The organism is Candidatus Endoriftia persephonae (assembly GCF_023733635.1).
GTDB classification, from domain to species: domain Bacteria; phylum Pseudomonadota; class Gammaproteobacteria; order Chromatiales; family Chromatiaceae; genus Endoriftia; species Endoriftia persephonae.
Genome location: NZ_CP090569.1, coordinates 2,241,626 through 2,296,831, shown reverse-complemented (window position 1 = coordinate 2,296,831; position 55,206 = coordinate 2,241,626). Strand labels below are relative to the sequence as shown.

Genomic DNA, 55,206 nt, shown 5'->3' with positions numbered 1-55,206 from the left:
GTACCCGAAGGTTTGTGGACCAAGTGCCCAGGGTGTAACGCGATCCTCTATCGTGCCGAGATGGAACGCAATCTGGATGTCTGTCCCAAGTGCAACCACCATAATCGGATTGGTGCGCGGCGGCGTCTCGACACCTTCCTTGACGAGGCGCCGAGGGAAGAGATCGCGGCCAACCTGGAGTCGTTAGATCCGCTGAAGTTCAAGGACAGCAAGAAGTACAAAGATCGCATCGTGCAGGCACAGAAGAACTCCGGCGAGAAGGATGCGATGCTGGTGATGCGCGGTCAGCTGAAGGGGGTCGATCTGGTCGTCGCCGCCTTTGAGTTCAGCTTCATGGGCGGCTCGATGGGCTCGGTGGTGGGGGAGAAGTTCGCCCGTGCCGTGAGTGTGGCGCTGGAGCGCAACATCCCCCTGGTCTGCTTCTCCGCTAGCGGCGGTGCGCGCATGCAGGAGTCGCTCTTTTCCCTGATGCAGATGGCCAAGACCAGTGCCGCCCTGGAGCGGTTGCAGAAGCGTGGCCTGCCCTTCATCTCGGTAATGACTGATCCCACCATGGGTGGTGTCTCTGCCAGTCTGGCGATGCTGGGTGATGTCAATGTCGCCGAGCCCAACGCTCTGATCGGCTTTGCCGGTCCCCGGGTGATCGAGCAGACGGTGCGCGAGACCCTCCCTGAAGGGTTCCAGCGCAGTGAGTTCCTGCTGGATAAGGGCGCCATCGACATGATCGTCGACCGGCGTGACATGCGTGACCGCATCGCCGATCTGCTGAGTATCTTTACCCACGCCACCCGCCCCTGAGCCCACGGCTACGCCATGCGTTTCACCTCCCTGGCCGAGTGGCTGGCGTGGCAGGCGTCGCTCCACCCCGAGTCGATCGAACTGGGTCTGGAGCGGGTCGCCTCGGTGTGGCGGCGAATGCGGCCGACGGGGCTGCAGAGCACCGTTATCACGGTTGCCGGCACCAACGGCAAGGGCTCCTGTGTTGCGCTGCTGGAGTCGATCTACCGCAGTGCCGGTTACACCACTGGTAGCTACACTTCTCCCCACCTGATTTGCTACAACGAGCGGGTGCGCCTGAATGGTGCGCCGATGAGCGATCAGCGTCTCTGTCAGGCGTTCGAGCGGGTCGATCAGGCAAGGCAGGGGATCTCCCTGACCTACTTTGAATTCGGCACCCTGGCGGCGCTGGAGATCTTTGCCGAGTTGCAGCCACAGGTGGTGATCCTCGAGGTGGGGCTGGGTGGACGGCTGGACGCGGTCAATATCATCGATCCCGATCTGGCCCTGATCACCACAGTGGATATCGACCATACTGCTTGGTTGGGAGAAGAGCGGGAGCAGATCGGCCGGGAGAAGGCGGGCATCATGCGAGCGGGAATCCCGGTGGTGCTGGCGGATGCCGATATGCCGGCGTCCGTTGTGCAACATGGTGAAGCGTTGGGGGCACGGCTGTTCCAGCTGGGCAGCGCGTTTCGCGCCAGCCCATGTGGGCAGGGCTGGGACTGGTTTGGACTGGATCAGGTTGAGCGGGATCTGCCCTTGCCTGCCCTTACCGGAGCGTTTCAGCGTTCCAATGCGGCGGCTGTGATCAGTGCAGTCAAGCTGCTGGAGGCACGCCTTCCGGTGGGCCGCTCGGCGCTGGAGGCGGGGCTGAGCGGGGTGCGGTTGCAGGGGCGGATGCAGCTAGTGGCTGGCTCGCCGCCAGTGCTGCTCGATGTGGCGCATAATCTCCAGGCTGCGGCCGCGCTGAAGCAGCATATCGAGGCGCTGGGCATCAAGGGTGAGGTGCGGGCGGTGTTTGGCATGCTCGCCGACAAGGATGCGGCAGGCGTGATCGCGCTGCTGCAGCCGCTGGTCGATCGCTGGTGCATTGTGGCGACGGATGAGTCTGGGCGGGCACGTCAGACCGGGGAGCTTGGGGCCCTGTTCCGGCGCTCGGCAGTCGAGTCGTTGGTCGAACCCCACGAAAGCATTGTAGCTGCCCTGCAAGCGGCCAGTGCGGGCCTGGGGGCAGATGATCTGGTGGTGGTGTTCGGCTCGTTTCAGATCGTTGGCGACGCGTTGCACAGATTGGGCCAGGAGTGACAGAAGCGCCTGGCTTTGTTGATATACTTCGACAGGTCTGACGACAAAAGGGCGGATAAAGATTTTGCGCGAGCGGCTGAAACAGAGACTGGTGGGTGGCGCCGTACTGGTCTCACTGGTGGTGATCTTTGTGCCGATGCTGCTGGAGCAGCCGATCGATACCGAGCGAGTGTTTCAGGGGGATCGGATACCGCCGCGTCCTCCGGAGCCGGTGATGCGCCATGAGAACGGTGATATTCTGCCAGGTCTGATGCCGCCGGAGGATCGCTCGCCCGAGGTTGGCGGGGCGCCTGCCGTGGTCGATGATCCTGCATCTGAACCTTTAGTTTACAAACAAGAAGGACGAATCGAAAGAGCGGTCCCGAGCGCCTGGATGATCCAGGTGGCCAGCTTTCGCAAGCGCGCCAATGCGGAGGCGCTGGTGTCACGATTGCGCAAGGCTGATCTGCCGGGCAGCCTGAAAAAAGCTACAGTAGATGGGAAGAGGGTCTATCGGGTGCAGGTCGGTCCGGAGGTCGACAAAAAGCTTGCGGAGCAGATGGCCGCGAAGATCAAAAAAAGATTCAAACTGAGGGTGTCGCTGCGCCGCTACAGCGGAGGGTGATCCGGGCAGAACGGAACAACTATGGATATCTCCATCTCATTGCAACGGGTGTTTGGTTCGCTTCTCGATCAGCGACAGGTGCCCGCCTGGCTCGCCCCGCTGATGAAACAGGTCTTGCCAAAGGCAGCGGTGGTCGTCCTTGTGCTGTTGATCTCCGAATTGGCAGCGCGCATCACCTGGTCGCTGATCCCGGAGCCCGCCACACAGACAATCACGCTGCAGACCCAGCAGAGCGCGGCCCCTGAAAAAGAGGCGCTGGATATCGCCAAGGAGGCACGGCGCCTCGCCTCCCTGCATCTGTTTGGCCGCCCGGGGGTGATCAAGAGCAACTCCGCTAAGGTGATCCAGAAGAGTGCACCGGAGACCCGCCTGAATCTGACCCTGCATGGAGTATTTGTCGATGACAACCCGGAGAAGGGGGCGGCGATCATCGGCAAGGCTGGCTCGAAGCAGGATCACTATAAGGTTGGGGCCAATATCAAAGGCGTGGGGGGTGTGAAACTTCAGGCGGTCTACAACGACCGGGTGGTGCTGTTGCGAAACGGCCAGTCAGAAGTGCTGCGATTCCCCAAGACGAAGGGGGGTGGCATCTCCACCCGGGGTAAGCGTTCCCGCCCCTCCGGGAGCACCGGCAACACCGCTGCCAACACCTCACTGCGCAGCTACAAGGACCTGTTTCAGAAAGAGCCGCTGAAGATTATGCAGCACCTGCGCTTTGTCCCGGTGCGCTCGGGGAAAAAATTGAAGGGTTACCGGCTGCTGCCGCAGAAGGACAGGAAGCTCTACAATCGTCTCGGCGTTCGCCCATCCGATCTGGTGACAGCGGTAAACGGGATCCCGCTGGATGATGAGAGGCAGGCCTTCAAGCTGCTTGATACCCTGAAAAAGGCGGAGCAGCTTGAAGTCACCATCCTACGTCAGGGCAATGTGCAGTCTCTTAGCTTCAGCCTGAAATAGTTTCGTCGCGTTACATGCTCGGTGTGGCCGGTGGGGTTGGGGAGAGCGGGATCAGACCCACCTCATCACCATCCTCTAGCAGTGTGAAGGACTCCGCGAACTGTTTATTGACGGTTGGGCGGATCGATTCCATCTCAAGCATGTCCGCCCGGTCGGGACGGCGCCGGCGCAGCAGCGTCAGCAGTGTTTCGATATTGCTGACCGAGGCGGGAAGAATCATCTCTTCGCTCTGTTTTCCCAGCTTCTGCACCAGCCAGGAGAAATAGTAGATGGTGATGCGCCGGTCGGTTTCCACTTCGGATGCGCCGCGCTGATAGCCGATCGCCTCAAGCCGCTGCAGGTATGCCTGCCACTTCGTCTCCCATTGCTGCCCCAACTCGTAGAGGGTCTCCCAGGAGTAGATGCCTGTGTCGTGGCCGTCATCGAAGATCAGACGGATTGCATATTGCCCCTGGGGCTCGATGCGCTTGATGTTGACTGATTCTTTACCCGTTACCGGTTCACTGCTCGCTTTCACCTCCGCCGCAGGGGAGAAGACCCGCAGATATTCGCTGGGGTAATCAAAACTGGCTCCATCGGAGAAACTGATAGTCAGCTTGCGTGACTTCTGGTGCAGATTGATCTCCAAGGGGATCGGGGTCTCGTTACTCATTTCATCAACCTGATCGATAGCGGCCAAGGCGCGGGATGGTGACACAGAATGTCGGCAGGGTTCAACCGGCGGTGGAAGGAAAGGTTTCCGGCTCAGGTGCCCTGGATGCGGTCGAAATAGCGCGCGCGATAGAGCAGCCGTTGGGATTTGTCCTTGTTGAAGGCGCTGCGAGTGTGCAGGACGTTGTTGCTCAGCAGTCCCTGGCCAGCATCCAGCTTGCCGCGGAAGTGCCAGGGTGAGGGAGCATTTAGCAGCGCTTTGAGATAGTTGACGGCTTCTGCCAGCAGCGGATCTGCCCGCCACTCGATGCTGCGTGAGCGATCGGTATAGCGCATGTGTAGATGGCCGTCTGGGGCGATCGAAAAGACCGGGCCGCTGCGTGCCGGACGCAGAATCTCGCCGTCGACTTGGTTGGCGGGGATGGTCATGGCTTGCGGGTGCATCAGGGCCTGGATGTAGGCGGGTTGGTAATCCCGGATCTGCAGGTAGACGATCTCGTGATCGAGCAGCGCGTTTTCCCCTCCCTTTGCAGCCGGCTCGACACAGTGCAGCAGCAGACCGTGGATCTGCTCCTTTGGTTGGTTGTAGTAGCCGTCGGTGTGCCAGGCGATAGGACGGTTGCTGTAGGGGATGTATCCTCGGTGCAGCGCATCAGGCTGGACGGTGAGTGAGGTGATGGCGTCATTGTCGGCACACATGTTGTGATCGAGACGGTGCAGGCCAAATCGCTCGCCCAGCTGGCGGATGGTGTTCTTGTCTGAATCGTGTCCTGAGAGTCCAGCCCAGATCACCATGTTACTTTTGCGACAGCAGGTCATCAGGGCGTCGTATTCGCTCTGGCGCAGATCGCGGGGATTGCCGATCTCCACGATCAGTTGGTCCAGGCTGGTTGGATAGTCTGTCAGCTTCTGCTCACGCCAGCGTTTGTAGGCCTCGTTGTTGGCGAGGTCGAAGGGATTCCGTTGCTTTGTCATGATCCGCAAATTGTCGCAGATATCGGTTACTGTTGTTATGATCAGCAACCTGTTGTCCAGCCGCTTTTCAGAGGTAGTGGGTCCGATGATAAACCAAATCGCCAAACGTCCGCGTCTCCCCAAGCCGCTTGCCCTGCCCGGTCGGCTGATTCCGGAGCGCCTGCACAGCCTGATCCTGAGCCGGCTGCTGAATCGTCTGCTGGTTATCGAGCGTGAGGAGGGGGAACTTGACTTTCTCGAGGGGCGCAGTGTGAGGATCAAGGTGTGCGATGCAGGCATTAGCTACCTGCTCTCACTGGAAGAGGGGATGATCAGAGAGTTGTCAGTGAAGGATGAGGCGGACCTGACCGTCAGCGGCACCGCCTACGATTTTCTGCTGTTGCTCTCCGGCCGTGAGGATCCGGATACCCTGTTTTTTCAGCGCCATCTGCAGATGGTGGGCGATACTGATCTGGGCGTGCACCTGAAAAACATGCTGGCCGCTCTGGACCCTGACTCTTTGCCGCTGCCGGGTAGCTTTCAGCCCATGCTGCAGCGTTGTCTCAGCGCTTATGAGCGTTTTGCCTGATCTATCTTCCTGTCGGCTGCCGTAGCGGCCTCGTTGCCTGGCGGGGTGGCGTGATCCTCCTCCCAAAATCGCTGAACTCAAGGCGATATGCAGGCTATCTGACAGGAAAATGTGACTTCGTCACTTAAGCCCCCTGCCTTTGCCACCGATACTTCGAGTGTCATTTTTATAGGCCATCCTGTGGGTAGAGTCATGAAGCTGTTACGTACCATCGCCGCGATTACCCTCTCCACCAGCCTGCTTGTCGCCTGCGGCGGTGGTGGAGCGGTCAGCACACCGGTCGGGGAGACTGGCGGAGCCTCCAGTCGTGTCGCCTTTGACGGCAGTGTTGGTGACGGCCCGGTGGTCGGTGCCACTGTCAGCATCCGCGACCGCAACTTTCGGCTGCTCGCCACCACCAGCAGTACCGACCGGGCTAGCTTCAACTTCGACGGTGAGATCGCCGACAGCGCCTTCCCGCTGATCATTGAAGCGACCGAAGGCATCGACCTAGTCACTAACGCCGCCCCCGACTTTGTTCTCAGCGGGGTAGTGATGACACCCTCACAGACGCGAGTCAACCTGACGCCGCACACCACCATGATGGTGAAGAGCGCACTGGCAATGGAGGGTGGGCTGACACAAGCTAACCTGGAGCGCGCCAGAAGCGCTGTCACCACCCGCCTCAACTTTGGCCTGGATACCAGCAAGGTGCCCGATCCGATGAGCACCGAGGTGACTATCGACAATGTCACCGAGGTGACCCTGTCGAGCGAGGTGTTCGGTGAGATGGCACGCCGCACCGCCTACTGGATCGGCGGTAATGTCAGCGAGGATGATATCTTCACCGCGCTAGCAGCCGACCTGGTCGATTCGGTGCTGGATGGCCGCGGCGCCGAAGGCACGGTGGCGCGCTACACCGCGATCGCCCATGTGGTCAGCGCCCAGGTGTTGATCGAGGCGATGCTCGACGGCCTGCAGGTCAACAACCAGCCGGCCAATGCTGCCTTGGATAGCGCCATCAACCGGGTGCTCAGCACCGCTGATCGTTCAGTACGCCGCTCGGTGAGCGAGGTCAACGTGAACAGCCTGATGCTCAGCCAGGCTCAGGCGGCCTTGGCCGCCGCCCAGGCGATCGACCCGAACATCCCGCTGGGCGACCTGCTGAGCCTGCTGAGCGGGCTGCAGGATGGCACTGCGGGCAATACCGGCGAGGCACTCAGCAACGCCGGGGTCGACAGCTCGCTGAGCAACGGCCTAGATCAGACCATTTCCATCGTCGCTAACAGCAACAACAGCGGTGTCGAGCAGGTCAATCAGGTGGCCAGCGGTAGTTTGAGCGGTAGTAACAGTTCCAACACCAGTAGCGAGTCAACTGGCAGCAGCACCGGTTCCAACAGTAGTGAAACCACCGCTGGCAACAGTAACGCTGGAAGTGATATCAACAGTAGTGGTGGTGGCAGTTCGGCTGGCGGAAGCGAGGTTGCTTTCGCCAGCACCTCGACTGGAGGTGGCGTCACATCAAGCGGGGGTGGTGGCAGTACCACGGCTGGTGGCTCTTCAGGTAATGCCCCCACTGGTGGTTCATCCGGTGAGAGCGGCAGCAGCACGAGCAGTGGCTCATCCGGGGGCGGTGCCGGCTCTTCGGCTGGAAACAGCGGTGAGACCTTGTATGTTGATATACAGCTGTCCGGCGACTGCGCTAGCTATTCGATCGCCAAACGCAACTGCTCCGGCAGTGATGGTGATGCTTACCCCAGTATCCGCGATGCCATTGCCGTTGCCCAGGTTGGCCAGACAGTCTTGGTGCGCAGTGGTATCTACCCTGTTGCCTCCTCCGATGAGGTGGTTATCGACGTACAGGGGCTGACCCTGGCGGGGTATGGCGATGAGCGCCCGGTGATAGAGGGTGCAGGGTTTCCCTATGATGCCCAGTCCAATGAGCGCACCACACTACTGCGCATCGCCGCCGATGATGTCACAGTGCGCCAGTTCGAGATCCGTGAGTGTCCCTACGAGTGTGCCGGTTTCAACAAGGATGTGAGCGGCGCCCTGGTGGAAGAGATCTACGCCCATCACGGCTGGTACTCCCTGTTTCGCATCCGCGGCAGCCACAATACCCTGCGCTACTCTGAGTTTGCTCACAGCGCCCATGGTGGCGGTGTAATGATTCGGCCGGATGATCAGTCGGTACCGATTAACGAGAACCTGGTCTATAGGGTCATCTCCCACCACAACGGTAGGTATTCAGATGGTCGTAAGTCCCCTGAGGTGCCGGGTGATCCTGGCGGCGGTGGTAACTCAGACGGCATGGGGGCATCCAAGTTTTGCTCCGACAATCTCTCAAGCAACGTCTGTCGCCGCAACAAGGTGGTGGAGGTGATCGTCTGGCACAATGCGGACGACGGCTTCGACTTCTCTATGTCAGAGTCGCTCTACCAGGGCCTGATCTCCTTCGACAACGGTCCGGCGGGACAGCGCAACTATAAGATCTTGCGTGGTGAAGACCAGGCAGATAACGCCAATACCTATCTCGGTTGTGTCTCGCTGGGTACCGGCAGCCCGGAGCACTGCTCGCCCAATGAGTGTCCTTTGCGGGGCTTTGAACTGCGGGGTGCGGCCAATGCCTATCATATCCTGGCGACGGGAGCGGGCAGCCACAATTTCATGGGGGCCTCGGCAACGGGTGAGGTGGTCAACAGTGTGGCCTGGGGCGATAGTGATTTTACCTACGGCAGCAATATGAGCCACCAGGCCAACTCTGAGGTCTCGGGGGGGCTCTCTCGATTCGTGCCCAACCTGGATCTGCCGGAAGGCATCAGCATCCGCGAACGCTGGGCCTACATGCACAACCAGTTCCGCAGCGCCTTCACACCCCCAGCCGGTTCAGCTCTGATCGATGCCGGTGTCCATCTCTCCGCTATCCACTGTCCCGAACCGGGGCCTGGCGATGGGGAGTGCCGCGAGTGGAGCGGTCAGGCACCCGATATTGGCGCCTTTGAATCCGGTCTGTAGCCTGATTGCCGGTAGAGTGAGGGATCACTCTACCGGCAATGGCAGTACGGGGCAGCCCGGCCGCCAGAGCCGCTCGACCTGATACTTGGTTTGTGCAATCTCGCCGCTGCACCAACAGCGCACCTCGCCCTCAGTGCTGCGTCTCAGCAGCCCCTGTTCCACAAGACGTCGTTTCAGCTCTTTGGCCACCGCCGGGCCGGTGTCGATGATGTGTGTTTTGGCAGGCACCATTTGGCGGATCGCCTGGTGCAGAAAAGGGAAGTGGGTACAGCCGAGCACCAGGCTATCGACCCCTTGATCGATCAACGGTTGGATCTCCTCCGCAACCACCTTGAGTGCCCGTGGTCCGCTGAGGTCTGTGGATTCAACCTGCCTGACCCAGCCGTGACAGGGGCGGATGATCACCCTTGCACCCTCTCCGTGGCGCCTTAGCAAGTCGCGGAACTTGGCGCTGCCGAGAGTGCCCTCGGTGGCGAGTATTCCCACCACGCCATTGCGGCTGGCAGCGATCCCTGGTTTCAGACCAGGTTCCATGCCGATGATCGGTAGCGTGTGTTGCTGGCGTAGACTGGCCACCGCAGCGGCGGTGGCGGTGTTGCAGGCGATGACGATCGTCTTGGCGCCCTGTGCGATGAGAAAGCGGGTGATCTGCTGGGCGCGCTGGGCAACAAAATCGGAGCCTTTGGCACCGTAGGGGAGGTGGCCGCTGTCGCTGACGTAGAACAGATCCTCAGCGGGGAGCTGTTCGCGGATGTGGCGCAATACGGAGAGACCACCGATACCGGAGTCGAAGATACCGATGGGGCGGGTTGGATCCATTAAGGCACCGTGTTGCAGATGGGGAGCCAGAATTCTACCCCATATGCGGTGTCTGACTAGACCTGCCGGGCTGCTTTCAGGCTGTTGTGGATGCCGGCCTCACCCTGCCAGTAACCGTCACAGGTACCGAGCGGGGTCAGCGCAGCCAGGTTGGCGGCTGTCTCACCGGCGATGGCCTTGCTGAAGGCATCGACGATGCGACCGGTGTGGCGGTACTGTGGGCTGATGCGCAGCACATCCACCCCGAGTTGTTGCATGGCCGGGACCTCCGGCAGCAGATCACAACTGAGCGCGGAGAGGGTCTGGATGCCGTTGAGCACCAGGAAGGGTTCGCTCTCCTGGGTGGAGAGCAGGCGGCCGTCCGGGTAGTCGATGCACTTCAGGTCGCAGTCGTCTTTCGGTAGGTTGTGGGAGCGGGCGGTGAAGCAGCGCGCCGAGAGGGTCAGCGGCAGGCGGCCGAAGGCGAAGACCTCGGTCTCGACCCCCTCCGGCCGCTCCGCCTGCATCTGCTTCAGAGTCTCACGGGAGAGCTCCAGTGGCAGACTCCAGCGCTTCAGCCCCTGTTTCGCCAGCAGGTTGAGAGTGCGGGGGTTGTAGATATTGACCAGCGGTCCGGTGACAAACGGCAGGCCGGCGCTCGATAGCAGCTGCACTGCGCCAATATCATTGGCCTCGACCATGAACTGGCCGTTGTCGCAGATGCGTCGCAGGGTCTTCATCTCCGACTCTGCCTCGAGCAGCGCCAGGGTGGAGAGCACCACCTGTTTGCCGGCCTGGCTCAGCCGCTCGCCGAGTTCGATCCAATCAGCGGTGCTAAGGCTGCGCCGTTTGGAGCAGACCGTCTCGCCGAGATAGACAATATCCACCGGCATCTCCGTCACCTCCTCGTAGAAGGTGAACAGATCGTCGCGGGACCAGAAGTAGAGTACGGGACCGAGGGAGAGTTTCATGCTGGAGCTCATGTCAGGATAATTCCGCGGGAGTTACTGCCAGGGGCGGTGGTAGGGGCCGAGGGTGGTCTGCGTGCCTTCGGAGACGTTGCCGAGGGTGGCGTTCCAGGCCGGGTTTGCCTGGTAGGTTTCAGGATCGCGCTGGCAGCTGTCGATCGCCTGACGCCATACTTGCGCCACCTGGGCCACATAGGCTGGGCTGCGTTGCCGGCCCTCGATCTTGATCGCCTCCACTCCGGCGGCCATCAGCTCAGGCAGTAGCTCCAGGGTGTTGAGCGAGGTCGGCTCCTCGATCGCGTAGAAGGTATTGTCGCCGACCTCGAAACGTCCCTTGCAGATGGTCGGGTAGCCCGCCTGCTCACCTTCTTGGTAGCGGTCGGTGAGCACGCCGTTGAGGCGTGACTCCATCCCCTGCGGGCCATCCTTCCACTCCACATACTTGGCCGGGGAGCAGGCGCCCTGGGTGTTGGGCGACTCGCCGGTGACGTAGGAGGAGAGGATACAGCGCCCCTCCACCATCACGCAGAGGCTGCCGAAACCGAACACCTCGATTCCCACCGGGCTGTTGTCGACTACGTGCTTGACCTGGGGCAGCGACAGCACCCGCGGCAGCACCGCCCGCTTGATGCCGAAGTGGTCGTGATAGAAACGCAACGCCTCGTAGTTGGTGCTAGAGGCCTGCACTGAGAGGTGCAGATTGAGATCGGGCCAACGGCTGGAGGCGTAGTCGAGTACGCCGATATCGGCGCAGATCAGCGCATCGACACCCAGATCAGCGGCGCTGTCCACCGCCTGCTGCCAGCGTTGCCAGCCATCCGGGCGCGGGTAGGTGTTGATCGCCATGAACACCCGTACCCCTTTGCGCCGCGCATAGGCGATGCCATCGCTGGCGCGCTTCTGGTTGAAATTGAGGCCGGGGAAGTGGCGTGCGTTGGTGTCGTCGCGCAGGCCGATATAGACCGCATCGGCTCCGTTGTCGACAGCGGCCTTCAGGGAGGGCAGATTACCTGCCGGGCAGACCAGTTCCATAGTGGATTCCTCAAACGTGCTGGCGCGGACCAGGCCGCGACTATCTTAGATATCTGTGCTGCGGCGCTTATGCCACCTTGCGGTCGGTGCGCCGCCGGCGCAGTTCCTGCTCGATGCCGTTGAGCACCCGCCACTTCTCAGCGCACCACTCCGGTGCCAGCAGGATATCCCGGGAGGCGGTGCCGGTGAGGCGGTGCCAGACTACCCCGGCTGGCGCCATCTCCACCAGGTCGGCAGCGATCTGGATGTAATTCTCCAGGGTGAGCGGCGTGTACTCGCCGCGTCGCCACTGGTTGGCCAGCTGGGTGCCCTTGACCACATGCAGCGGGTGCAGCTTGAGGCCATCGGTGCCGACCTCCAGCACCTGCCGCAGGGACTCGTGGCAGTGGCTCGCCTGCTCTCCAGGCAGACCGGCGATCAGATGGGTGCAGAGCTTTAGTCCCCGTGCCCTGGCCGCGCTGGCGCTCTCCTGGTATTCAGCAAAACCGTGGCCTCGGTTGACTCGCTGCAGCGTGGTATCGAAGGCGGACTGTAGCCCCAGCTCCAGCCAGATCTCATAGCCTTGCGCCTGGTAGCCGGCCAGCAGATCGAGTACCGCCGGTGGCACGCAGTCGGGGCGGGTACCCACCGACAGACCGATCACGTCGGGCTCGGCCAGGGCACTGTCGTAGAGGGACTTTAGCTGCTGCAGATCGCCATAAGTGTTGGTGTAGGCCTGGAAGTAGGCGAGGTATTTTTTCGCCCCGGTGCGTTTGCGGACCACCCGCCGCCCCGCTGCGATCTGTTCTGCGATCGACTTGGGCTGGCGACCGTTCGGACTGAAGGAGACATTGTTGCAGAAGGTGCAGCCGCCGATACCCTTGCTGCCGTCTCGGTTGGGACAGGTGAAGGCGGCGTCGATGGCGACCTTGTGGACCCGCTCACCGTAACGCTGGAGCAGATATTGGCCGAAGGTTGGGGCCTGCTGTGCCAGGGTCATCGATTAGCCGACCCGGTCCAGCTCGCGTTGGCGAAATTCCACCCCAAGCGCCTCGGCCCGCTTTCGGCAGGCGTCGATGTCGAGCCCCTCCAAACCGTTTACTGCGGTGGCGGTGACTTGGGGGATGTGAGCCTTGGCGTCCTCGATGAACTTGAGCATCGCCTCAAACGAGCCGGGCAGGTTGGGGCGGCAGTGGCGTTCGTAGACTTCTTCGTTCTGGCCGTTCATCGATACCGAGATGGCATCGACGCACTCGCTCAGTGCTGGCAGAGTGTCGTTTTTGTGCACAAGATTGGCAAGCCCGTCGGTGTTAACCCGTACCCGGCCACCCCGCGATTTAATGTTACGAGCCACCTTCAGCAGCACGTTGAGGCGCAGTGTTGGTTCACCAAAACCGCAGAACACCACCTCATCGTAAGCCTTTGGGTCATCGATGGCGGCGATGATCTCTTCGGCCTCAGGGCGGTGATCTGGTGTCAGGTCGTAGCCTTTGACCTGCATGTTGCCTTGGGTCTTTGGGCAGAAAGCGCACTCCAGGGTGCAGCGGTCGGTGATACTGAGATAGAGTCTGTTGTTGATCTGGTAGGCGATCTGTTGCGGCACTTGCTTCAGTCTGACAGTGAAAACCGCTCATTCTAGCCGGGACTGGGGGTGTGCAAATGATCTGGGTCAATCGCTATCCGGTAAAATCCTTGCGCTGCGTCTGGTTTTTGGCGCCGACACAAACAGCGATGTCACTATGATGATGCGGCCCTGTAGGGAGGGTGAAGAGTTACCGCATCGATCTACGATGCAGCAAGCGCCTTCCTTTCTGGTCTGCTTTTCCGTCTTTGTGTCAGCGTGGTTTGCATAAAGGCAAGCTTGTTGTCAGATGACAGGAAGAGCTTGAATGCAAGCCGCCCATATCCTCACGCTACGACCGGACCGGCGAGACCCTCGGTGCGTCAAACGAAGACCCAAACCTTTTCCGCTTCTAACGGCCCACGACATGAAATGAAAGAGATCCCGTACCGCAGCTAAACCCCCTTAGCTTAGGGAGCCTCTGAGCAAGTCATGGACCTACATCTTGCTGCCAAAATACGCTGCTTTTTCCTTGCAAACTTTCGCAATAGCTGGCTATTACGTGCGATGTGCACCTCAAATCAGGGCATTTTCATCAGCAATCTGTACGGCCCAAACTTATTCAGAGGCTCCTTAGTGCCATTCGGGTCGGACTCGATTGATTCTCATGAGGTAACCAGCGGAAAGCTTCACCTACGCAACTGTTTCATCGAGCGGATACCGAGTGCCTTGAAGTTGGCGAACTGCTCCACGCTCAGGCTGCTCTTCTCTGAGCCCTTGTCGGCGTAGAGTACCCCGATCGGTTTGTCGCCGAAGAAGATCGACATCATTAGGCACTCTCTGCCACCCAGTACACTGATTGCTTGTTCCGGGATCAGCGGCAGGTATTTGGTCATGTTGTCGGGCCTGAGCCAGAGTGGCTGTGGTTTCTGCAGTAGCAGAGTAAAGATGTTGGTCTGGGTCAGCGGCGCTTGAAAGTCTTTCAGCGAGGGCTGCTGGCCGGTTTCGATCACAAAACGTGCCTTCAGCTGTTTGCGGTCGGGGGTGAGCATGGAGAACATGATCCGTTGCATGCCATGGCGCTGTTTCAGCTCCCGCATGCTGTCGGCGATGATGGTTTGCAGGGGGTTGGGGCGTGCCTTGGCGGGCTTTGTAGGGGTCGGTTTGGCAGGCGGGGTGGGTGGTGTTGTGCGTGGTGCGGCCGGCGGCGGGGCTCTCTTTACGGCTTGGGGTGTTGGAGCTGGCTTGGTCGCTTCAATGCCTGTTTGCTTCAACCGGGGGGGCTGTTTGGGTGTTGGGTGCTGAGCTTTGGCTGGTCTGCTTGCCGCAGTTGCAACGGCCCTGGCCAGACTGAAAGCCGTTAGCGGGAGTGGTAGCGTGTAGAGTTCATGGGCTGCCGCGACCGCTATCTGGTGGCTTAGGGCCTGGGCCTTCGCTTCAGGGATATTCAGAAATTCCCCTAGTAGCTCGATATTCTCCTGGGTCTCCTCTCCGCTCCAGCTCTCTGCACTGCTGCGGGCCAGGGCGATACACAGCATCACGCTTAGTGCCTTGGGCTGGAAACTGTTAAACAGCCTCTGCGACTCTTGCACTAACTCGGGTAGTTCCCAGCGGCCACCCAAGGCCAGGTTAAGTGCCTCCAGAGTGAAACCAAAGGTCTCCAGCGCAGCATCTTCCCGGCCATCCCCGCGGGAGATTGCCTGCTCCATATCTCTGAGTTGCTCCGGGGCTGCCAACCAGAGTGACATCTCGGCGAGCTCGTGGAGCAGGGCGGCGGTGGCAAAATCCTTGGGGTGTCTCTGTCCCTGGCGCTGTGCGATGCTCTCGGCATAGATCGCCGCATGGGCAGCGCGGCTGTAACAGCCGAGCAATCCGCGTCTTGCCGGGCCTTTGAGTTGTGATTCGAGCGGAGTGAGCTCGATCACAGCCCGCTCCAGCAGGCCCATGCCGATCAGCGGCAGGGCGTTATGGATGTTGCAGATCGGTTCTCTGGGTCTGTTGGGTTGCCGGTTGAGTTGCTGGAACAGGTAGAGGCTGAAGCCCGGGTCGTACTGCACCACAGCAGCAAAGGTGCTGTGGCTTGCGTTTGGCTTATTCAGCAGATCGCGGACCCGTGTCAGGGTGCGTTGCAGTGCGGGCAGAGGTTTGTTGGCGAGTCGGGTGAGCCAACTGTTGAGCGCATCGGACATGGATGAAGGTCACCAGTCAGTATGGTTATTGGTTTCCACCACTAGGGTCGGCCGAGGAAGCGGGATCTTTATCGCGGCTATGGGCGGAGAGGCGACGGAATTCAACTCGCAGGAGAGTTCCGGCTGCTGGTGGGGAGTGTTAGAATCGGGAGTTTTTCGGGCCAGGCGAACTATCCTGGCTGAGTAACGCGGGCTTTGCGCAAGGCGCAGCGGCCATTCTCAAAGCTGGCTGCCGGGCTGCTGCCGACGCCACTGCCATCAGCTCTCCAACAGAAACGAGGTAATCCATGGCTGGACACAGTAAATGGGCCAACATCAAACACAAGAAAGCCGCTAATGACAAAAAGCGCGGCAAGATCTGGACCAAACTGATCCGTGAGATCACCGTGGCGGCGCGCATGGGCGGTGGCGACATTGGCGCCAACCCGCGCCTGCGTCTAGCCGTCGATAAGGGTCTGGGTGCCAATATGCCGAAGGACACCATCGACCGGGCGGTGAAACGCGGTGCCGGCGCGGGTGAAGGCGAGAACTACGATGAGTTGCGCTACGAGGGTTACGGCCCGGGCGGCGCGGCGGTGATTGTCGATTGCATGACTGACAACCGCAATCGCACCGCCTCGGAGGTGCGCCACGCCTTCTCCAAGCTGGGCGGCAACCTGGGAACCGACGGCTCGGTGGCCTACATGTTCAGCAAGCAGGGGGTGATCAGCTATGCTCCCGGCGTCGATGAGGACGCGGTGATGGAGGCGGCCCTGGAGGCGGGCGCCGAAGATGTGGTGACCAACGACGACGGCTCCATCGACGTGATGACCTCGCCGGATGACTTCTCCGATGTGAAGGATGCGATGATCGCCGCGGGTTTCGAGCCGGACAACGCCGAGGTGACCTTCAGCGCCGCCACCAGCACCGTGCTGGAGGGGAAGGACGCGGAGAAGATGCTGCGCATGATCGACATGCTGGAGGATCTGGACGACGTGCAGAACGTCTACACTAACGCCGAGATTTCTGATGAGATCATGGAGGCGTTGGCTTGATCCGCGCTGTCTGGGAGCGGTGGTAAAGCAGCGTGCTGCGGATTCTCGGTATCGATCCCGGCTCGCGGGTGACAGGCTTCGGCGTGATCGACAGCGACGGGGTGCGCTCCTCCCATGTGGTGCATGGGACCTTGCGCCTGGAAGGTAATGCGCTGCCGCCGCGACTGGGCGAGATCTTCAGCCGTCTGAGCGAGGTGATCGAGACCTACCGGCCGCAAGTGATGGCGATCGAACAGGTGTTTGTGGCAAAGAATCCCCAGTCGGCGCTGAAACTGGGCCAGGCCCGCGGCGCGGCGATCTGCGCTGGGGTTAGCCAGGGGCTCGAGGTCGCGGAGTACACCCCGCGCACCATCAAACAGGCGGTGGTCGGTAGCGGCGGTGCAGAGAAGAGCCAGGTGCAGCACATGGTGCGAATGATCCTCAACCTCCCGAAAGAACCCGTCACCGATGCCGCCGATGCGCTGGCGGTGGCGCTTAGCCATGCCCATAGCGGCATCACCCTGGCCCGTATCGGCGGAAATCTGCGGCGATGATCGGCCGGCTCAGGGGCGAGATCGCCATCAAACAGGCCCCGCATCTACTGCTCGATGTGAACGGCGTCGGCTATGAGATCGAAGCGCCCATGTCGACCTTCTTCAAGCTGCCGGAGTCGGGCCAGCAGACTACCCTCTACACCCACCTGGCAGTGCGTGACGACGCCCACGTGCTCTACGGCTTTGCCACCGAGTCGGAACGGGCGATGTTTCGCAGCCTGCTCAAGGTCAACGGAGTTGGCGCCAAGATGGCGCTGGGGATTCTTTCCGGGATGAGCGCCGAGGCCTTTGCGCAGTGTGTCGAAGCCGAGGATGTGGCCTCGCTGGTGCGCCTGCCGGGTATTGGCAAGAAGACCGCCCAGCGGCTGATCGTCGAGATGCGGGATCGTCTGGGGGATATGCTCGGGGGTTCTGCGCCGGCGGTTGCCGGTGTGATGGAGAGCGGCCGGCCACAGACGCCGGTCTCCGATGCGGTGGCCGCGCTGGTCTCGCTCGGTTACAAGGCGCCGGACGCCTCGCGCATGGTCAAGGCGGTGGCGCAGCCGGGCATGGCCAGCGAGGCGCTGATCCGGGCCGCGCTGCAGAACACGGCGCACAAGGGATAGATGGTGCAGGAAGATCGCAGTCTGATCGAAGGTGCGGAGAGCGGCGATGACGCGGTCATCGATCGCGCCATCCGGCCAAAACGCCTCGGTGATTATGTCGGTCAGCCGGCGGTGTGTGAGCAGATGGAGATCTTCATCGAGGCGGCCCGCCGACGTGAGGAGGCACTCGACCATGTGCTGATCTTCGGCCCGCCGGGATTGGGCAAGACCACCCTGGCGCACATCATCGCCAACGAGATGGGGGTCAACTTGCGTCAGACCTCGGGGCCGGTGTTGGAGAAACCAGGTGATCTGGCGGCACTGCTGACCAACCTGGAGCCCCACGATGTGCTGTTCGTCGATGAGATTCACCGTCTCAGCCCGGTGGTGGAGGAGGTGCTCTACCCGGCGTTGGAGGATTTCCAGCTCGACATCATGATCGGCGAAGGGCCGGCGGCGCGCTCCATCAAGCTCGATCTGCCGCCCTTCACCCTGGTGGGGGCGACCACCCGCGCCGGCCTGCTGACCTCGCCGCTGCGCGATCGTTTTGGCATCGTGCAGCGGCTGGAGTTCTACTCTGCGGCGGATCTGGCGCAGATCGTCGCGCGCTCCGCCGGGATACTGAATATCGGCAGTGATGCCGCTGGTGCGATGGAGATCGCACGCCGTTCCCGTGGCACCCCGCGCATCGCCAACCGGCTGCTGCGGCGGGTCCGCGACTACGCCCAGGTGAAGGGTGATGGGCGGGTCGGTGCGGAGTTGGCGGACCGCGCGCTGAGGATGCTGAAGGTGGACGGTAACGGTTTCGACGCGATGGACCGGCGGCTGTTGCTGGCGGTGATCGAAAAGTTCGACGGCGGCCCGGTGGGGGTCGATAATCTGGCAGCGGCGATCGGCGAGGAGCGTGGCACCATCGAGGATGTGCTCGAGCCTTTCCTGATCCAGCAGGGCTTCATGATGCGTACTCCGCGTGGGCGGGTGGCGACCCAGGCAGCCTATCTGCACTTTGGCCTAGCGCCGCAGGCGGATGCACAACCGGTAGGGCGGGATCTGTTCGACAAATCCTGAAGAGGCTGAGCCTCGCGGGGAACTCATTGCCAAGGGCAGAATCAATAGTACGGGGCACGCAGACGCGTGGTTCGGGAAGCAGAGCAACATTGGACACATTTGTCTGGCCCGTCAGGGTCTACTACGAAGATACCGATTCAGGGGGTGTGGTCTACCATGCCAACTATCTGAGTTTCATGGAGCGGGCGCGCACTGAATGGCTGCGCAGCCTTGGCTTCGAACAGGACCGGCTGCGCAACGATGAGGGCGTGATCTTCGCTGTGCACAGTCTGAGTGCGGAGTACCACCGTCCCGCCCGATTCAACGATCTGTTGCAGATTGACACCCGTATCATCGAGTTGCGCCGGGCGAGTTTAAGCTTTCAGCAGACGATCCGGCGTGATGCGGACGATCAGTTGTTGTGCAGCGGCAAGGTCAAAGTGGCCTGTGTCGATGCCCAGCGGATGCGCCCCGCGCCTCTGCCCGAAGCATTATTAGAAAGGATAAGGCATGTCGACTGACCTCTCATTTGCCCAGCTGATTCTGAATGCCAGTCCGGTGGTACAGTTTGTCATCGGCCTGTTGGTGCTGACCTCGCTCGGCTCCTGGACCATGATCTTTGACCGGATGCGGGTGCTGCGCCGGGCGCGTCGCGCCGCTGATGAGTTTGAAAAGCGCTTCTGGTCCGGTGGCGATCTCAATGATCTCTATCGGGATATCAAGCGTGAGCAGGGCGATCTTACCGGTATGGCGGTGATCTTCCGCGCCGGTTTTCGTGAGTTTGCCCGTCTTAAGGGGCGCGGCCAGATCGAACCGATGGCCGTGTTGCAGGGGGCGCAGCGCTCGATGCGGGTCGCCCTGAGCCGCGAGCTGGACAATCTGGAACGGCATCTGCCGAGTCTGGCCACAGTGGGGTCGACCAGCCCCTACGTGGGGCTGTTCGGTACCGTCTGGGGCATTATGACCAGCTTTCACGCCCTCGGTAACGTCAAGCAGGCGACCTTGGCGCTGGTCGCGCCCGGCATCTCCGAGGCGTTGATCGCGACTGCCATCGGCCTGTTTGCGGCAATTCCGGCGGTGGTTGCCTACAATCGCTACTCCAACGAGGTAGAGCGGCTCAATAACCGTTACGACGACTTTCTCGAAGAGTTCTCCACCATTCTGCATCGGCAGATCCACGGTTGAGTTAGGGGCTGAGATATGAGCCGCCAGCGCAATCGCCGCCGCCCGATGTCGGAGATCAATGTGGTGCCCTACATCGACGTGATGCTGGTGTTGCTGGTGATCTTCATGGTGACCGCGCCGCTTTTGACCCAGGGGGTGCATGTGGAGCTGCCCCAGGCGGATGCGGAGCCGATATCGCAAGAAGCGGATGAGCCGGTGATTATCAGTGTCGATCGCAATGGCGATATCTTCATCGATATCGGTGGTGAGCAGGGCAAGCCGGTCGCTCCTGAGGCCCTCAAGGCGCGCATCCGGGCGGTGTTGAAACACAAGCCGAAGACCCCGATCCTGGTGCGTGGCGATGCCGGCGTCGCCTATGGGCGGGTGGTCGAGGTGATGGTGCTAGCCCAAGCCGGGGGCGCCCCCGGGATTGGTCTGATTACAGAACCGCCGGAGCATTAAAGTATGTTCTCGGTGGTTAAGCGCAACCCTGTGGCGGTGCTGTTGGCGCTGCTGCTGCACTTGGCGCTTGGTTTCTTTCTGCTGTTTGGTATGGAGTGGGACGACAAGCCGCAACGGCCCCGGACCAGCGCCCCGGTGGTGCAGGCGAAGGCGGTGGAGGACCCCGCCAAACTAGCGGCAGCGAAGCAGAAACAGCGCCAGGCGGAGCTGGCGGCGGAGCGCAAAAAGCAGCAGGCAGCGCAGAAGCGCAAGCAGGCGGTGGAGCGCAAAAAACGCCTGGCGCAGGAGCAGAAGCGAAAAGCCGCCGAGAAAAAGCGCAAGGCCGAAGCGAAACGCAAGGTGGCGGCAAAACGTAAAGCTGAGGCAAAACGCAAGGCCGAAGCGGAGGCACAGCGCAAAGCCGAGGCGAAACAAAAGGCGCAGGCAGAGGCAAAGCGCAAGGCTGAGGCCGAGGCAAAGCGTAAAGCTGAAGTGAAACGCAAGGCGGCGGCAGAGGCGAAGCGAAAGGCCGAAGCAAAGCGCAAGGCGGCGGCAGAGGCGAAACGCAAGGCCGAAGCAAAGCGCAAGGCAGAGGCGGCGGCTCAGGTAGCCAGGGAACAGGAGTTGCAGGCGCAACTGGCGGCGGAGCAGAACTCGCGCCAACTCGATCGCTATACGATCGCCATCCGTCAGCAGATCGAGCGCAGCTGGCTGCGGCCACCCAACACTGGTGAAGGGCTCGCCTGCGTGGTGCGGGTGCGGCTGCTGCCCGGCGGTGAGGTGATGCCAGGCAGTGTTCGGGTGCTTCGTTCGAGCGGCAACGGCGCCTTTGATCGCTCGGTGGAGTCGGCGGTCTACAAGGCGAGTCCGTTGCCGGTACCCAGCGGCGGCCTGTTTGAGTCATTCCGGGATCTGCGTTTGGAGTTTGAGCCCGAGGGCTGAAGGCTTCAGGCGTAAAATCAACCAAGACAAACGAAACTTTAGACACAGATGATGAAGCACTTTTTTCTGGTATTTGCCTTATTGATTAGCTTGCCATGGTCCGCCCAGGCGGAGCTGACCATCGAGATCACCGAGGGGGTGGAGGGCGCGCTGCCGGTCGCAGTGGTGCCGTTCGGGCTGATCGGCGGCGGCACGCCACTTGACGAGGATATCTCCGCAGTGATCAGCGCCGATCTGCATCGCAGTGGTCGTTTCAAGGTACTGCCACGGGAGGATCTGCTGGCGCTGCCAAGCAGTGGCGATGAGGTCGAGTTCAAGGATTGGCGTATCCTCGGCGTGGAGAACCTGGTGGTGGGACAGATCCAGCCCAACGGTCCGGGTGGCTACATCGTCCGCTTCCAGCTGTTCGACGTATTCCGTGGCGAGCAGCTGACCGGCTACAGTATCCCCACTACCGCCCCCAATCTGCGCAGCACCGCCCACCATGTGGCGGATCTAATCTATGAGGTGCTGCTTGGGATGAAGGGGGCCTTTGCCACCCGCATCGCCTATATCACCTCCCAACAGGGTGCCAATGGCGAGCAGCAGGTGGCGCTGCGGGTGGCGGATGCGGATGGCCACAATCCAGAGACCATCGTCAGCTCCAGCGAGCCACTGATGTCGCCGGCCTGGTCGCCGGACGGTCGCAAGATCGCCTATGTCTCGTTCGAGAACGGTCGCTCGGCGATCTACATGCAGGAGGTCTACACCGGCCATCGGCGTAAGATCACCGAGTTCAAGGGGATCAACAGCGCCCCGGCCTGGTCACCGGATGGTCGCAAGCTGGCGATGACTCTGTCGAAGGGCGGCAATCCCGACATCTATGTCTTCGACTTCACCACCCGCAAACTGCGCCAGATCACCCGCCACTACGCCATCGACACCGAGCCGGCCTGGTCGCCGGATGGCCGCAGCATCGTCTTTACCTCAGACCGAGGCGGCAAACCGCAGATCTACAAGACCCCATCTTACGGCGGCAAGGCGGAGCGGGTGACCTTTCAGAACAGTTACAATGCCCGCGCCTCCTATGCGCCGGATGGTAAGTCGCTGGCCATGGTGACGCGGGAGAACGGTCAGTATCGTATCGCTACCTTGCAGCTCGACTCTGGTGTGATGCAGGTGTTGAGCCGCGGCTCGCTGGACGAGTCGCCGAGTTTCGCGCCGAACGGCAGCATGATAATTTACGCCTCCAAAAAGGGGCGGCAAGGCGTGCTCTCTGCGGTCTCGGTGGATGGCCGGGTGCATCAGCGGTTGGCGTTGGAGGGGGGAGATCTGCGTGAGCCGGTCTGGTCCCCGTTTATAAAATGACAGCCCGAGCGGACGATGCGAGTCGCGCTTCGAGTTCGATCTTGGCGTTTGCAGAGGCTCGCACCGATGTGGACGAGCTGAATTGATTGGTGGAGGAGATAAAGATGCGGAGTGATTTGATCAAGTGGGCGTTCTCTGTTCTGGCCCTGGTGTTGGTGGCGGGATGCTCATCCACACCGGAGAAAGATGAGTCGGCCAGTGCTGGTGCCGAAGTCAGCGAGCAGTCCACCGGGGCGGGGCGCGCCAGTTACGGCGGTGCATCCACCGCCGCCGCCTCACAAGGCATGGCCTGGAATGGTGATCCGCTCGACAATCCCCAGAGTCTGTTGAGCACCCGGGTGATCTATTTCGATTTCGATCAGAGCCAGGTGCGCAGCGAGTTTCGTGATGTGCTTAGCGCCCATGCCGACTACCTCGCCAGCCATCCTCAGGTGAGCCTGCGACTGGAGGGGCACGCCGACGAGCGTGGCACCCGCGAATACAATCTGGGCTTGGGCGAGCACCGCGCCAATGCGGTGCGTCAGCTGCTGATGGCGGAAGGGGTGGACACCAACCAGTTGATCGTCATCAGCTATGGTGAGGAGCGCCCAGCCAGCTTCGCTAACAATGAAGAGGCCTGGGCACTCAACCGCCGGGTTGAGCTGGTCTACTGATGCGGATAGAGAAGATGAAGAACTTTCGACTAGGGATATTGGCCGGACTGCTCCTCTCGCTGCCGGCTGTGGCGGCTGAAACTGGTCAGCCCCGGGCGGTGCAGGCCCAGCCTGCTCCACTGACGCTGGAGCAGCGATTGGGCCGGCTGGAACGGATCCTGAAGAATCAGAGTCTGGCAGACATCATCATGCAACTGCAGCAGCTGCAGCAGGAAATCCAGCAGATGCGTGGCGAGATGGAGCTACAGAAACACGCCATGGATGCGCTCAATAAACGCCAGCGGGATCTCTATCTTGATATCGACCAGCGTCTCTCCCGGATGCAGACACTGCCGGCACCGCCAGCCAGTCAGCCTCTACCGCAGGCGGTGACGCCGGCTGCGAGCTCCGAGGTTGCAGCGACTTCGGCTGATGCCGCTCAGAGTGGAGAGGCGGGGGCGCAGACACCGCCCGATCCAAAACTGGAGGCGGCCGCCTATCAGCGCGCCTTCAACCTGCTGAAGCAGGGACGTTATCCCGACTCCATCAAAGCCTTCCGCGACTTCCTGCAGCAGTTTCCCGGCGGCAGCTATGGGGATAATGCCCAGTATTGGCTGGGCGAGGCGAGCTATGTCAGCCGCGACTTTGATGCCGCATTGAAAGAGTTCAGCCTGGTGCTGGAGCGCTATCCCAGCAGCAGCAAGCTGCCGGGTGCGCTGTTGAAGAGCGGCTATATCCACTATGAGAAGCACCAGTGGGATGAGGCGAGACGTCTCTTCAATCGTCTGCAGAGCGAATTTTCCGGCTCTACCGAGGCGCGCCTGGCGGCCAAGCGTCTGGAACGTATGGAGCGTGAAGGGCATTGAGTGGCGCCACTGAACTGTGCTGCGGGCCGGTCTAATGGCCCGTCTGCGCATCAGCGAGATCTTTTATTCGCTGCAGGGGGAGAGTCGCACGGCTGGTCTGTCGACGCTCTTTATTCGTCTCACCGGCTGCCCGCTACGTTGTAGCTATTGCGACACTGAATACGCCTTCAGCGGTGGTGAGTGGATGGAGCTGGCGGCGGTGCTGGATCAGGTCGAGCGATCCGCTGCCCGGCGGATCTGTGTCACCGGTGGCGAACCGCTGGCGCAAACTGCCTGCATCGAGTTGCTCGATAGTCTGCTGGAGCAGGGCTGCGAGGTCTCGCTCGAGACCAGCGGCGCGCTCGATATCTCAGCGGTTGACCCGCGGGTCTCGCGGGTGGTGGATCTGAAGACCCCCGGCTCCGGCGAGGAGACGCGTAACCGCTATGCCAATCTCAACCAGCTTACCGCGAACGATCAGCTCAAGTTCGTCATCTGCGATCGGGCAGACTACGATTGGAGCTGTTCGATGCTCGAACAGTATGGCCTGATCGGCCGCTGTGAGCTGCTGTTTTCACCCGCCTTCGGACGCCAGGATCCCGCCCAGCTGGCGGAGTGGATCCTGGCGGATCGGCTCGATGTGCGCTTCCAGCTGCAACTGCACAAGCAGCTATGGGGCGAGGAGGCGGGGCGATGAGCCTAGCCAAACGTGCGGTGGTGCTGCTCTCCGGCGGACTCGACTCCGCCACCGTGCTGGCGATGGCGCGCCAGCAGGGGTTTGAGTGCCACGCCCTGAGCATGCTCTATGGTCAGCGTCATGCGGCGGAACTTGATGCCGCACGGCAAGTGGCACAGGCGTTGGGGGCGGTCGATCACAAACTGATCAATATTGGTCTCGATGATATCGGTGGTTCGGCGCTCACCGACGAGCAGATCGCGGTGCCCAAAACGCCTAGCGAAGGCATCCCCCCCACCTACGTACCGGCGCGCAACACTGTATTCCTCTCCCTTGCGCTGGGCTGGGCGGAGGTGCTCGAGGCCCAGGATATCTTCATCGGCGTCAACGCGGTGGACTACTCTGGCTACCCAGACTGTCGACCTGAGTTCATCGTCGCCTTCGAGCAGCTCGCCAACCTGGCCACCAAGGCGGGGGTGGAGGGACGGCGAATTCATATCCACACTCCGCTGATCGACCTCAGCAAAGGCGAGATCATTCGCCAGGGAATCGGGCTGGGAGTCGACTACGCTCTCACCGTCTCCTGCTACCAGGCCGATGCGCAGGGGCGCGCCTGTGGGGGCTGCGACTCCTGCCGGCTCAGGCTGAAAGGTTTTGAAGAGGCGGGAGTTGCGGATCCGACCCGATATCGCTGATCCATCCTTAGATTTGGCAGTGATTAACTCAGCATCTTGATATGGCAATGCGCATGCCCGTGATTTCAGGGATATCTGACGTGACATGGCAGATGTTGGTATTGCCAGTTACGCCACAAACCCAATCGATATCAACAATCGAATCAACAGTTAGTTACCTCGCTGCATCAAGAATATTTGTCCCAGTCATCACAGTTAGCCGGTCTGTGATGAATTTACCCCGGGCGCCAGGGGCTGAGTGGTACTGTACATGGGTGTCGATTTCTACTTCGAAGGCGCTTTATTTCTTTATTTGGTGTTTTCTGGTGCGTGCACAGCCAAGCCCCACTATTCCTGTAATCATCAAATACAACGCCGATGGTTCAGGTACATAGGCTATTTGTGCATTATCAAATGAGAAGTAGGCAGTGGGATCAGGGTCAGTATCCTGGAACTGAACTGCAACATACATATGCGAGGAGAGAAGATATGTATGATTATCTTGGAGAGGAAAGTGCCACGCAGTATCTGCATACCAAGGAGCACCAATTAACTCGGGTGTAACTAATAGTGGTGCATGAGTCGTTATATCGTATAAGTCCACACCAAACATCATCTCTTGTCATGAGATTGTGGGCCTTACGCCATCGGTTTCAACGTCCAAGAATAGGTCACCGCCGCTCACGTGAAATAGCCAGCTGAGTTCCGTCTCTATAGAACTCCACCCGTCAACGGGTACTGAGCTGCCTGAGCTGTATCCGCCGGTTGTGCTCTCCCAGTAAAATAGGTCGGGAGTGCCAGGGTCCGAAAACATGACGAGTTCACCCCAAGCCATTTGATCCCATGTCTCTGAAACTCCATGTTGGCTTGGAACGTATTCGATATATGCATCAGCGGCACGGAAAGCATTTCCATCTTGATTGAGTGCTGGGCCAAATGCTGGGCCGTGGTATGTAGATGTCGCCTCAGTAAGTAGAGTGGATGTGCCGCTTTCTTCAAACCATGCTTTTGCCTCGATGTCGATAACGTCTCGAATCAATTCTATGGTTGTTGCGTTGGCAAATGGTGTGTAAGGCGCTGCGGTCACTATCAACACTATGAGTGCTGATTTTGCCCAAATCGACTGGTTGCCCGCTTTATTCATCGCCTTGTTCCTGTCAGTGATTTTGAACCCTGAAGAGTTGAATGTTGCGTTTGTGCACTTGGTTGTTCTAAGGGCTTAGGATCTAAGGCGCGCAAATGCCATGCCAAAGGCAGGAACGACATTCATGAAACATAAATTATGTCGAAATTAAAGGAATTGAGTCACGTTTCCGGTCTTTGTATTAAAAGAAAGCTCAAGTGAGCAGCCAAACTGTGACGCGACACTATTTATGTCGTTTTTCAGATGAGCGTATTGGCTGGATAGCGGTGAATGATCGATGTGTAAAAAATCTCGACACTACTGCTGTTGAGGCTTCTCTAGTATTGGCCACAAATTCAACAGAAAATGCCTGGAATCTTTCGTGGTTTGTTGAGAATGCTTGTCCCATCAATGGCTTAGATTCCTTCTGTGTACCACAGAATAGAGTGTAAGAAATTTCGACACTCGTGTTGCTGGGTGTAGTTTGCCATGGTTTTAATTTAGATCTGGGCCACGCCGGTAACTGCTTCGGTAAGGAATTTCTGTCCCTATTCCATTCTTTTTCATCCATGTAGAATCCCCCGGCTTATGAAAAATTGATGAGGGGTGCCGCGACGCCCCATTTTTGAAGGCTGAGGAGGATTCGATGGATGTCACAACACAGGTGATTTTGATGGGGGGCGGGATCGCCTTTGTGCTGGGGGTGGTCGCATCGAAGACCAACTTCTGCACCATGGGCGCGGTCTCCGACTGGGTCAACATGGGCGATACCAATCGCATGCGCGCCTGGTTTCTCGCCATGCTGGTGGGCATAGTTGGGGTGATGGTCCTGGAGGGCAGTGGCTTGGTTGGGTTTGATCAGACGCGGCCGCTCTATCGCAGCAGCAACCTCAGTTGGGCAGAGTACCTGGTGGGTGGCCTGATGTTTGGGATCGGTATGACCCTGGCGAGTGGTTGTGGTAACAAAAACCTGATCCGCATCGGCGGTGGCAATATCAAATCGGTTTTTGTGCTGCTGATCGCTGGCACCATGGCCTACTTCATGACTCATACTCTCCATGCGGAGACTGATAACACCCTCTACTCAGTTCTGTTCTACCCTTGGACCGATCCGCTGGCCATCGCGTTGCCGTCGAATCAGGATCTGGGCAGTCTGGCGGCGCTGCTGGTGGGCGGTGATGCGGCCAGTCTGCGGTTGCTGATTGGCGGGCTGCTGGCGGTGCTGTTGGCGTTCCAGATCTTCCGCTCCGCCCAGTTCCGCGGCCATCTCGAACACGTCGTCAGTGGCGTGCTGGTGGGTCTGTGTGTGCTGGCGGCCTGGTATGTGACCGGCGGCATGGTGTTCGGCGATGAGGGCACCTGGGTCGAAGCTACCGAGTGGCTGGAGGGGGACGAACGGCCGGTGGGGATCGGCGTGCAGGCCTTTACCTTTATCAATCCGATGGGTGAGACCCTGGCCTATCTGACCGACCCGAACAACAGTCTGCTGATCACCTTTGGCGTCGCTGCGCTGGTTGGGGTGATCCTTGGCAGCCTGAGCTATGCGCTGGTTAGCCGCAGCTTCCGTATTGAATGGTTCCACGATTGGCGCGACTTTTTCAATCACGCGATTGGTGCGGTGCTGATGGGTGTGGGCGGCGTGCTGGCGGTGGGTTGCACCATCGGCCAAGGTGTCACCGGGATATCGACCCTGGCGCTGGGCTCAATGCTGGCGCTGGCCTCGATCATCCTGGGCAGTGCGCTCACCATGAAGGTGCAGTATTACAAGCTGGTCTACGAAGAGGAGGCGAGCTTTTTTCCCGCCCTGCTGACCGGGCTGGTGGATCTGAAACTGCTGCCAGAACAGCTGCGCAAGCTGGAGGCGGTCTGATTCAATTGCGACCGTCGCTGGCGCTTCAACCAGCGGCGGTCGTTTAGATTTGGGTTGGCAGGATCAGCCCTTCAGCTTGGCCACTACCCGTTCCAGCTTTGCTTTTGCTTCTTCGGCCACGCTCTTGGCCGCATCGGATTCAGCAAGTCCCAAGACCGCCACTGGGTCCATGAAGCTGACCACCACCTGGCCGGTTTCGCTCTCGCGCATGATGAAGTTGCAGGGCAGCAGGGTGCCGGCATTGGGTTCTTCTGAGATGATCCGGTCGGCCAGTTTAGGATTGCAGGCACCAAAGATACGATAGTTGGGGATCGCCTTGTCGATCTTTGCCTTGAGGATCGCCTGCACATCTACCTCGCTGACGATGCCGAGATGCTCCTCCATCAGGGTTGCCTTGACCCGTTCCACTGCCTCATCGAAGGGCAGATCAAGTTCTGTGTGAAATTCGTACATAAAGCCTCCGTTGTTTGGGTGCGCAGAAGATAGCTTTCATGATGGCTGTAGACAACGAGGATTATCAATGGAGGTATGCCAACGCCCTTGTAGAAAAAGGGGGAACTCCGGGGGGGAAGCTGCTCAGTAGTCGCTGGAGAACTGCTCCCGACACTGCAGCAGCAGGCTGCGGTAGGTGCTGATCAGATTTCGTTCCAGCTCGGAGCTGGCTGGAGTGAGCCGAGTTATCGCCTGTTCATAGTGGGCGACCTGTTCGATGGGAGGCATCTCACATGGGTGGATGAGCTTATGCTCCTGTTGCTGCAGTAAAATTGCTGTTGAAGCGGTCATCTTCCCTGTTCCTAAATGTGCTGGTGTAAAGATTTGACGGGGCGCGTATTGTGAGCTGCATCACACTAGCGGACAAGTGGAAATCAGCTTGATGTGGGAAGATTATTTGCACAACAAGATCCACGCATCTCCTTGATAATCAGTCTATTGACCCAATTCAAAGATTTCTGAGCAGATTTCCCCTTTTATGGTTCCGCGCACTAGAGAGGTTCGCCGTGTCTGAATCGATGCAACGTCTGCTCGAACTCATGGCCAGACTGCGGGATCCGGAGACTGGCTGTCCCTGGGATCGAAAGCAGAGCTTCGCAACCATTGCGCCCTACACCATCGAAGAGGCCTACGAGGTGGCCGATGCGATTCAGCGCGACGATCTCGAGGATCTCCGGGAGGAGCTGGGGGATCTGCTGTTTCAGGTGGTATTCCACGCCAGGATGGCGGAGGAGGCGGGGCAGTTCGATTTCGAGGCAGTGGTGGCAGGAATCGTGGAGAAGATGGTGCGTCGGCACCCCCACGTATTTGCCGATCAAACCCCGGCCAATGAAGCAGAACTGCGTCACGCCTGGGAGCAGCAGAAACTGCATGAGCGTCGCGCCAAGGCGGGTGATGCGGGGCACCGGGTGCTGGATGGGGTAGCCCAGGCGCTGCCGGCCCTGATGCGCGCGGAGAAGCTGCAGAAGCGGGCGGCCAAGATCGGCTTTGACTGGCCGGAGATCGGGGCTGTTGCCGACAAACTGCGGGAGGAACTGGGCGAGGTGGAGGCGGTGATTGCGGCTGATCAAGCGCAGCAGCGGGAGGAGGAGATCGGTGACCTACTGTTCAGCTGTGTTAATCTTGCTCGCCATGCCGGGGTGGACGCCGAGAGTGCCCTGCGCAGCGCCAACCCAAATTTGAACGCCGTTTTGCCCACATGGAGCGTCTGCTTCGGCAACAGGGTGGTGATATCCACGCCACCGGCATCGACACCCTAGATCCGCTCTGGGAACGGGTGAAAGCGGAGGAGCGCAACAGGCGCAACACTGAGGAGAATCAGGAATGAGCCAGTCCGCAATGGGCTATCTGCGGCACATCTATAATTGCAACACCTGGAATCCAGCCAACTTCACCCCTTTTTGTATCGCTGGAGAGCAGGTCGGACGTCTAAAGCAACCGTTGGTCGAGGCGCTTGGTCAGTGGCCAGAGCGGTTTCGCATCAGCCGGGAGCAGGTCGAGCTGATCGACGAGCGGGACGACTTCGACTACCGCACCGCGCAGTTGGGCGAGGTGGTGGATGCACTGGTCGAACAGGGTGTGATCACCCATCAGCACGGTGAACGCTACCCGGTGACCGCAGCTGAGCGGCAGCACGCCTTTGCCACCATCGATCGTACCTCGGCCCCCTATTTTGGCCTGCGCGCCTATGGCCAGCACCTCAACGGTTATGTGCGTGACAGCGAAGGGCTTAAGATGTGGATCGCGCGCCGTGCCGCCGATCGGCGGGTGTTTCCCGACAAGCTCGACAACATGGTGGCGGGAGGTCTGCCGCATCAGTTGAGTCTGCAGGAGAACCTGCAGAAAGAGTGTGCCGAAGAGGCATCGATCCCGCCGCAGCTTGCCAGCCGGGCGGTGCCAGTCAGCGCCCTGAGCTACTGTCGGGAGACCGAGACCGGACTCAAGCCTGATACCATCTACTGTTACGATCTGGAACTGCCCGCCGATTTTGTGCCGGAGAATAGTGATGGCGAGGTGGCGGCCTTCTACTTGATGCCGGTGGAGGAGGTGATCGGGCTGGTGCGGGAGACCGACGAGTTCAAGCTCAACTGCAATCTGGTGATTATCGACTTCCTGATCCGGCACGGGATTATGCATCCGGAGGAGCCGGACTATCTGGAGATAATCGAGGGTTTGCATGAAAAACTGTGAGCCGGAGTGCAGTTTGCCGCAGCGAATTGGCATCATCGGATCTGCCCTTGCTTCCCGGATTTGTCCGGGTTAATAAAGAGGGTGGAACGCGAGAGGCAGAAAGAGGGTCAAACCCCTCATTATCTTTCTAGAACCACTAACTACAGCGCGTGTGTGTTATCGGATGAAATCAATTAAAATTTTCCTGCTGCTTGTTATCGGACTTGTGCTGGTCAGCGGCCAGAGCCTGGCTGAGAAGCGGACGGTTCCACTCTCTGAGTTGATACCCTCGCGTAACCACCAGCAGGCGACGGTGGTGATCCTCAAGGTGATCGACAAATACCACTACAAGAAAGCCCCGCTGAATGACGAGATGTCGAGCAAGATCCTTGATCGTTATCTCGATTCTCTCGACCCCAATCGCTCCTTTTTTCTCGCCTCGGATATCAATCACTTCTCCACCTACGAGAAGAAACTCGACAACTATCTGCTCAACGCTCGTTTGGAGCCGGCCTTTTTGATCTTTCGCAGCTACCGCAAACGCGTTAGCGATGCGGTGGCCTACGCTATCGATCTGCTCGACAAGGGCTTCGATTTCGAACGCGATGAGGAGTATCGGTTTGACCGATCCGAGGCCTCCTGGGCCCAAACCCGTACCGAATGGCGCGAGATCTGGCGCCAGCGGGTGAAGAACGATGTGCTCAATCTGCGCATGACCGGCAAGCCTGAGGAGAAGATCAAACAGACCCTGCGTGAGCGTTATCAGGGGCTGGAGCGGCGCATCAGCCAGTTTGATGCAGATGATGTGTTTCAGACCTTTATCAACTCCTATACCCTGAGCATCGAACCCCACACCAGCTATATGTCGCCCAGCACCTCGGAGAACTTCGACATCAGCATGCGCCTCTCCCTAGAGGGCATAGGCGCGGTGCTGCGCTCCGACAACGAGTACACCGTGATCCAGAAGACCGTGCTCGGCGGACCTGCCAAACTGAGCGGCCAGCTGAAGGCGGGGGATCGCATCCTCGGCGTGGGGCAGGGTGTGGATGGTGAGTTGCAGGATATCGTCGGCTGGCGCCTGCAGGATGTAGTCGAGCAGATCCGGGGTCCGAAAGGCTCGGTGGTGCGCCTGCGCATCCTGCCGAAGGGTGAAAGCTCGGACGGCAAATCGAAACTGGTTACTCTGGTGCGCAACAAAATAAAGTTGGAGGATCAGGCCGCCAAGAGTTCCATCATCGAGAAGCTCGATGGCATGAAGGATCTGCGTATCGGCGTTATCGAGATCCCCACCTTCTACCGTGACTTTGCCGCCGAGAGCCGCGGTGAAAAAGATTTCAGAAGCACCACCCGGGATGTGCGCCGGCTGCTGGCCGAGCTGAAGCAGCAGCAGGTCGATGGGGTGGTGATTGATCTGCGGCAGAACGGTGGTGGTTCCCTGAGCGAAGCCACCGAGCTGACTGGCGTCTTTATCGACACCGGCCCGGTGGTGCAGATCAGAGATGCCTTCGGCAAGGTGGAGGTGGAGCGCGACCCCGACAGCGACATCGCCTACCGGGGGCCGCTGGCGGTGCTGGTGGATCGCAACAGCGCCTCCGCCTCGGAGATATTCGCCGGTGCCATCCAGGATTATCAACGCGGCATCGTGGTCGGTGAACCGACCTTTGGCAAAGGCACGGTGCAGACGCTGGTGGAACTGACCCGGTTTGTGCCCGGTGATGACACCGATCTGGGCCGGTTGCGGCTCACCATGGCGCAGTTCTTCCGCATCAACGGCAGCAGCACCCAACATCGGGGGGTGGTGCCAGACATACTCTATCCCACCGCGCAATACTCCTCGGAGCATGGTGAGCGTTCCCTCGACAACGCTCTGCCCTGGGCCAGCATCAAGGCTGCGCAATACGCCTCCAAAGGGGTTAACGCCGTCTCCCACCTGTTGAATCGCCACCAGCAGCGAGTGGGTGCAGACCCGGGCTTCGTGATGCTGGTAGAGCAGGAGAAGCGCTTCAAGAAGGCCGATCAGCGCACCGAGGTGACGCTGCTGGAGGTGCAGCGCCGCAGAGAGTGGGATCAGCGTGAGAAGGCGCGCATGGATTACAAGAACCGCTTCCGTCTCTCGCTTGGTCTGAAGCAGATCGAGACCGACCGCAAGGCCGATGACGAGGAACTACTCCAGGATGACGAGGATCCGGAGGTGAAAGCGACCAACCAGATCCAGGTCAACGAAGCGGCTAGGATTCTGGCCGACTCCATTCTCTATCAGCCTCCCCGTGCAGTGATGCGCTGATGCGGCGTCATTAACCCCGTAAAATATCAGTGTTGCTGGTCACGGTGCGGGCTATAATCGCCCCCTTTTTCAAGGGAGTGTCTGAATGAATCTGGACGCGCACATCGTCCAGATTCATTCAGAGGCATCCAAGGGCAGCCGCTATTTTGTTATCCCGCCTCGAAGAGCGACTGAAAAAGATCGAGCAGAACCAGCTTGGCATCCTGCTGGGTCAGGGCCTGATCGGCCTGGAGAAGGAGAGCCTGCGGGTCACGCCCGCAGGCGGTATCGCCCAGAGTGCCCATCCGGAGGCGCTGGGCGCGCCATTGACCCACCCCTACATCACCACCGACTATTCCGAAGCGCTGACTGAGTTCATCACCCCGCCACTGCAGCAGCGCGATGCGGTGCTCGAGTTCCTGCGGGATGCGCAGAAGTTTGTCTACGACCGGCTGGAGGGGGATGAGATCCTCTGGGCGACCAGCATGCCCTGCGTGGTGGAGGGCGGCTGCACTATCCCCATTGCCCGTTACGGCAGCTCCAATGCGGGGCTGATGAAGACGGTCTACCGGCGTGGCCTGGGTCACCGCTATGGCCGCGTGATGCAGGTGATTGCCGGGGTTCACTTCAACTACTCGCTGCCGGAGGCGTTCTGGCCCGGTTATCAGACGTTGGAGGGCGGTAAGGGGGATTTGCAAGGTTTCATCTCCGAAGCCTACTTTGGCCTGATCCGCAACCTGCAGCGTTTTGGCTGGTTGGTGCCCTACCTGTTTGGTGCCTCGCCGGCGATCTGCAAGTCGTTCCTCGGCGGGCGCCCCAGCAGTCTCAAGTCATTCGATGAATTTACCTACTACCAGCCCTACGCCACTTCCCTGCGGATGGGGGATATCGGTTATCAGAACAGCAAGGAGCAGGGCACCGGTGTGAAGGTCTGTTACGACTGTCTCGATGCCTATCTGGAGACCCTGGGGCGTGCCGTCGAGACCCCCTGCCCGATCTATCAGACGATCGGGGTGGAGGTGGATGGGCGCTATGAGCAGCTCAATGCCAACATCCTGCAGATTGAGAACGAATACTACAGCACGGTGCGGCCGAAGCAGATCCCCGACGGTATGGAGAAGCCGATTCTCGCCCTGCGGCGGCGTGGGGTGCGCTATATCGAGTTGCGTTCATTGGATGTGAATGCCTTCGACCCATTGGGGATCGACCAGCCGCAGATTCGTTTTCTTGAGGCCTTCCTGCTGCTCTGTCTGCTGCTGGAGAGCCCTGCGATCAACGTCTTCGAGCAGAAAGAGATCGACCGCAACGAGGGTGCTGCCGCGCATCGCGGGCGCGATCCACGGCTGTTTCTGCAGCGTAACGGGCGGGAGATCCGCCTGCGCGACTGGGCACTGGAGATCTTCGATGCGATGCTGCCGATCTGTGAGCTGCTCGATGCCGACAGCGCTGATCAGCCCTATCAGCAGGCCCTGTCAAGTCTGCGCGAGCGGGTCATCGACCCCAACCTGACCCCTTCTGCGCAGATGCTGGCGCAGATGCGCGAGCAGGGTGAACCCTTCTTTGGCTTTGCTCAGCGCATGTCGCAGCAGCACAACGACTATTTCAGACAGCAGCGCCTCTCTGCTGAGCGGGAGGCACTGTTCCGGCAAGCGGCCGCCACCTCCTGGCAGCGTCAGCGGGAGATCGAAGCCCAGCCGCAAGCCCCGTTCGGTCAGTATCTGGCCGATTACTTTATCCAGTGAGGTCATCTCCACCAGGACTGCGGTACGAGACTAAATTGGTGTTATGCTTCCCCGTTTCAGGCAGCGGAACCTATTCGATTCCCCTTGCCAGTCAGCAACAGATTTCGGCAAGCGAGAGCCATGAGCGAGAGAGATTCAGACGACTGGGCATTTGCCACCCGCGCGATCCGTACCGGCCATCAGCGCACCATGGAGGGGGAGCACGGCGAGCCGATCTTCACTACCTCCAGTTTTGTCTTTGACAGCGCCCGGGAGGCGGCGGCTCGCTTCAGCGGCGACCAGGCCGGCAACATCTACGCCCGCTTTACCAACCCCACCGTGCGCATCTTCGAGCAGCGTCTGGCCGATCTCGAGGGGGGCGAATCCTGTGTCGCCACCGCCTCCGGCATGTCGGCAATCCTGGCGACCTGCATGGGGCTGCTGCAGGCGGGGGATCATATCGTCTCCTCGCGCAGCATCTTTGGTTCAACCACCATCCTCTTCAATAAGTATCTGACCCGCTTTGGCATTGAGGTCAGTTATGTGGATCTGGTCGATATGCCCGCCTGGGAGGCGGCGATCCGCCCCGAGACCCGCATGCTGTTTATCGAGACCCCCTCCAATCCGCTCACCGAGGTGGCGGATATCCGCCTGCTGGCTGATCTGGCACATGCCCATGACGCCCTGCTGGTGGTGGACAATTGCTTCTGCACCCCGGCGCTGCAGCGTCCGCTGGAGCTGGGGGCGGATGTTGTCGTCCATTCGGCGACCAAGTTCCTGGATGGTCAGGGGCGCTGCATCGGTGGCGCGGTGGTGGGTGACGCCAACATTGTGGGTGAAGAGGTCTACGGTGTGTTGCGTACCGCCGGCCCGACCATGAGCCCGTTCAACGCCTGGGTCTTCCTCAAGGGGCTAGAGACCCTGGACCTGCGCATGCAGGCTCACTCGCGCAATGCCTTGGCGCTGGCCGAGTGGCTCGAGGCCCAGCCGCAGGTGGCGCGGGTCTATTATCCGGGGTTGGCTTCGCATCCGCAGCATGCACTGGCCTCACGCCAGCAGAGCGCCGCCGGCGGCATTGTCGCGTTTGATGTGAAGGGGGGGCAGCAGGCCGCCTGGGGCGTGGTCGATGCCACCGAGCTGCTCTCGATCACCGCCAACCTCGGCGATGTGAAGAGCACCATCACCCATCCCGCCACCACCACCCATGGTCGCCTCAGCCCGGAAGAACGCCAGGCCGCTGGCATCGGTGAGGGTTTTCTGCGCATCGCGGTGGGGCTGGAGAGCGTAGATGATATCTGCGCCGATCTGGCGCGGGGGCTGGAGCGGCTCTGAGGCGGATGGAGGAGCGTCTCGAGAAACTCAGGGCGAAATGGGACGAGCGCCACGCCGCCCCGGAGAAACCCGTGCACGTTGCCGAGGTGCTGAGTAAAAACCTTCACCTGCTGCCTGCGACAGGGGATGCCCTGGAGTTGGCCTGCGGGCTGGGAGGTAACGCCTTGGCGCTGGCTCGGGCGGGACTGCGGGTCACCGCCTGGGACCTCTCCCCGGTGGCGATCAAACAGCTGAATACCGCGGCTGGCGCCGAAGGCCTGTCGCTCAGCGCTCAAGTGCGGGATATTGAGAGCGAGGCGCCAGCACCGGCCAGCTACGATGTGATTGTCGCCAGCTATTTTCTCGATCGCAGCCTGATCCCCGGTTGGATCGAGGCGCTGCGGCCCGGCGGGCTAATCTTCTTCCAGACTTTTAGCCAGACCCGCCTCACCAGTCGAGGTCCCAACGATCCGGCCTTCCGTCTGGCAGACAACGAACTGCTGAGTCTCTTCTCATCGCTCAGGTTGCGCTTCTACCGGGAGGAGGGCGAGCTGGGGGATGTGACAAAAGGGAGCCGGGACCTGGCGATGCTGGTAGGGCAGAAGCCCTAGCCGGAAGGTTGCTTGTGTAGGAGTGCTGCTTGTAGCGCGAACAGTCATCCAGAAGTGTAGGATCAGTGGCGATCGTCAGGTGTTACGGCGACCGCACCGCAAGCGGTGCTCCTACATTCTATCTCTGACTCAGACTCCGCCGGGCGCTGGCTAGCGCGGCGGTCAGCAGACCCACCCCTGCCAGATACTTCAGCCAGTCGGGCAGCCACTCCTGTTCGCCGGCGACAGTGGCATCGACCACCCACCCCATATCCTCGAGCAGCACATCCAGCGCCACTCCCATCAGCAGGCTGCTGGCTGCGATCCCCAGTAGATAGGCCAGCAGCACTTGGCGCCCCATCTCCTTGCCGATTACCCCCATGGTGGCGAGGTTGGTAGCGGGGCCGGCGAGCAGGAACACCAGCACCGCGCCCGGCGAGAGCCCGGCGGCGAGCATCGCCGCCGCCAGTGGGGTGGAAGCGGTGGCGCAGATATACATAGGGATCCCCACCACCAGCATCAGCAGCATGGTCAGCGCTCCGCTGCCGACCTCGGCCAAGGCGGTTGGTGGGATGAAGGTCATCACCAGCGCGGCCAGGATCAGGCCAGCCGCCAACCACAGCAGGATGTCGTCGAGCATATCGACAAAAGCGTAGTGCAGGCTGCTGAGCAGCGGCTGCTGCTGGTTGGTAGGTTTGCTGCAGCAGTCACTGTTGCTGCAGCAGTTGCCGGTTGCTACGGCCACCGGCAGCGTGGACGGGAGAGGGGGCGTCTTGGGGATCAGCGAGGTCAACAGGCCGGTGGTAATGGCGCTGAACAGGGCCGCCAGCGGGCGGGCGACGGCCATGATTGGCCCGAGCAGGGCATAGGAGAGGGCGATGGAGTCGGGGCCGGTCTCCGGGGTGGCGATCATAAAGGAGACGGTGGCGCTGTTGGAGGCCCCGGCGCGGCGCAGCCCAAGCGCGGCGGGCAGCACACCGCAGGAGCAGAGCGGCAGCGGGGTGCCGATCAGGGCCGCCTTGAGAGTCGGTGCCAGGCGCCCCTGGCCGAGCTGGCGCTGCAGCAGGTCCGCTGGCATCCAGGCCTTAAGCAGCCCGGCGAACAGCAGCCCGATCACCAGCCAGAAGGCGGCATCGAGATAGATTGCCATCAGGTTGTGCAGAAAGGCCATGGTGATGCAGCTCTTGGGGGTATGTCGAGTCCGAAGATTGCGATGGGGCGGGCGTTATTCTACCTCCTATCGATCAGGATTCATGGCAATAAACTTCAGGGTTTTTGTGGGGCGTTTCCGGTTCAGGCGCGGTTCAGTTTCTCCGGCTTAATCTATAGCCAAGAGATGAGGAGAGAGCCTCCTCACCCATGTTAAAGATCGAGGAAGCCGAGATGAAAAAAACCACTATCGCCATTGCCACCCTGCTGCTGAGTGCATCCCTGAGCGTCAATGCAGGTTGGAAGCACCGTTACCAAGACACCGCCAAGGTGATCGATGTGGATCCGATCTACAAGACCGTGGAGATCTCCCGCCCGGAGCGGCACTGCTGGGATGAGCAGGTCTCTCACTATCGTCCAAATCGCGACAAGTCCTATACCGGAACCGTACTTGGAGGCATCGTTGGTGGTGTGGTGGGTAACCAGTTCGGCAAGGGAAAGGGCAAGGATGCGGCCACCATCGCCGGCGCACTGTTGGGCGCATCGGTTGGTCACGATGCCAGCCGCAACCGGAGTGGCCACTATGTGACCGAGACCGAGCGGCGCTGTGAAGTGATCGACTACACAGAGCAGGAGGAGCAGTTGGTGGGCTATCGTGTAAAATACCGCTACAAGGGTCAGGTCTTCACCACCCGCACCAAGAGCCATCCGGGCAAGCATATCCGGGTGCGGGTGGCGGTGACGCCGATCGATGAGTTATGAATCAAGTGTGGAAGAGCTGTCCGATACCCAAGTCGGTCAGCCTTCCCGCTGCTGGAAAGGTCCGAACTGAATGCGTGTCAGACAAATAATGTTGCCGCTCATGCTGCTGTTTGGTGGCCTGCTGTTGACCCAGGGGGTCAGTGCGCGGGGCCTGATCAGCTTGGATGAGGCGGTGAAACAGGCCAAGCGGCAGAGTGGTGGTCGGGTGATTTCCGCCGAGACCCGCGAGTACGATGGTCGTCCGGTCCACAATATCCGTATCCTCACCAACGAGGGCAAGTTGCGCCGCTATCAGATGGATGGTCGCAGCGGCCGCTTCATCAAACGCAAACCGAGACCCTGACCCCAGGAGAACCCGATGCGGGTATTGCTAGTCGAAGATGAGGCAGAATTGCGCAACCCGCTCGAGGCACGTCTGCGTCGTGAGGGTTATACGGTGGATGCGGCAGACAACGGCCGCGACGGCCTGTTCCTCGGCCGCGAGTACGGTATCGATGTGGGAATCGTCGATATCGGTCTGCCGCAGCTCTCAGGTATCGAGGTGATCCGCCAGCTGCGACAGGCCGGCAAACACTTCCCGATCCTGATCCTTACCGCGCGCGGCAACTGGCAGGACAAGGTGGAGGGGCTCGAGGCGGGGGCCGACGACTATCTGGTCAAACCCTTCCATGTCGAAGAGTTGCTGGCGCGCCTCAACGCCCTGTTGCGGCGTGCTGCAGGCTGGTCGCAGCCGTTGATCGAGTGTGGCCCGATCGAACTCAATACCCGCAGCCAGACGGTGTGTCTGCAGCAGCAACCGATTGATCTCACCGCCTACGAATACAAGGTGCTCGAATATATGATGTTGCACGCCGGTCAGGTGGTCTCCAAAAGTGAGCTGACCGAGCATATCTATGATCAGGACTGGGATCGTGACAGCAACGTGATTGAGGTATTTGTGCGTCGTCTGCGCAAGAAGCTCGATCCTGAGGCACGCTACAAGCCGATCGAAACCTTGCGCGGGCGCGGCTATCGCTTTGTCCTGAAACGCGCCGAGTCGTCGTCTGCGGAGTGATCCTGGGTGGTGCGTTTTTCGATCCATGCCCGATTGCTGGTTGTGGCCAGCCTGGTGCTGGCGGGCTTTCTCGGGCTGACCGGCCTGGTGCTAGAACAGGCCTACCGGGCGAGTGCCGAAAAGGCGATGAAGGAACGCCTCGAGAGTCAGATCTACGGCCTGCTGGCCGCCGCCGAGGAGGATCAGCAGGGTCGTCTCAGCCTGCCCAGATTGCTCTCCGATCCCCGCTTCAACCGGCCCGACTCCGGCTACTATGCCCAGGTCTCCGGTGCTGGTGGTGGGTTCAGCTGGCAATCCGCCTCGATGGTGGGGCGCCAGCTCAGCTTTCTGCAGCCGACGCCACCTGGCCAGCGGCGTTTCCACCAGCCGCAAAACGGCGACCTGCTGGCGATCAGCTTCGGTGTCTCCTGGGAGGATTTCGAGGCCAATGAGACCGACTATGTGCTGGCGGTAGCGATCGACCTGAGCCCCCATCAGCAGCAGATTGAGGCGTTTCGCAACACCCTGTTTCTCTGGCTCGGTGGCGTCTCACTGCTGCTGTTGCTGATCCAGGGCCTGGTGTTGCGCTGGGGGCTCACGCCATTGCGCACGGTGGCGGTTGAGTTGGAGGCGATCGAATCGGGTCGCAGTGAACAGCTACAGGGGCGCTACCCGCTTGAACTGACCCGCCTCACCAACAACATCAACTCCCTGATCCAGCACGCCCAAGCCCGCCAGAAACGGTTTCGTGACAGCCTGGGGGATCTGGCCCACAGTCTGAAGACGCCGCTGGCGGTGTTGCAGGGGCTGGCCGATCGGGATCCGCCGCTCTCCCCGGAGGAGCACGCCATTCTGGAGGATCAGGTGCAGCGGATGAACCAGATCGTCGCCCATCAACTGCAGCGTGCCGCTGCCTCCGGTCGCACCACACTCACTAGCGGTGTGCCGCTCAAACCGACCCTGCAGCGGCTGGCGCGCTCGCTGGATAAGGTCTATCGGGAGAAGGGGGTTGAGCGGCAGATTGAGGTAAGCGATAAGCTACTGTTCCACGGCGATGAGGGGGATCTGATGGAGATCCTCGGCAACCTGCTCGACAATGCCTGGAAGTATGGCCGTTCGCAGGTGCGGGTGGGTGCCGGGCAACGGGCGGGGCGGCTCGAGATCCATGTCGAGGATGATGGCCCCGGCATCCCCGCCGATCAGGCGCAGGCGGTGCTGATGCGCGGCAAGCGGCTTGACCAACAGCTGCCGGGGCAGGGCATCGGCCTCTCGGTGGTGCAGGATATCGTCGAGGCTTACGGTGGCACGCTAAGTCTGGCGAGCTCCACCCTGGGAGGGGCAGATGTCTCACTGAGCTTGCCGCTGGCGACAGACCGTTCAGTGTAGGAGCACCGCTAGCGGTGCGAAGATTCCACTGCAGATGTTCGCGCTGTAAGCAGCGCTCCTACTGGTTTGAGGCGCCTGCCACCAGCCGGTGAAAGTGCTCCAGTCGGATCGGGTCAATCTGCCCGGCCTCGGCGGCCTGCTTGATTGCACACTCCGGCTCCTCTTGATGGGCGCAGTCGGCGAAGCGGCAGCGCCCCAGATAGGGACGCAGCTCGACAAAACCCTGTTCTATCTGCTGCTTGCTGAGCCGGGTGAGTCGAAAGCTGCGTACCCCCGGAGAGTCGATCAGCTCGCCGCCACCGGGCAGGTTGTAGCAGGTGGCGCTGGAGGTGGTGTGCCGACCCAGTCCGGTGGCTTTCGAGAGGTGCCCGGTCTCCACCTGATGATCCGGCAGCAGCGCATTGATCAGTGATGACTTGCCGACCCCCGATTGCCCTACCAGGATGCTGCGCTGGTCGTGTAGCGCCTCGACCAGCGGGTCCAGGCCGTGTTCAAGGGTGGCGCTGACTTCTACCACCGGGTAGCCGATGCTGCGGTAACAGTCGAACTGCCTCAGAAACCTATCCCGCTCGTCGCCCTGCAGCAGATCGATCTTGTTGATCGCGATCAGCGCCGGTACGTTGATGGTCTCGGCTGTCACCAGATACTGGTCGAGCAGATAGCCGGAGGGCTCCGGCCTGGGGGCGAGCACCACTACGATCAGGCTGATATTGGCGGCCAGCGGCTTCTCCCGGCCGGCGTAGTCGGGGCGGCTCAACACACTCTCCCGCGGCAGCAGGGCGGTGACTACACCACTTTTTTCGTCGATTGCCTGCCAGACTACCCGGTCGCCACACACCGGATGGCCGATGTTCTGCCGGGTGCGGCAGTTGAAGAGCTGTCCGCTCTCGTCCACCACCATCAGCGTGGCGCCGTGGCGGATGATCACACGTCCCTCCTGGGGTGGCGCGACGTCACTCTGCGCCAGGCTCTCCGTAATCTGCTTTTCCAGCCGCTTGCGGCGCTTCTCCTGGATCGCCTGGATGCGTTCGCGCTGTCGTTGGGAGAGGCGGCGGCCCATGGTTTATTTGAACTTGTAGAAGTGCTGGTTGAGGTGGGTCGAGGCGTCGTTGATGTCGTCGTCGAACCACTTCAGCCCCAGCATCAGCTCACAGCGTTGTACCTGCTTGTACAGGCCGGGCAGGCTGGTGACACGCCGGTCGGGCCGGGTGTAGATCTCAGTGCCGTGGCACTTGTAACAGTGGGTATCGATCAGCTGTTTGCCGTTTGCCTGATCGGCGGCAGAGGCGCTGCTGGCAATTGAAAGGCATGCGAGGATGGAGGCAGGGATCAATTGTTTCATTTCCCAAAGTTCCTATGGGCTGGAGTGGTTAGCAATCTGGGCGATACGCACCGCCGCAGGCGGGTGACTGTCGTAGAACAGCGAGTAGAGCGGGTCTGGTGTCAGGGTGCTGGCGTTATCCTGATAGAGTTTGACTAGCGCCCGGATCAGCGGTTCGCTACCGCTCTGCTCCACCGCGAAGGCGTCCGCCTCAAACTCGTGACGGCGTGACAGATAGCTGCCGATTGGCGCGATGAACAGGGTGAACACCGGTGTGGCCAGCAGAAACAGCATCAGCAGCACGGCGTTGCTGGGCTGTGTCACCCCCAGCCCCTGATAGAACCAGAGCTGGCTGGAGAGCCAGCCGAGCAGCGCCAGCCCGAGCAGTGACACGCCGGACATGAGCAGCATCTGTTTGATCACATGGTGCAGCCGGAAGTGCCCCAGCTCGTGGGCCAGCACCGCCTCCATCTCCTGCGGTGCCAGAGCTTCTAGCAGGGTGTCGAAGAAGACAATGCGCTTGCTCTTGCCGAAGCCGCTGAAGTAGGCGTTGCCGTGGCTGGAGCGCTTGGAGCCATCCATCACAAAGATGCCATCGGAGTTGAAGCCGCAGCGGTGCAGCAGATCCTGCACCCGATCGCGGGTCTCGCCCGCCTCCAGTGGGGTGAAACGGTTGAACAGCGGCGCGATCAGCCGCGGATAGGCCCAGAGGATCAGCAGGGTGAAGCCGATCCAGACCGCCCATACCGCCAGCCACCAGAGGTTGCCGGCGGAAGCCATCAGCTGCAGGATCACCCACAATAGCGGCCCGCCTAGCAGTACTGCCAGCAGCAGTCCAAGCAGCCGGTCCAGGAGAAACCGCTTCGGGCTGCTGCGATTGAAGCCGAAGCGTGCCTCGATGACGAAGGTGCGCCAGAGCGCGAGCGGCAGTTCAATGAGACTGGAGATGAAAAACATTGAGAAGATCAGGCCGATGCCAGTGAGTGTCGCATCGAGTTTCAACCCCAGCCAGAATTGATTGAGCAGATTGAGACCGCCGCCCAGCGTCCAGCCGAGCAGCAGCAGGCTGCCGAGCAGGATATCGAGCCGTCCCAGCTGACCTTTGGCCTGGGTGTAGGCGGCGGCTTTTTGATGTTCATCCAGCGAGACCATCGTCGCAAAGGCCTCGGGCACCTGCTGCTGATGGGCACGCACATGCTGGAGGTGACGCTGTAGCAGCCAGAGCTGCAGCAGGGTGCCGGCGATCAGGGCGGCAAGGAAGATCGTGGTGAAGAGCGGCATCAGCGGTTTGGGGCGTTCTTTATGGATGGAGAGTCTGCTTCGGGGCCAAGAATACAGTCTCACTGGAGATCCTGCTAGAATCCTTGGCCACTTTCATGCTTCTGACAACCCCGGAAAAATCGATGCTGCAAAACCCCAATAACCTGATCTGGATCGATCTGGAGATGACCGGCCTGGACACCCTCAATGACGAGATCATCGAGATCGCCACTATCGTCACCGATTCCGATCTGAATCTGTTGGCAGAGGGGCCGGTGATCGCGATCAGCCAGCCGCAGCCGTTGTTGGACGGCATGGATGAGTGGAACCAGCGCCAGCACGGTGGCTCTGGCCTGCTCAAGCGGGTGCGTGAGAGCAGCTACAACGAGGCGAAGGCCGAGGCGGAGACAATCGCCTTTCTGGAGCAGTATGTGCCGCCTGGGGTCTCGCCCATGTGCGGCAACAGCATCTGCCAGGATCGGCGATTCATGGCCCGTACCATGCCGAAGCTGGAGGCCTATTTCCACTACCGCAATCTGGATGTGAGTTCGCTGAAGGAGCTGGTCAATCGCTGGGCGCCGGCGGTGGCGGAGGGCTTCACCAAAAACGCGCAGCATCTGGCGCTGGAGGATATCAAAGACTCGATCGCCGAGCTGAGCCACTACCGTGAGAAGTTTCTGCGCCTAAGCTGAGCCGGGCTGCGCCCGGCCTATACAGGTGCCATGTTTAAATACCGGGTTTATGCAAGTCAAAGAGGCGATTAGGCTGTCCTCCTGATGGAAAAATAGTCGATCAGTCTGAACTCAGTGTGATGCCCCTCGCGGAACGAGCTGGCCGTTTTCGCTAGCCTGCTGCCTTCTGCATCATTCAACAGAGGATATCGGATATCCATGGCACCGGATGCCTCCCACCAGCCAGACCACTTCACCCGTTGGCAGTTCGTGGTACTGCTGCTGCTCTGTCTGCTGACCCTGTTCTTCTTCAGCAGATTCAGCGCCTTCCATGGCCTTGGTCCGCAACGCCTGCACAATCCCGATTTCCACAAAGGCCTGAACGGTTGGCAGCTGCAGAGAGGGTCCGGCAGCATTGGCACGCTCGGCCCACAGCTTACGATCAGCTCCAAGCGGGGTGATAGCAATCTCGGCATCAGTCAGTGCTTTTCTGCTGATGCTTTGCCACAGCAGCTCTGGCTTGAAGTGGAGATGCGTGTTGACCGGGTCATTCCGGGCAGGCTCGACTGGCACCATGCGCGCATCGATCTGATCGGCTACGACGCCCAGGGGCGGGGCATCTACGATGGTCATGGCTTTGCTGGTAGCAGTGGCAGCCACGACTGGCGCCAACTGGAGGGGCTGTTTCAGCTGCCGCAGCAGGCAGAGCGAGTCTGTCTGGAGATATATCTCTACCACAGCCGTGGCAGTTTTGAGGTACGTAATCTCTCGCTGCGCGAGGCCGAGGCGAACTGGTTTTATCCACCCTTGCGGGGTGTGTTGCTGCTGGCTTGGGTGGTGATCGGAGTCTGGTTGCTGCATTCGTTGTTGAGCTACCAGCGTGAGGAGGGGCTCGGCTGGTGGATCTGCGGGTTGTTGCTGGTCAGCCTGCTTGGCATCTTGATGCCGCAGGAGATCAAGCTCTGGCTGGAGCTGCAGATCGAAGGGGTTGCCCGTCTGTTTGGTTTGGCGCTGCAGGCCAGCTCAAGCCGTCATCTCAATCACATCAGTCTGCTGCCGGCGCAGTGGAGCATCGCCAAGCTGGGACATCTGCTGAGTTTTTTCCTGATCAGCTCCACCCTGTTTGCGCGTGGGCGGTTTGCCCCTCTCAATCTGTTTGCTGTGCTGTTTCTGCTGGCGGTGGCCAGTGAACTGCTGCAGATGTTTGTGCCGGGGCGCAGCAGCAATCTGGCCGATGTCAGCGTCGATATGATTGGGGTGCTGCTGGGCTGGGCGCTGGTCAGTTCCCTGCGTCGTTTCTCTTTCCGCTGAGTTGTTGCTGCAGGGCCCATTCGAGATGCTCGCGCACCAGCGCTGAGGCGCTATCCATGCGCCCCTTGAGAGCAGCAACGATGGCCTCTTGCCTGGGAGCATTGCCGAGGGCGATGGCGAGGTTGCGCAGAAACGCAGCGTGGCCGATACGGCGGATCGCGGAACCCTCGGTAAGCTTCAGGAACCGCTCTTCATCCCAGCTGAACAGATCAAGCAGGATACGGCTGTCGAGGCGTTGGCGCGGCTGGAAATCGGGCTCTGTGCTGAGCTTAGCGAAGCGGTTCCAGGGGCAGGTTAGCTGGCAGTCGTCGCAGCCGTAGATGCGGTTGCCAATAGCGTGACGGAACTCCACTGGGATCGGCCCTTTCAGCTCGATGGTGAGATAGGAGATGCAGCGGCGGGCGTCGACCCGGTAGGGAGCGACGATGGCACGGGTCGGGCAGATATCGAGGCAGGCCCGGCAGGAGCCGCAGTGGTTTTTCACCGGCTGGTCGGGGGGCAGCGGCAGGTCAGTATAGAGCTCGCCGAGAAAGAACCAGGAGCCGGCTCGGCGGTTGATCAGGTTGCTGTGTTTGCCGACCCAGCCGAGCCCGGCCTTCTCCGCCAGGGGCTTCTCCAGCACCGGTGCGGAGTCGACAAACACCCGGTGGCCGAACGGGCCGATCTGCTCGCCGATGCGTTTGGCCAGCTGCTGTAGCCGTTTGCGCATCAGCTTGTGGTAGTCCCGTCCCAGGGCGTAGCGGGAGATGAAGGCGGTCGCGGGATCAGCCAGACGCTGCCGGCTCTGTGTCATCGGCTCTGGCAGATAGTTCATGCGCACGCAGATCACGCTGCGGGTGCCTGGCTCCAACAGTTGCGGACGACTGCGCTTGAGCCCATGGCGCGCCATGTAGCCCATCTCGCCGTGAAAGCCTGCGTTGAGCCACCGCTGCAGATGCGTCTCGGCGCTCTCCAGGTTGCAATCGCTGATGCCAAGCTGCTGAAAACCCAGCTCCCGGCTCCACTGCCTGATCTGTTGGACCAGTTCAGCCTGCGTTTGGTCAGATAGCATCTGTTTCATTCGTGCAACTATACCACTGGATTCTAATATAGACTTCGCGGTATGGTGCGCGACTATTTTTCGAGGGGTGTCGATGCGGGTCATGCCATATACAGAGGAGTTGCCAAACGCGCTCTATCGCGCTGAACAGGTGCGGGAGTTCGATCGGATTGCGATCGAGGAGTATGGCATCTCCGGCAGCGAACTGATGGAGCGGGCCGGCAGCCGGGCGTTTCAGCTGATTCGTGAGCTGTGGCCTGAGGTGGCGGATCTAAGCGTGGTCTGCGGCGCTGGTAACAACGGCGGCGATGGTTATGTGGTGGCGAGGCTGGCACGACAGGCCGGCCTTGCCTGCCGGGTCTTCTGGCTGGTTGATCCGGCACGGCTGCAGGGGGATGCACGGCGCATGGCCGATGCCTGGCACGCCTGCGGTGGCGAGAGCGAGCCGTTGCAGCAGTTGCCGCGGCAGACCGATCTGATCGTCGATGCGCTGCTCGGCACTGGGTTGGTGCGGCCGATCAGCGGTGAGTGGGCCGTGGCGGTGAGGCAGATCAATGCCCATCCGGCACCGGTGCTGGCGATCGATATCCCCTCCGGCTTGGATTCAGATACAGGGTGTATGCGCGGTACGGCGGTGCAGGCCGATGCCACGCTCAGCTTCATCGGGCTGAAGCAGGGGATGTTCACGGCTGACGGGCCGGGTGTCTGCGGCAAGATTCGCTTCGATGCGCTGGAGCTACCGGCGCAGATCTATGCGCGTCAGATCCTGGCGGCGCGGCGGCTCGACTATTCCAAGATCGTCCAGCATCTGACGCCGCGGCCGCGCACTGCTCACAAGGGTGATTTCGGGCGGCTGCTGGTGATCGGCGGCGACCAGGGTTACTCCGGAGCGGCGCGCATGGCCGCCGAGGCAGCGGCCCGTGGCGGCGCCGGCCTGGTGGCGGTGGCGACCCATCCGGCCCATGCGGCGACGCTGAATATTGGTCGACCCGAACTGATGTGTCACGGGGTGGCCGAACCTGACGAGCTCGAAGCGCTGCTCGAGTGGGCCGATCAGTTGGTACTTGGGCCGGGGCTGGGCCAGGGCGAGTGGGGGCGGGCGATGTTCGCTGCCGCCTGTAGCGCCGGGCTGCCGATGGTGGCCGATGCAGATGCCCTGAACCTGCTGGCAGCGCAGCCGGAGAGACGTGCCAACTGGGTGTTGACGCCCCATCCCGGTGAGGCCGCCCGCCTGCTTGGCTCGGATGTCGGTTCGGTCCAGCGGGATCGTTTTCAGGCATTGCAGGATTTGTCGCTGCGCTATGGTGGTGTTGTCATACTGAAAGGTCCGGGCAGCCTGATAGGAGATGATTCCTCCAGAAGACCGGGACTTTGCAGCGCCGGCAATCCGGGTCTGGCCAGCGGTGGCAGCGGCGATATCCTCAGCGGTCTGCTCGGGGCGCTGTTGGCGCAGGGGCTGGCGGCTCAAGATGCGGCAGAGACGGCCGTCTGTGTGCATGCGGCAGCGGCAGACCGAGCGGCAGAGGCGGGTGAGAGGGGCATGTTGGCTAGCGATCTGTTGCCGCATATCCGTCGGTTGTTGAACCCGGAGAGCGCCGATGTTGGAGCTTGAACTCACCAGCGAGCAGCAGCAGATGGCCTTTGGGGCGCAGCTTGCGGCGGCCTGCGAAGCCCCTTGCGTGATCTATCTAGAAGGTGATCTGGGTAGCGGAAAGACCACCCTGACGCGTGGTTTTATACGTGCCATGGGCCACCATGGGGCAGTGAAGAGCCCAACCTACACCCTGCTGGAACCCTATCCGCTGGGGCAGGTTGTCTGCTACCACCTGGATCTCTACCGGCTCGCGGCGGCGGATGAGTTGGAGTATCTGGGGCTGCGGGATCTGCTGGACGAGCGGGCAGTGATGCTAGTCGAGTGGCCGGAAAAGGGGCTGGGTGTGCTGCCGCCAGCAGATCTGCTGATCGAACTCAGCTATTGCGATGCAGGCAGGCGGATCCGTCTACAGGGAAAAAGCGCCAAGGGTCGGATGCTTATCCAAAGGTTTAATGGAGTTGACTGAGGCTCGAGTATTAATGAAAGAAGTTGCTCTATCCATTGGATAAGATTGGAAAAAACGAGACCGCGTGCTATTTTTTGATTAAATGTCGTGAAGCAGGACTGCTGGGGATGAATAAATCCGTATTACTGTTCATAGCCATGCTCGTATGGAGCCTGTCGCTACATGCCGGACAGAGCGTGATCAAGAGTCTGCGCATCTGGTCGGCCCCCGATCATGTGCGTCTGGTGTTTGATACCGATTCGGTGCTGCAACACAATCTGTTTACTCTGGACAAACCACATCGTCTGGTGCTCGATCTCAAGAGCGCCAAACTGGGCGTCAAATTGCCCACCCCTGAAAACGATAGCTTTATCACGGGGCTGCGCTCCGCAACCAGGGGCAAGCAGGATGTTCGGGTGGTGCTCGATCTGAAGGGGGCGGTGAAACCCAAGAGTTTCCTGCTCAAGCCAAATCGCCAGTATGGCCACCGGCTGGTGGTTGACCTCTATGAGAAAGGCAAGTCGGCGGCGAAGCGCTCGATCCCGGTCAAGGCTCTTGCGAATGCTGGGGAACGGGATGTGGTAATCGCTGTGGATGCCGGGCATGGTGGTGAGGATCCGGGTGCGCGAGGCAAACACGGCACCTATGAAAAAGATGTGGTGTTAGCGATTGCCCGCAAGCTGGTCAAGCAGATCAACCGGCGGAAAGGGATGCGCGGCGTACTGGTACGCAACGGAGACTACTATCTCGGTTTGCGCAAACGCATGAAGATTGCGCGTCGCCATCGGGCGGACCTGTTTATATCGATCCACGCCGACTCGTTCCGTGATTCCAAAGTTACCGGGGCGTCAGTCTATACCCTCTCGCGCAAAGGGGCGTCCAGTGAAGCGGCGCGCTGGCTGGCGGAAAAAGAGAATAGTGCCGACCTGATTGGTGGCGTATCATTGGATGACCGCGATGATACGCTCGCTTCGGTGCTTTTGGATCTCTCCCAGATCGGCACACTGCAGGCCAGTTCAGAGGCAGCCGATCGTGTACTGAAAAACCTTAAGCACCTTGGCAAAGTGCATAAACGTAAAGTGCAACAGGCTGGTTTTGTAGTGCTTAAGTCACCCGATATTCCGTCGATTCTGGTGGAGACAGCGTTTATCTCCAGTCCGAAGGAGGAGGGTCGTCTGAAAGATGCCGCTCACCAGAACAGGCTGGCCAAGGCTTTGGCGTCGGGTATCGACAATTACTTCCGTTTTCAGCCCCCGCCCGGCACCTGGCTGGCGGCGCATCACAATCGTGAGCCGACCCGGCATATCATCGGTCGTGGTGACACTCTGACCAAGATCGCCCGCCGATATCAGGTCAGCCTGAGCCGGCTGCGCAACTATAATGCGATCGAGGGTGACCGCATCCAGATCGGTCAGGTGCTTGAGATCCCCGGCAGCTAAACTGCTTTTTTAGATTACCAGGACGGCTCCCCGTGGCAGAATGGCGGATTATCGATCCGAGTTCTGTCCAGGGAGCTGTTTGCTGTCATCCATCATGTCGATACATACCCTTCCGACCCAACTGATCAACCAGATCGCCGCCGGTGAGGTGGTAGAGCGACCCGCTTCGGTGGCCAAGGAGTTGATCGAAAACAGCCTGGATGCCGGCGCCACCCGTATCGAGATTGAGGTTGAACAGGGGGGGATCAAGCGGATTCAGGTGCGGGACAATGGTGTCGGCATCCATAAGGATGAGCTGACTTTGGCGCTGTCACGCCATGCCACCAGCAAGATCGCCAGCCTGGATGATCTCGAACAGATCCACAGCATGGGGTTTCGCGGTGAGGCCCTGCCCAGCATTAGTTCGGTCTCCCGGCTGAAGCTGGCCTCGCTGGCCAGCGGTGCGGCGCATGGCTGGGAGGTGAGCGGGGATGGCGGCGACAATCTGCAGGCGCCGGTGCCGGCAGCGTTGCCCCAGGGAACCCGGGTCGAGGTGGTTGACCTGTTTTTCAATACGCCGGCCCGGCGCAAGTTCCTGCGCACCGAAAAGACCGAGTTTGGTCATATTGAGACCCTGGTCAGGCGGCTGGCGCTGGCCCGTTTCGATGTCGCCTTCCATCTGCAACACAATCGCCGCCAGTTGCTGAGCCTGCCTGCCTGCCAGGATCGTCGTGATCAGGAGCGGCGTATCAGTGATGTGATGGGGGGCGAGTTCCTGAAGAATGCCTTGCATATCGAACATGAGGTGCTGTCGCTGCGCCTCTCCGGCTGGGTGGCCCGGCCGAGCTTCTCCCGCAGCCAGGCTGACATGCAGTTTTTCTACGTCAATAACCGCATGGTGAGAGACAAGCTGGTGACTCATGCAATCCGCCAAGCGTTTCAGGATGTGCTCTACCACGGTCGCCATCCGGCCTATGTGCTGTTCCTCGAGATCGATCCGAGCAAGGTCGACGTCAATGTACATCCGACTAAGCATGAGGTGCGGTTTCGTGAGGGTCGCCTGGTGCACGACTTTCTGTTTCGCGGTCTGCACCATGCCTTGTCAGAGACCCGTCCCGGTGGCGGCCAGCCATCCCCGGAGGAGATGCAGACACCACTCCCGGAGGCGCCCCGCGAGCCGGCTTTGGAACAGCAGCGACTGACGATGGATACGCCGTCGGCAGCAGCTGCCTCCACCGCCTGGCGGGTGCAGGAACGTCCCAGCTCTTATCAGGCTAGCTTTCGCGCCCAGCAACCGGCGCAGAGTCCCGGGCCGGCAGCCGGCGAGAATGATGCATCGCAGCCGCTCGGTTATGCCCTGGCCCAGGTGGGCGGCGTCTACATTCTTGCAGAGAACCAGCAGGGGCTGGTGTTGGTCGACATGCATGCCGCCCATGAGCGGATCACCTACGAGCGCTTCAAACGCAGCTATGCGGGGCAGGGTGTGACCGGCCAGCCGCTGTTGGTGCCGATCTCGCTCAACCTGAGCAGTCGTGAGGTTGATTTGGCCGAGGCCCACAGCGAGCTGCTACGCGAGGTGGGTATCGAACTTAGCCGGCTAGGCAAAGAGTCGCTGGCGGTGCGGGGCATTCCGGCCCTGCTGCAGGGCGCAGATGCGGAGCAGCTGGTGCGGGATGTGATCACCGACCTGGTGGAGTTCGGTGAGAGCCGGCGGGTGCAGGAGGAGATCGACAAGATGTTGGCGACCATGGCATGTCATGGTTCGGTGCGGGCCAATCGCCGCCTGAACCGGGAGGAGATGAACAGTCTGTTGCGGGATATGGAGCGAACCGAGCGGGCCGACCAGTGTAACCACGGTCGGCCGACCTGGGTGCAGCTGTCGATGAGTGAGCTCGACAAGCTCTTCATGCGGGGCCAATAGTGATGGATCAAGTGCTGCCGCCGGCGATCTTCCTGATGGGGCCAACTGCTTCGGGCAAGACCGAGCTGGCGGTGGAGCTGGTACAGCGGTTGCCGCTGGAGATCATCAGTGTCGACTCGGCGCTGGTCTACCGGGGCATGGATATAGGCACTGCCAAGCCTGATGCCGAGTTGCTGCAGCGGGCGCCGCATCGTCTGATCGATATTGTCGATCCGGTTGAGGTCTACTCCGCCGCCGCATTCCGCCAGGACGCGCTGCAAGCGATGGCCGAGATCACCGAGGCGGGCAATATCCCGCTGCTGGTGGGGGGCAGCATGCTCTATTTTCGTGCGCTCGAGCATGGCCTGGCAGAGCTACCTGCCGCCGACCCTGTGCTGCGTGCCCGACTGGATGCAGAGATGCGCGTCCTGGGTATCCAAAAACTGCATCAACGTCTGCAGCAGCTGGATGCGGTGAGTGCAGCGAAGATCCACCCCAATGATCCGCAACGTGTGCTGCGTGCCCTGGAGGTGATCTCGATCACCGGTAGGCCGCTGAGTGAACTGCAGGCGGAGCGGCAGGCAGAGCCACTGCCTTTCCGTCTGCTGAAACTGGTCAGGGCGCCGCGTGAGCGGGCACAGCTGCATCAGCGTATCGCGCTGCGCTTTCAGCGCATGCTGGAGGCGGGCTTTGAACAGGAGGTGGCCGGCCTAATCGGACGCGGGGATCTGAGCCCGGAACTTCCGTCGATGCGCTCTGTCGGATATCGCCAGATGATCAAATATCTCCAGGGTGAGTGCAGCCGGGAGGAGATGATCGAACGGGGCATCATCGCCACCCGGCAACTGGCCAAACGCCAGTTTACCTGGCTGCGGGCCGACAAAGAGCTTATATGGCTCGATGAAGAGGTGCCTGATCTGCTGGGGCAGGCTCGGGAACTGATCGTGAATTTCATCGATCACGGAGCTAACTGAGCCGATTACCTCGCTATTATTCCGGAGACAATTTGCCGACTGCCGTTGGTCTCTGTGCTACAATTCCGACAGTACTGGGGGGTGATTTCAATGAATTCACTCAAAATCGAGCGTCCCGGTTAAGTGAACAAAGACAATAAGGAGTACTTCAATGTCTAAAGGGCAGAGCTTACAAGACCCTTTTTTGAACGCGTTGCGAAAGGAGCGGATTCCGGTTTCGATCTTCCTCGTGAATGGAATCAAGCTTCAGGGGCAGATTGAATCTTTTGACCAGTTTGTTGTGTTGTTGAAAAACAGCGTAAGCCAGATGGTTTACAAACATGCAATCTCCACTGTGGTGCCGGCGCGCAATGTTCGCCTGCCACACAACGATACATCGGCGGATAGTGCTCCGGATTCTTCCGGCGGTAACTTCTGAGCCGATCATTCATAGCTTGCGCGCCATTGGGTCGGGACATGTCTGTTCTGGCTTGGGCGCGAATTTCTTTATTCCCTCCCCCAACTCTTGCCAATCCTTAAATGTTTGAACGACCCAAATCGGGTGAACGGGCGATCCTGGTACATCTCGACCTAGGGCGTGTCAGCGACCCGGAAGAGATCGAGGAATTTTCCGATCTCGCTCTCTCCGCTGGTGCACAGCCGGTTGCGATGGTGGGGGGCAGCCGCTCCCATCCCGACCCACGGCTGTTTGTCGGACGTGGTAAGAGCGAGGAAATTCGCCAGCAGGTGGAGGCGGAAGCGGCTGAACTGGTGATCTTCGATCATACTCTGTCGCCGAGTCAGGAGCGCAATCTGGAGCGCGAGTTCAAATGCCGGGTGATCGACCGCACCGGACTGATCCTCGATATCTTCGCCCAGCGCGCCCGCTCCTTCGAGGGCAAACTCCAAGTCGAACTGGCGCAGCTGCGCCATCTCTCCACCCGCCTGGTGCGGGGCTGGACACACTTGGAGCGACAGAAGGGCGGTATCGGCCTGCGCGGACCAGGCGAGACTCAACTCGAGACTGACCGCCGCCTGCTGAATCAGCGCATCGAACAGATCCGCAAACGGCTGGCGAAGGTCGAGATGCAGCGCGAGCAGGGGCGACGCAGCCGGGCCAAGGCGGATGTGCCGACGGTCTCCCTAGTCGGCTATACTAACGCAGGCAAATCGACCCTCTTCAACACCCTGGTGGGCTCCGGGGTCTACGTGGCAGACCAACTCTTTGCCACCCTTGATCCAACCCTGCGCCGGCTGCAGCTGAAAGGCGAAGGTGCGGTGGTACTGGCCGATACCGTGGGATTTATCAGCAAACTCCCCCACGATCTGGTGGCAGCCTTTAAGTCGACTCTGCAGGAGACCACAGAGGCCTCCCTGCTGCTGCACGTGATCGATGTCGCCAGTCATCAGCGCGAACACTGCATCGCTGAAGTGAACGATGTGTTGCAACAGATCGGTGCCCATGAGATCGATCAGATCGAGATCTACAACAAGATCGACCTGCAGGAAGGGGCCGCGTCGCGGCTCGAACGTGATGAGAATGGACGGATTCGCCGTGTCTGGCTCTCGGCAAGGAGCGGTGAGGGGATCGGATTGCTGCGGCAGGCACTGACTGAATTTTTTCGTAGAAACCATGTGCAAAAAGGGGTGCGCCTGCAGGCCGGAGATGGGAGACTGCGTTCACTGCTCTACAATCGTAGTGACGTGCTGGCCGACACTGGCTGCGATGATGGTGGCTGGGAGATGCAGGTCGACATGGCGGAGCTTGAGTTTGAACGGCTGCTAAAAGAGGTGCCTGAACTAAAGGGGCGCCTGATAGGCTGAAGATATTCCGTTCCCCTCCATCTAAGGGGCTGTTAGAATGCCAGCCCTTATTATTTACAGGGGAGAGCCGGTGGCGTGAGGCCTTTGGCTCTCCAGTATGAGGTCAGGCTCTGGCTGATCATCCGGAATCGTGGCGGATGGCGTGCGAGTTTTGATACAAACAATTCTGGGTTGCGCCCGGATTTCAGCGTGTTGGGAGTGATAGATGGCCTGGAATGAACCGGGTGGCGGTAATCAAGACCCCTGGGGTGGCAAAGGCGGCGGTGACCAGGGTCCCCCCGACCTGGACGAGGTAGTGAAGAAGCTGCAGGCGAAGTTTGG

At 60.4% G+C, this 55,206-nt stretch carries 57 protein-coding genes (2 of these 57 only partly in view); 40 read left to right on the top strand and 17 right to left on the bottom strand.

What is annotated here, in order from left to right; translation table 11 throughout:
• From accD to gspC, 4 genes are all read left to right on the top strand, one after another.
• Positions 1-798, top strand: partial view of an acetyl-CoA carboxylase, carboxyltransferase subunit beta gene (accD, locus tag L0Y14_RS10360; RefSeq protein ID WP_005965843.1) — the 3' portion only. The gene continues 63 nt to the left of window position 1, outside the view; the window shows 798 of its 861 coding nt (coding positions 64-861); its start codon lies off the left edge, out of view; the stop codon is at positions 796-798.
• A 15-nt stretch (positions 799-813) separates the two neighbouring features.
• On the top strand, positions 814-2,085 hold the full coding sequence (gene folC / locus L0Y14_RS10355) for a bifunctional tetrahydrofolate synthase/dihydrofolate synthase (protein WP_006475027.1): 1,272 nt from the start codon (positions 814-816) through the stop codon (positions 2,083-2,085).
• 64 nt (positions 2,086-2,149) lie between these two features.
• Positions 2,150-2,689, top strand: coding sequence for an SPOR domain-containing protein (locus L0Y14_RS10350; protein ID WP_005965847.1), 540 nt, complete (start codon positions 2,150-2,152; stop codon positions 2,687-2,689).
• A gap of 21 nt (positions 2,690-2,710) precedes the next feature.
• A complete protein-coding gene (gspC, locus tag L0Y14_RS10345; protein ID WP_005965849.1) occupies positions 2,711-3,646 on the top strand; it encodes a type II secretion system protein GspC in 936 nt (311 codons plus the stop codon).
• Between the two features lie 10 nt (positions 3,647-3,656).
• On the opposite strand, the gene L0Y14_RS10340 is transcribed toward gspC, so the two are convergent.
• Together L0Y14_RS10340 and L0Y14_RS10335 are read right to left on the bottom strand one after the other, a co-directional pair.
• Positions 3,657-4,298, bottom strand: a complete 642-nt coding sequence (locus L0Y14_RS10340; protein ID WP_006475026.1) for a gamma-butyrobetaine hydroxylase-like domain-containing protein — start codon at positions 4,296-4,298, stop codon at positions 3,657-3,659.
• 92 nt (positions 4,299-4,390) lie between these two features.
• Positions 4,391-5,272 carry a TauD/TfdA family dioxygenase gene (locus L0Y14_RS10335; protein ID WP_039960557.1) on the bottom strand — a complete coding sequence of 294 codons (882 nt, stop codon included), beginning with the start codon at positions 5,270-5,272 and terminating at the stop codon, positions 4,391-4,393.
• An 85-nt stretch (positions 5,273-5,357) separates the two neighbouring features.
• On the opposite strand from L0Y14_RS10335, the gene ubiT reads away from it, so the two are divergent.
• Together ubiT and L0Y14_RS10325 are read left to right on the top strand one after the other, a co-directional pair.
• Complete coding sequence (gene ubiT / locus L0Y14_RS10330; protein ID WP_006475024.1) at positions 5,358-5,840, top strand: ubiquinone anaerobic biosynthesis accessory factor UbiT; 483 nt, start codon at positions 5,358-5,360, stop codon at positions 5,838-5,840.
• A gap of 192 nt (positions 5,841-6,032) precedes the next feature.
• Entirely contained in the window at positions 6,033-8,834 is a 2,802-nt protein-coding gene (locus L0Y14_RS10325; protein ID WP_251859187.1) for a phosphoribosyltransferase, read from the top strand.
• Between the two features lie 24 nt (positions 8,835-8,858).
• Here L0Y14_RS10325 and murI read toward each other — a convergent pair whose 3' ends face one another.
• The 6 genes from murI to L0Y14_RS10295 all read right to left on the bottom strand — a co-directional run bounded on the left by murI (position 8,859) and on the right by L0Y14_RS10295 (position 15,361).
• On the bottom strand, positions 8,859-9,653 hold the full coding sequence (gene murI / locus L0Y14_RS10320) for a glutamate racemase (protein WP_005966169.1): 795 nt from the start codon (positions 9,651-9,653) through the stop codon (positions 8,859-8,861).
• 56 nt (positions 9,654-9,709) lie between these two features.
• The gene (locus L0Y14_RS10315) at positions 9,710-10,603 is read right to left on the bottom strand and encodes a U32 family peptidase (RefSeq protein WP_240991716.1); all 894 of its coding nucleotides are present in this window, start codon (positions 10,601-10,603) and stop codon (positions 9,710-9,712) included.
• A 33-nt stretch (positions 10,604-10,636) separates the two neighbouring features.
• Positions 10,637-11,632: a ubiquinone anaerobic biosynthesis protein UbiU gene (ubiU, locus tag L0Y14_RS10310; RefSeq protein ID WP_005966173.1), complete on the bottom strand. Its 996-nt coding sequence runs from the start codon at positions 11,630-11,632 to the stop codon at positions 10,637-10,639.
• A gap of 67 nt (positions 11,633-11,699) precedes the next feature.
• A complete protein-coding gene (gene mnmL / locus L0Y14_RS10305) occupies positions 11,700-12,611 on the bottom strand; it encodes a tRNA modification radical SAM protein MnmL/YtqA (protein ID WP_005966175.1) in 912 nt (303 codons plus the stop codon).
• 3 nt (positions 12,612-12,614) lie between these two features.
• Positions 12,615-13,214 (bottom strand): TatD family nuclease-associated radical SAM protein, encoded by a 600-nt coding sequence (locus L0Y14_RS10300; protein ID WP_005966183.1) that lies wholly within the window; start codon positions 13,212-13,214, stop codon positions 12,615-12,617.
• A 647-nt stretch (positions 13,215-13,861) separates the two neighbouring features.
• Positions 13,862-15,361 (bottom strand): HDOD domain-containing protein, encoded by a 1,500-nt coding sequence (locus tag L0Y14_RS10295; protein ID WP_006475513.1) that lies wholly within the window; start codon positions 15,359-15,361, stop codon positions 13,862-13,864.
• Positions 15,362-15,648: 287 nt separating this feature from the next.
• Here L0Y14_RS10295 and L0Y14_RS10290 point away from each other — a divergent pair, with 287 nt between their 5' ends.
• The 13 genes from L0Y14_RS10290 to queC all read left to right on the top strand — a co-directional run bounded on the left by L0Y14_RS10290 (position 15,649) and on the right by queC (position 25,301).
• The gene (locus L0Y14_RS10290) at positions 15,649-16,395 is read left to right on the top strand and encodes a YebC/PmpR family DNA-binding transcriptional regulator (RefSeq protein ID WP_006475514.1); all 747 of its coding nucleotides are present in this window, start codon (positions 15,649-15,651) and stop codon (positions 16,393-16,395) included.
• 32 nt (positions 16,396-16,427) lie between these two features.
• A complete protein-coding gene (gene ruvC / locus L0Y14_RS10285; protein WP_006475515.1) occupies positions 16,428-16,928 on the top strand; it encodes a crossover junction endodeoxyribonuclease RuvC in 501 nt (166 codons plus the stop codon).
• Entirely contained in the window at positions 16,925-17,533 is a 609-nt protein-coding gene (ruvA, locus tag L0Y14_RS10280; RefSeq protein WP_006475516.1) for a Holliday junction branch migration protein RuvA, read from the top strand. The genes ruvC and ruvA overlap by 4 nt, the downstream gene beginning before the upstream one ends.
• Positions 17,534-18,580: a Holliday junction branch migration DNA helicase RuvB gene (gene ruvB / locus L0Y14_RS10275; RefSeq protein ID WP_006475517.1), complete on the top strand. Its 1,047-nt coding sequence runs from the start codon at positions 17,534-17,536 to the stop codon at positions 18,578-18,580.
• Positions 18,581-18,669: 89 nt separating this feature from the next.
• Positions 18,670-19,080, top strand: a complete 411-nt coding sequence (gene ybgC, locus L0Y14_RS10270) for a tol-pal system-associated acyl-CoA thioesterase (RefSeq protein ID WP_006475518.1) — start codon at positions 18,670-18,672, stop codon at positions 19,078-19,080.
• The gene (gene tolQ, locus L0Y14_RS10265) at positions 19,070-19,744 is read left to right on the top strand and encodes a protein TolQ (RefSeq protein WP_006475519.1); all 675 of its coding nucleotides are present in this window, start codon (positions 19,070-19,072) and stop codon (positions 19,742-19,744) included. Before ybgC ends, tolQ begins: the two co-directional genes overlap by 11 nt.
• A 15-nt stretch (positions 19,745-19,759) precedes the next feature.
• Positions 19,760-20,185 (top strand): protein TolR, encoded by a 426-nt coding sequence (gene tolR, locus L0Y14_RS10260; RefSeq protein ID WP_010082763.1) that lies wholly within the window; start codon positions 19,760-19,762, stop codon positions 20,183-20,185.
• A 3-nt stretch (positions 20,186-20,188) separates the two neighbouring features.
• A complete protein-coding gene (gene tolA, locus L0Y14_RS10255) occupies positions 20,189-21,106 on the top strand; it encodes a cell envelope integrity protein TolA (protein WP_251859186.1) in 918 nt (305 codons plus the stop codon).
• A gap of 48 nt (positions 21,107-21,154) precedes the next feature.
• Complete coding sequence (tolB, locus tag L0Y14_RS10250) at positions 21,155-22,453, top strand: Tol-Pal system beta propeller repeat protein TolB (RefSeq protein WP_006475523.1); 1,299 nt, start codon at positions 21,155-21,157, stop codon at positions 22,451-22,453.
• A 104-nt stretch (positions 22,454-22,557) separates the two neighbouring features.
• Positions 22,558-23,106, top strand: a complete 549-nt coding sequence (pal, locus tag L0Y14_RS10245) for a peptidoglycan-associated lipoprotein Pal (protein ID WP_006475524.1) — start codon at positions 22,558-22,560, stop codon at positions 23,104-23,106.
• A gap of 14 nt (positions 23,107-23,120) precedes the next feature.
• Positions 23,121-23,951: a tol-pal system protein YbgF gene (gene ybgF / locus L0Y14_RS10240; RefSeq protein WP_040819970.1), complete on the top strand. Its 831-nt coding sequence runs from the start codon at positions 23,121-23,123 to the stop codon at positions 23,949-23,951.
• A gap of 34 nt (positions 23,952-23,985) precedes the next feature.
• The gene (queE, locus tag L0Y14_RS10235) at positions 23,986-24,627 is read left to right on the top strand and encodes a 7-carboxy-7-deazaguanine synthase QueE (RefSeq protein WP_006475526.1); all 642 of its coding nucleotides are present in this window, start codon (positions 23,986-23,988) and stop codon (positions 24,625-24,627) included.
• Positions 24,624-25,301 (top strand): 7-cyano-7-deazaguanine synthase QueC, encoded by a 678-nt coding sequence (gene queC / locus L0Y14_RS10230; RefSeq protein ID WP_006475527.1) that lies wholly within the window; start codon positions 24,624-24,626, stop codon positions 25,299-25,301. The genes queE and queC overlap by 4 nt, the downstream gene beginning before the upstream one ends.
• Positions 25,302-25,581: 280 nt before the next feature.
• Here queC and L0Y14_RS10225 read toward each other — a convergent pair whose 3' ends face one another.
• Both L0Y14_RS10225 and L0Y14_RS10220 read right to left on the bottom strand, forming a co-directional pair.
• A complete protein-coding gene (locus L0Y14_RS10225) occupies positions 25,582-25,896 on the bottom strand; it encodes a PEP-CTERM sorting domain-containing protein (RefSeq protein ID WP_083825180.1) in 315 nt (104 codons plus the stop codon).
• A gap of 6 nt (positions 25,897-25,902) precedes the next feature.
• The gene (locus tag L0Y14_RS10220) at positions 25,903-26,424 is read right to left on the bottom strand and encodes a hypothetical protein (protein WP_040819961.1); all 522 of its coding nucleotides are present in this window, start codon (positions 26,422-26,424) and stop codon (positions 25,903-25,905) included.
• Positions 26,425-27,049: 625 nt separating this feature from the next.
• On the opposite strand from L0Y14_RS10220, the gene L0Y14_RS10215 reads away from it, so the two are divergent.
• Entirely contained in the window at positions 27,050-28,273 is a 1,224-nt protein-coding gene (locus L0Y14_RS10215; RefSeq protein WP_006475528.1) for a YeeE/YedE family protein, read from the top strand.
• Positions 28,274-28,336: 63 nt separating this feature from the next.
• Here L0Y14_RS10215 and L0Y14_RS10210 read toward each other — a convergent pair whose 3' ends face one another.
• Together L0Y14_RS10210 and L0Y14_RS10205 are read right to left on the bottom strand one after the other, a co-directional pair.
• Complete coding sequence (locus L0Y14_RS10210; RefSeq protein ID WP_006475529.1) at positions 28,337-28,726, bottom strand: DUF302 domain-containing protein; 390 nt, start codon at positions 28,724-28,726, stop codon at positions 28,337-28,339.
• 123 nt (positions 28,727-28,849) lie between these two features.
• A complete protein-coding gene (locus L0Y14_RS10205) occupies positions 28,850-29,056 on the bottom strand; it encodes a hypothetical protein (protein ID WP_138921908.1) in 207 nt (68 codons plus the stop codon).
• A gap of 215 nt (positions 29,057-29,271) precedes the next feature.
• Here L0Y14_RS10205 and mazG point away from each other — a divergent pair, with 215 nt between their 5' ends.
• The 6 genes from mazG (at position 29,272) to L0Y14_RS10175 (ending at position 36,840) form a co-directional block, all read left to right on the top strand.
• Positions 29,272-30,024 carry a nucleoside triphosphate pyrophosphohydrolase gene (mazG, locus tag L0Y14_RS10200; RefSeq protein WP_006475531.1) on the top strand — a complete coding sequence of 251 codons (753 nt, stop codon included), beginning with the start codon at positions 29,272-29,274 and terminating at the stop codon, positions 30,022-30,024.
• 64 nt (positions 30,025-30,088) lie between these two features.
• Entirely contained in the window at positions 30,089-30,955 is an 867-nt protein-coding gene (locus tag L0Y14_RS10195) for an NUDIX hydrolase (protein WP_005966413.1), read from the top strand.
• 163 nt (positions 30,956-31,118) lie between these two features.
• Positions 31,119-33,218 (top strand): carboxy terminal-processing peptidase, encoded by a 2,100-nt coding sequence (locus L0Y14_RS10190; protein WP_006475532.1) that lies wholly within the window; start codon positions 31,119-31,121, stop codon positions 33,216-33,218.
• 146 nt (positions 33,219-33,364) lie between these two features.
• Entirely contained in the window at positions 33,365-34,939 is a 1,575-nt protein-coding gene (gene gshA / locus L0Y14_RS10185) for a glutamate--cysteine ligase (RefSeq protein ID WP_006475533.1), read from the top strand.
• 120 nt (positions 34,940-35,059) lie between these two features.
• Positions 35,060-36,250, top strand: a complete 1,191-nt coding sequence (locus L0Y14_RS10180) for an O-succinylhomoserine sulfhydrylase (RefSeq protein ID WP_006475534.1) — start codon at positions 35,060-35,062, stop codon at positions 36,248-36,250.
• 5 nt (positions 36,251-36,255) lie between these two features.
• A complete protein-coding gene (locus tag L0Y14_RS10175; RefSeq protein ID WP_005961369.1) occupies positions 36,256-36,840 on the top strand; it encodes a class I SAM-dependent methyltransferase in 585 nt (194 codons plus the stop codon).
• 118 nt (positions 36,841-36,958) lie between these two features.
• Here the strand turns inward: L0Y14_RS10175 and L0Y14_RS10170 are convergent, their stop codons facing one another.
• On the bottom strand, positions 36,959-37,990 hold the full coding sequence (locus L0Y14_RS10170) for an SO_0444 family Cu/Zn efflux transporter (RefSeq protein WP_006475535.1): 1,032 nt from the start codon (positions 37,988-37,990) through the stop codon (positions 36,959-36,961).
• 188 nt (positions 37,991-38,178) lie between these two features.
• Between L0Y14_RS10170 and L0Y14_RS10165 the strand changes: the two genes are divergently transcribed.
• The 4 genes from L0Y14_RS10165 to L0Y14_RS10150 all read left to right on the top strand — a co-directional run bounded on the left by L0Y14_RS10165 (position 38,179) and on the right by L0Y14_RS10150 (position 41,149).
• On the top strand, positions 38,179-38,730 hold the full coding sequence (locus L0Y14_RS10165; protein WP_005961367.1) for a glycine zipper 2TM domain-containing protein: 552 nt from the start codon (positions 38,179-38,181) through the stop codon (positions 38,728-38,730).
• 70 nt (positions 38,731-38,800) lie between these two features.
• Positions 38,801-39,073: a PepSY domain-containing protein gene (locus tag L0Y14_RS10160; RefSeq protein WP_005961366.1), complete on the top strand. Its 273-nt coding sequence runs from the start codon at positions 38,801-38,803 to the stop codon at positions 39,071-39,073.
• A 15-nt stretch (positions 39,074-39,088) separates the two neighbouring features.
• Positions 39,089-39,784, top strand: coding sequence for a response regulator transcription factor (locus L0Y14_RS10155; RefSeq protein WP_005961365.1), 696 nt, complete (start codon positions 39,089-39,091; stop codon positions 39,782-39,784).
• 6 nt (positions 39,785-39,790) lie between these two features.
• Complete coding sequence (locus L0Y14_RS10150) at positions 39,791-41,149, top strand: ATP-binding protein (RefSeq protein ID WP_005961364.1); 1,359 nt, start codon at positions 39,791-39,793, stop codon at positions 41,147-41,149.
• Between the two features lie 58 nt (positions 41,150-41,207).
• On the opposite strand, the gene rsgA is transcribed toward L0Y14_RS10150, so the two are convergent.
• From rsgA to L0Y14_RS10135, 3 genes are read right to left on the bottom strand one after another with little or no spacing between them, the layout of a single operon-like run.
• Complete coding sequence (rsgA, locus tag L0Y14_RS10145; protein ID WP_006475538.1) at positions 41,208-42,209, bottom strand: small ribosomal subunit biogenesis GTPase RsgA; 1,002 nt, start codon at positions 42,207-42,209, stop codon at positions 41,208-41,210.
• A gap of 3 nt (positions 42,210-42,212) precedes the next feature.
• Complete coding sequence (locus L0Y14_RS10140; protein WP_006475539.1) at positions 42,213-42,491, bottom strand: hypothetical protein; 279 nt, start codon at positions 42,489-42,491, stop codon at positions 42,213-42,215.
• A gap of 12 nt (positions 42,492-42,503) precedes the next feature.
• Complete coding sequence (locus L0Y14_RS10135) at positions 42,504-43,814, bottom strand: M48 family metallopeptidase (RefSeq protein WP_005961361.1); 1,311 nt, start codon at positions 43,812-43,814, stop codon at positions 42,504-42,506.
• Positions 43,815-43,873: 59 nt separating this feature from the next.
• Between L0Y14_RS10135 and orn the strand changes: the two genes are divergently transcribed.
• Complete coding sequence (orn, locus tag L0Y14_RS10130) at positions 43,874-44,422, top strand: oligoribonuclease (protein WP_005961360.1); 549 nt, start codon at positions 43,874-43,876, stop codon at positions 44,420-44,422.
• A 198-nt stretch (positions 44,423-44,620) separates the two neighbouring features.
• Complete coding sequence (locus L0Y14_RS10125) at positions 44,621-45,712, top strand: VanZ family protein (protein WP_005961359.1); 1,092 nt, start codon at positions 44,621-44,623, stop codon at positions 45,710-45,712.
• Here L0Y14_RS10125 and queG read toward each other — a convergent pair.
• Positions 45,681-46,772 carry a tRNA epoxyqueuosine(34) reductase QueG gene (gene queG / locus L0Y14_RS10120; protein ID WP_040819964.1) on the bottom strand — a complete coding sequence of 364 codons (1,092 nt, stop codon included), beginning with the start codon at positions 46,770-46,772 and terminating at the stop codon, positions 45,681-45,683. The two genes, L0Y14_RS10125 and queG, sit on opposite strands and share 32 nt — an antisense overlap.
• Before the next feature lie 82 nt (positions 46,773-46,854).
• Here queG and L0Y14_RS10115 point away from each other — a divergent pair, with 82 nt between their 5' ends.
• The 8 genes from L0Y14_RS10115 to hflK all read left to right on the top strand — a co-directional run.
• The gene (locus tag L0Y14_RS10115; protein WP_251859185.1) at positions 46,855-48,363 is read left to right on the top strand and encodes an NAD(P)H-hydrate dehydratase; all 1,509 of its coding nucleotides are present in this window, start codon (positions 46,855-46,857) and stop codon (positions 48,361-48,363) included.
• On the top strand, positions 48,350-48,811 hold the full coding sequence (tsaE, locus tag L0Y14_RS10110; protein ID WP_006475686.1) for a tRNA (adenosine(37)-N6)-threonylcarbamoyltransferase complex ATPase subunit type 1 TsaE: 462 nt from the start codon (positions 48,350-48,352) through the stop codon (positions 48,809-48,811). Before L0Y14_RS10115 ends, tsaE begins: the two co-directional genes overlap by 14 nt.
• A gap of 107 nt (positions 48,812-48,918) precedes the next feature.
• Positions 48,919-50,229, top strand: a complete 1,311-nt coding sequence (locus tag L0Y14_RS10105) for an N-acetylmuramoyl-L-alanine amidase (protein WP_305790603.1) — start codon at positions 48,919-48,921, stop codon at positions 50,227-50,229.
• A 94-nt stretch (positions 50,230-50,323) separates the two neighbouring features.
• Positions 50,324-52,129: a DNA mismatch repair endonuclease MutL gene (gene mutL / locus L0Y14_RS10100; RefSeq protein ID WP_039959989.1), complete on the top strand. Its 1,806-nt coding sequence runs from the start codon at positions 50,324-50,326 to the stop codon at positions 52,127-52,129.
• A gap of 2 nt (positions 52,130-52,131) precedes the next feature.
• On the top strand, positions 52,132-53,082 hold the full coding sequence (gene miaA, locus L0Y14_RS10095) for a tRNA (adenosine(37)-N6)-dimethylallyltransferase MiaA (protein ID WP_006475683.1): 951 nt from the start codon (positions 52,132-52,134) through the stop codon (positions 53,080-53,082).
• A 151-nt stretch (positions 53,083-53,233) separates the two neighbouring features.
• On the top strand, positions 53,234-53,500 hold the full coding sequence (gene hfq, locus L0Y14_RS10090; protein ID WP_005961352.1) for an RNA chaperone Hfq: 267 nt from the start codon (positions 53,234-53,236) through the stop codon (positions 53,498-53,500).
• 101 nt (positions 53,501-53,601) lie between these two features.
• A complete protein-coding gene (hflX, locus tag L0Y14_RS10085; protein ID WP_005961351.1) occupies positions 53,602-54,885 on the top strand; it encodes a ribosome rescue GTPase HflX in 1,284 nt (427 codons plus the stop codon).
• A 205-nt stretch (positions 54,886-55,090) separates the two neighbouring features.
• Positions 55,091-55,206 carry the 5' portion of an FtsH protease activity modulator HflK gene (gene hflK, locus L0Y14_RS10080; RefSeq protein WP_005961350.1) on the top strand. Its footprint extends 1,042 nt past the window's final position, so the window shows 116 of its 1,158 coding nt (coding positions 1-116); the start codon lies at positions 55,091-55,093; its stop codon lies beyond the right edge, outside the window.

What these genes read in the sequence shown, in the direction of transcription:
- folC (WP_006475027.1), top strand. Translation starts at nt 814, where the DNA reads ATGCGTTTCACCTCCCTGGCCGAGTGGCTGGCGTGGCAGGCGTCGCTC.
- gspC (WP_005965849.1), top strand. Translation starts at nt 2,711, where the DNA reads ATGGATATCTCCATCTCATTGCAACGGGTGTTTGGTTCGCTTCTCGAT.
- L0Y14_RS10340 (WP_006475026.1), bottom strand. Translation starts at nt 4,298, where the DNA reads ATGAGTAACGAGACCCCGATCCCCTTGGAGATCAATCTGCACCAGAAG.
- L0Y14_RS10335 (WP_039960557.1), bottom strand. Translation starts at nt 5,272, where the DNA reads ATGACAAAGCAACGGAATCCCTTCGACCTCGCCAACAACGAGGCCTAC.
- ubiT (WP_006475024.1), top strand. Translation starts at nt 5,358, where the DNA reads ATGATAAACCAAATCGCCAAACGTCCGCGTCTCCCCAAGCCGCTTGCC.
- L0Y14_RS10325 (WP_251859187.1), top strand. Translation starts at nt 6,033, where the DNA reads ATGAAGCTGTTACGTACCATCGCCGCGATTACCCTCTCCACCAGCCTG.
- murI (WP_005966169.1), bottom strand. Translation starts at nt 9,653, where the DNA reads ATGGATCCAACCCGCCCCATCGGTATCTTCGACTCCGGTATCGGTGGT.
- L0Y14_RS10315 (WP_240991716.1), bottom strand. Translation starts at nt 10,603, where the DNA reads ATGAAACTCTCCCTCGGTCCCGTACTCTACTTCTGGTCCCGCGACGAT.
- ubiU (WP_005966173.1), bottom strand. Translation starts at nt 11,632, where the DNA reads ATGGAACTGGTCTGCCCGGCAGGTAATCTGCCCTCCCTGAAGGCCGCT.
- mnmL (WP_005966175.1), bottom strand. Translation starts at nt 12,611, where the DNA reads ATGACCCTGGCACAGCAGGCCCCAACCTTCGGCCAATATCTGCTCCAG.
- L0Y14_RS10295 (WP_006475513.1), bottom strand. Translation starts at nt 15,361, where the DNA reads ATGTCCGATGCGCTCAACAGTTGGCTCACCCGACTCGCCAACAAACCT.
- L0Y14_RS10290 (WP_006475514.1), top strand. Translation starts at nt 15,649, where the DNA reads ATGGCTGGACACAGTAAATGGGCCAACATCAAACACAAGAAAGCCGCT.
- ruvA (WP_006475516.1), top strand. Translation starts at nt 16,925, where the DNA reads ATGATCGGCCGGCTCAGGGGCGAGATCGCCATCAAACAGGCCCCGCAT.
- ruvB (WP_006475517.1), top strand. Translation starts at nt 17,534, where the DNA reads ATGGTGCAGGAAGATCGCAGTCTGATCGAAGGTGCGGAGAGCGGCGAT.
- tolQ (WP_006475519.1), top strand. Translation starts at nt 19,070, where the DNA reads ATGTCGACTGACCTCTCATTTGCCCAGCTGATTCTGAATGCCAGTCCG.
- tolR (WP_010082763.1), top strand. Translation starts at nt 19,760, where the DNA reads ATGAGCCGCCAGCGCAATCGCCGCCGCCCGATGTCGGAGATCAATGTG.
- tolA (WP_251859186.1), top strand. Translation starts at nt 20,189, where the DNA reads ATGTTCTCGGTGGTTAAGCGCAACCCTGTGGCGGTGCTGTTGGCGCTG.
- tolB (WP_006475523.1), top strand. Translation starts at nt 21,155, where the DNA reads ATGATGAAGCACTTTTTTCTGGTATTTGCCTTATTGATTAGCTTGCCA.
- pal (WP_006475524.1), top strand. Translation starts at nt 22,558, where the DNA reads ATGCGGAGTGATTTGATCAAGTGGGCGTTCTCTGTTCTGGCCCTGGTG.
- ybgF (WP_040819970.1), top strand. Translation starts at nt 23,121, where the DNA reads ATGAAGAACTTTCGACTAGGGATATTGGCCGGACTGCTCCTCTCGCTG.
- queE (WP_006475526.1), top strand. Translation starts at nt 23,986, where the DNA reads ATGGCCCGTCTGCGCATCAGCGAGATCTTTTATTCGCTGCAGGGGGAG.
- queC (WP_006475527.1), top strand. Translation starts at nt 24,624, where the DNA reads ATGAGCCTAGCCAAACGTGCGGTGGTGCTGCTCTCCGGCGGACTCGAC.
- L0Y14_RS10225 (WP_083825180.1), bottom strand. Translation starts at nt 25,896, where the DNA reads ATGATGTTTGGTGTGGACTTATACGATATAACGACTCATGCACCACTA.
- L0Y14_RS10220 (WP_040819961.1), bottom strand. Translation starts at nt 26,424, where the DNA reads ATGAATAAAGCGGGCAACCAGTCGATTTGGGCAAAATCAGCACTCATA.
- L0Y14_RS10215 (WP_006475528.1), top strand. Translation starts at nt 27,050, where the DNA reads ATGGATGTCACAACACAGGTGATTTTGATGGGGGGCGGGATCGCCTTT.
- L0Y14_RS10210 (WP_006475529.1), bottom strand. Translation starts at nt 28,726, where the DNA reads ATGTACGAATTTCACACAGAACTTGATCTGCCCTTCGATGAGGCAGTG.
- L0Y14_RS10205 (WP_138921908.1), bottom strand. Translation starts at nt 29,056, where the DNA reads ATGACCGCTTCAACAGCAATTTTACTGCAGCAACAGGAGCATAAGCTC.
- L0Y14_RS10195 (WP_005966413.1), top strand. Translation starts at nt 30,089, where the DNA reads ATGAGCCAGTCCGCAATGGGCTATCTGCGGCACATCTATAATTGCAAC.
- L0Y14_RS10190 (WP_006475532.1), top strand. Translation starts at nt 31,119, where the DNA reads ATGAAATCAATTAAAATTTTCCTGCTGCTTGTTATCGGACTTGTGCTG.
- L0Y14_RS10180 (WP_006475534.1), top strand. Translation starts at nt 35,060, where the DNA reads ATGAGCGAGAGAGATTCAGACGACTGGGCATTTGCCACCCGCGCGATC.
- L0Y14_RS10175 (WP_005961369.1), top strand. Translation starts at nt 36,256, where the DNA reads ATGGAGGAGCGTCTCGAGAAACTCAGGGCGAAATGGGACGAGCGCCAC.
- L0Y14_RS10170 (WP_006475535.1), bottom strand. Translation starts at nt 37,990, where the DNA reads ATGGCCTTTCTGCACAACCTGATGGCAATCTATCTCGATGCCGCCTTC.
- L0Y14_RS10165 (WP_005961367.1), top strand. Translation starts at nt 38,179, where the DNA reads ATGTTAAAGATCGAGGAAGCCGAGATGAAAAAAACCACTATCGCCATT.
- L0Y14_RS10160 (WP_005961366.1), top strand. Translation starts at nt 38,801, where the DNA reads ATGCGTGTCAGACAAATAATGTTGCCGCTCATGCTGCTGTTTGGTGGC.
- L0Y14_RS10155 (WP_005961365.1), top strand. Translation starts at nt 39,089, where the DNA reads ATGCGGGTATTGCTAGTCGAAGATGAGGCAGAATTGCGCAACCCGCTC.
- rsgA (WP_006475538.1), bottom strand. Translation starts at nt 42,209, where the DNA reads ATGGGCCGCCGCCTCTCCCAACGACAGCGCGAACGCATCCAGGCGATC.
- L0Y14_RS10140 (WP_006475539.1), bottom strand. Translation starts at nt 42,491, where the DNA reads ATGAAACAATTGATCCCTGCCTCCATCCTCGCATGCCTTTCAATTGCC.
- orn (WP_005961360.1), top strand. Translation starts at nt 43,874, where the DNA reads ATGCTGCAAAACCCCAATAACCTGATCTGGATCGATCTGGAGATGACC.
- L0Y14_RS10125 (WP_005961359.1), top strand. Translation starts at nt 44,621, where the DNA reads ATGGCACCGGATGCCTCCCACCAGCCAGACCACTTCACCCGTTGGCAG.
- queG (WP_040819964.1), bottom strand. Translation starts at nt 46,772, where the DNA reads ATGAAACAGATGCTATCTGACCAAACGCAGGCTGAACTGGTCCAACAG.
- L0Y14_RS10115 (WP_251859185.1), top strand. Translation starts at nt 46,855, where the DNA reads ATGCCATATACAGAGGAGTTGCCAAACGCGCTCTATCGCGCTGAACAG.
- tsaE (WP_006475686.1), top strand. Translation starts at nt 48,350, where the DNA reads ATGTTGGAGCTTGAACTCACCAGCGAGCAGCAGCAGATGGCCTTTGGG.
- L0Y14_RS10105 (WP_305790603.1), top strand. Translation starts at nt 48,919, where the DNA reads ATGAATAAATCCGTATTACTGTTCATAGCCATGCTCGTATGGAGCCTG.
- mutL (WP_039959989.1), top strand. Translation starts at nt 50,324, where the DNA reads ATGTCGATACATACCCTTCCGACCCAACTGATCAACCAGATCGCCGCC.
- miaA (WP_006475683.1), top strand. Translation starts at nt 52,132, where the DNA reads ATGGATCAAGTGCTGCCGCCGGCGATCTTCCTGATGGGGCCAACTGCT.
- hfq (WP_005961352.1), top strand. Translation starts at nt 53,234, where the DNA reads ATGTCTAAAGGGCAGAGCTTACAAGACCCTTTTTTGAACGCGTTGCGA.
- hflX (WP_005961351.1), top strand. Translation starts at nt 53,602, where the DNA reads ATGTTTGAACGACCCAAATCGGGTGAACGGGCGATCCTGGTACATCTC.